Origin of the sequence: Phenylobacterium sp. (genome assembly GCF_036264965.1) — a bacterium.
Classification (GTDB): domain Bacteria; phylum Pseudomonadota; class Alphaproteobacteria; order Caulobacterales; family Caulobacteraceae; genus Phenylobacterium.
Window position 1 is genome coordinate 1 of the sequence record NZ_DATAPY010000117.1, and the last position, 47793, is coordinate 47793.

A 47793-nucleotide genomic window follows, 5' to 3' on the forward strand; every position below is an offset into this window, starting at 1 on the left:
CAAACCGCTGCGCATACGTTGCCCTAGCCCTGAGAGGCGAAAGCACATGCAAAATAAACGCATCATTTTTGTTGATGACGATCAATTCACCGCCGCGATGAGCTGCGAAGCGCTGCGCGACCACGGCTACAGTGTCCTGGAATTGCACTCGGCCGCCGAGGCGCTCGGCGCCATTGACGCCCACGAGCCCCTGTTCGCCCTCGTCACGGATATCAACCTCGGGCCTGGCATCGATGGCTTCGAGATCGCGCGATATGCACGCGCCGCCTATTCAGACTTGCCGGTCGTCTACATCTCCGGCCTGAACGCCCTGCGACATGCCGGCGAGGGCGTGAGCGGATCGGCTTTCATTCCGAAACCCTATGATGTGGCTGGGATCATCGTGGCTCTCGCCTCGCCCGCCGGCCAAGATGATTTCGATCCGGCGGCGCCGCCGCGTGGGGCCGGAGGGTCGGCGCAGCGCCCGGGCGTGTCGTTCGATGGTCTCGGGCGCAACGCCCCGATCCTTCCACCCGACGAATCGCGCGATAACTTGGCGCGCATCGATAGCGCCCGGCGTCTCGCATCTAGCCGGCGGAGTCCGTCCTGCTATACGGGGCGCTCAGGTCCCGCGTCGTCACAGAATCCACTGCAAGTGGCTGGTCTCTCTGATGGCTCGGTGGCCTCGGCGCCGGTGCATCGCCGCTCGGCGCGCGGTGCGGCTCAAGCTTCCATTCGCGAGAGGTCCAGGTCGGATGCGTTCACCGCTGACGGCCGGAGCCTTTGCATCCTGCATGTCGACGACCATCCCGTGAATCGGCGTGTCGTGGCCGAAGTGCTGAGTGCCCTGGGCCATCGATCGGTGGAGGCCGCCTGCGGCGCAGAGGCGCTGGACCAACTTCGGCTTCAGGCGTTCGACCTGGTGCTCATGGATATCAACATGCCGGGCATGAGCGGCATCGAGGTCACCCGCCAACTCCGAAACTTCCGGGGTGCAGGCCGGGACACACCCGTGATCGCGCTGACCTCAGAGGTCGAACGCAGCACGGCCGACTACTTGGCGCTGGGGTTCGACGACTATGTGGCAAAGCCCTTCCACATCCAAATCCTCGCCCAAGCCATCGAGACCTGTGGCTACACGGGCAACAGGAAAGGCAGAACAGATCGGGCCAAGCTGCTCGCTGGCTAATGCGTGCGCGACGGGTCAGCCTCCGGTCGTTGCCTCGGCTGGAATGTCTGCTCGTGGCCCGTCTCAGTCTTCAGGACTTGCAATGACCTCGTCCGGGAAGGTGGACGTCGTGGCGGGAGCAAACAAGGAATAGTCAGCAGGGATCGTTAGGAGCCGGGGAGGTCGGACCGCGCACAACGCCCGCATGCGTGAAGGTTCGTTGTCCGGCGGAGTTCTAAGGTCCTGTGTGGATGGCTCCCGCATTGCAAGTCGTGATGTGAGGTTTGGCTTGGTGGTCGGATGCAGTCTTGTGTTCGACCTGTTCGCGCGGTCATTATCGGCCCGACGCGGCCGACCCGCGGATCACCGCACTGCTCGCCCGCAAGCCCATCCGTGTGGCGACGGTCGCCATGGCCAACCATGCGGCCCGGGCGATCTGGGCCATCATGGTGCGCGGCGAGGTCTACCGCGCGCCGGCCCCTGTGGCCGCGGCCTGAACCGCCTACCGACCAGATCAGCAGCCACAGGAGGCGCTTCAGAGGTTGCGAGGACGATGTGAAATGATGGCGAACCGGTCAGACCGGAGACGAGGACAACCTGGGTAAGGTCCAGGCCTCCGAGCCCGCAAAGCAGAATGGGACCTCGTCTGCGGAAACCATCAAGGCCAGCGGTCAATGACCGCGCGAACAGGTCGAACACAAGACTGCATCCGACCGCCACGCCAAAGCTCACATCACCCCTTGCAATGCGGGAGCCATCCACACAGGACCTTTGAGAGTCTGCTTGCGGTGATCACCAGTGATCCGCAGGGGGCGTATCCATTCAATTTTGTGCAGTTGCCGCCGCCGCCATTCCACCCTCCGATAGAGCCGGGATCGGGGGAACCGCGCATGACGCCACGCCGCATCATTGCCGCCGCGCTGGCCTTTGCCGCCGCCGTGACGCTGACGGCCTCTCCCCAGGCCGCCCCTTACCGCGCGCCGCGCACCGCCGACGGCCAGCCCGACCTGCAGGGCTTCTGGACCACGCTCTCGGCCACGAGCCTGCAGCGCCCCGCCGGCGCCCCTCTCACCTTCGCCACACGGGCGCAAGAACAGGCCTACGAGTCCAACCTTATGGCGCAGATCGCGCGTGGCGAAGCCTCGGGCCTTGGGCAGGGCGCCGCCGAATGGCATCCGGCCTACGGCATGGCCAGGCTCGACGGGAAGCTGCGGACCTCCTGGCTCGTCTCCCCGGCCGATGGCCGGCTGCCCTACCGCCCCGAAGCGCTGAAGCGGTTCCAGGCCCTGATGGCGGCCGCCGCGGAGTCGCCCGCTAACCCGGAGGATCGCCCGCCCACGGATCGCTGCCTGCTGGCCGGCTTCGCCTCCGCCACGCCGCCGATGATGAATCCGGCCGTCGCGGGTGGAAAACAGATCGTCCAGACTGCGACCGAGGTCGCCATCCTATCTGAGATGAACCACGACCTGCGCATCATCCGCCTGGCCGGGTCGCTAGGCCGTGAGAAAGGGCGCAAGGCCCGTCAGGCCGCGCCGGCCCATCTGCCCCCGAGCGTGCGCGTCTGGCTCGGCGACAGCGTCGGCCACTGGGAAGGCGAAACGCTGGTAGTCGAGACCACCAACTTTCACGACCAAGAGACCTTCCGGGGTCCGGTCTACATGATCTCGGCCGCCGCCCGGGTCACCGAACGCTTCACCCGCACCGCGCGTGACGAGATCCGCTACGCCTTCGAGGTCGACGACCCTGCCACCTACACCGCCCCCTGGCGCGGCGAGATGCCCCTGCATCCCGACAAGGGCCCGATCTTCGAGTTCGCCTGCCACGAGGGCAACTACTCCATGCCGCTGATGCTGCAGATCGCACGAGCGGCGGAGAAGGGGCGCTAGCCGTGCATGAAGGTCCGCCTTCGGGCGCGGAGCTTCGGACCGCATTTGTTGAGGTTTCTTGGGCGCCCGCCAGGCGCCGCGGTGGGTCTGACCCCGCAGGCGGGCGCCTGAGAAACCTCAACAATTGCGGACCTTCAGCAAGACCGCCTACCGTGATCCCCGAGTGATCTGTCGGGGGCGTTCAAGCATGGATCTGAAGTCGATTGGGAGCGCGTTGTGCGTGCTCTCCATGGCCGGCCTTCTGGGACTGTCGGCGACCAGCGCCGCGGGGCAAGGCTATCACGCCCCGCGAAACGCCTACGGCGCGCCCGATCTGAACGGCGTGTGGAACAACAACGCGCTCACCCGGCTGCAACGCCCGGCCGGGCTCCTGCCCCTGGTCGTGCGGCCCGCCGATGTGGCGGAAGCGGAGCGCAAACTTATGACCGGCTACTCGCCGCCAAGCACCGCGGCGAACGTCGGCGGTTCCGAGAGCGAGTGGTGGGACGGGGCGCACCTGGCCCGGGTGGATGGCGAATTTCGGACCTCGTGGCTGGTCGATCCCGACGACGGCCAGCTGCCCTACTCCGCTGAAGGCAAGCGCCGCGCCGAGGTGTTCGCCAAGGCCCAGATCGAATCCTTCGACGGCCCCGAGTCGCGACCGGTGGCGGGGGATCGCTGCCTGCTGCCCAGTTGGGGCGCCATGGGACCGGTGATGATGAACGCCCCCTACAACGCAAACTACCAGTTCGTGCAGACCCGCAACCAGATCGCGATCATGGCGGAGAACAACAGCGAGTTGCGGATCATCCGGATCGGCGCGGCGCATCTGCCCGCCCAGATCAGGCCTTGGACCGGCGACTCCATCGGTCATTGGGAGAAGGACACCCTGGTGGTTGAAACCACCAACCTGCGCGCGGACGCTCAGCTGAGCCAGGCGCCGTTCTTCTTCACCGCAGGGGCCAGGGTCGTGGAGCGGTTCACGCGTGTCGCGCCCACTGCGCTGAAATATGAATTCACCGTCGAGGACCCAACGATCTTCACCCGTCCCTGGCGGGCGGAGATGGCGTTCGTCGCGACCGATGCGCCGCTCTACGAGTTCGCCTGTCATGAGGGCAACTACGCGATGACCAACGTCCTGGCCGGCGCGCGTGCGGTCGAGCGGGCGCAGGCTGCCGCCTCCCTGGCGCGGTGAGGGGCTGTCATTGAAGGGGTCCGATTTCGGCCACTTCGATTTGACGTCACGCACTGGCCAGAGGTGTCACCTGATCCCGCGATCGCTATAGCCCCGCCGCTGTGTAAGGGAGTGCGCCGAGTTCGCGGACCTATCTCCTGCCGAGATACCCCGCCAACCGCTCCAACCCGGCGGCGTTGGTCTGCGGCCGGTTGGCGAAACACCAGCGCAGCCACCCCTGGCCCTCCGGCCCGAAGGCCGAGCCGGGGGCGAGGCCGATGCCGGCCTTGTCGATCATGTCCTTGGCCAGCGCCACGGAGTCGGTGACGCCCTCGACGCGGAAGAAGGCGTACATGCCGCCTTCCGGCTCCGGCGCCTCGACGCCCGGCATCTGGCGCAGCGCCCCGATCACCTGGTCCTTGGCCGTGGCCAGCTCGGCGCGCAGCTCGGCGATATAGCCCTCGCCCTCGTTCAGCGCCGCAATCGCGCCCGACTGGATGAAGTCCGGCGCGCAGGAGGTGTTGTATTCGATGACCACGCCCATGGAGTCGGTCAGGCTCCTGGGCAGCACCATCCAGCCCATCCGCCAGCCGGTCATCCGCCAGGCCTTGGAGAAGGTGTTGGTGGAGATCACCCGCTCGTCGTCGCCGGCCAGCGGCAGGAACGAAGGCGCCGACTTGCCCGGCCCGAAGATCAGCCGCTCGTAGGGGTCGTCGGTGATCAGCCAGATGCCATATTCCCGGCACCGCGCCAGGATCGCCGCGCGGTCCTCCGCCGCCAGGGTCCAGCCGGTGGGGTTGTTCGGCGAGTTGAGGAACAGCGCCTTGGTGTCCGGCGTCAGCGCCGCCATCAGCTTGTCGAGGTCGAGCCGCCAGCGGCCCTGGGCGCGCTCCAGCGACACCGTCTCCATCCGCGCCGACAGGATGCGCGGGATCTCCACGATGTTGGGCCAGGCCGGCGTGGTCACCACCACCTTGTCGCCCGGCGAGACCACCGCCTGGCTGACCAGCATCAGGGCGTTGACGCCGGCGCTGGTGATCCCCAGCCGCTCGAAGGCGATCGGCTGGCCGTGCAGGCGCGTGAGATAGGCGCCCAAGGCCTCGCGCAGGTCCGGCCGGCCGAGGTTGTGCGTGTAGAAGGTCTCGCCCGCCGTCAGCGCTTTTGCCGTGGCCTCGCGGATGAAGGCCGGCGTCGGCTGGTCGCTCTCGCCAACCCAGAACTTCAGCACGTCCTTGCGGGCCATGCCGACATTGGCCACCTCGCGGATCTGCGAAGCGCGAAGGGCGAGGACGTCAGGTCGGGCGGTGGCGGAAAACATGGTCTCGTCCTAGCGGGCCGAAGCGGGCGGAACAATCGCCGTGGCGCGCCGGGCGCGCGCTAGGTGGCGAGCTTGAAGGGCTGACGGATCTCGCGGAAAGCCGGCAGAGCCTCGCAGGTCGCCGCATGCGCGCTCAAGGCTGGCCAGCGGGCCCAATCGAACTCGCCGGCCAGGGCCTCGGACACAAACCCGATCATCGTGGTCAGCATGACGTCGGCGTGGCTGAGCTCGTCGTCGAACAGATACCGCGTCGGGCGCACCTGCCGTTCGGCCTCCAGCAGGTCCAGGGTCTCGGCGATCTGCAGCCGGCAACGCTCGACCCACAGCGGGAACGCCGCCTCGCGCAGCACCCGCTCATAGAGCAGGCTGACCCCCTTGTCGGCCACGCCCGCGGCCAGGGCGGCGATGCGTAAGAGGTGGCGGCCGTCCTCGCCGTCGCGGGCCAGGACCGCGCGCTCTGGCCCCACCATGTCGTCGACCACCGCCAGGATCGCTGCGGAGTCGATGAACACCGTCCGGTCGTCCATCACCAGGGTCGGCACCCGGCGCAGCGGGTTGAACTTGGCGATCCTGTCGGCGTCGCCGAACGTCGACCAGGGCTGGTGCTCGAAGGCCAGTCCATAGGTCCTGAGCGCGATCCCCACCCGCCGCACGAACGGCGAGTCATATTGCCCGATCAGCATCATGGCGCGGCGCTCTCCCCGAAGTCCTGCGGTCGAGATAGGGGCTGCCGACCTTCAGATGAAGTCCCTACTTCCCGTCGGGGGCGATGATCGGGCGGGCGTCTTTCCATTTGTAGGGCAGCGTGTCGGGGATCACCGAGACCTCCGTCGTGAACTTGAACGGATAGGCCGTGCCGCTGGGATAGGTCAGCTCGACGAAATAGGCCGTCCAGCCGGCGGCCGGCTTCTCCACCTTGCCCACCCAGGTCCCGTCCGCGGCCGGCGTCAGCACGCTCGAGGTGAAGGTCTTGCCGATGGTGTCGACGCGGAAGTCGCGGGCCTTGGGATTGGTCCCCTGCCACAGGCGCACCTCGGTGGGCTTCACCGCCGACTTGACCACGATGGCCCCGTCCGGCCGCACGACCCACGAGTAGTTCGGGATCGGCCGGTGGTTCAGCACGGCGTCGTAGAAGGCGGTCATGCTGTCGTTGATGTCGGTGCCCGCCGTCGAGTGCTTCGAGTTGGGGATCATCCGCAGCCGCTTCACCTGCGGCAGCAGGTGGTAGGAGAACTTGGTGTTGTCCGGCGGGAAGTACTCATCGCCCACCGCGTTGATGATGTACTTCGGCATCTTCATCGCCGGCCGGTCGCGGTAATTCAGCGGGTCCTCGATGCGATTGACCTCGGTCAGCCCCGGCGAGCCGATCATCTCGGGGATCAGGTGGTTCTCGACGTAGTCCTTCAGGGCCGGCGAGAAATAGCCCATCGCCTCCCAGTGGTGCTTGGCCGTGGCGTCCACGTCGAGGACGTTGATCACGATCGGGATGATCGCCACCACGCGCCGGTCGATAGCGCCCACCAGCCAGGTGGTCCAGGCCCGCTTCGAACCGCCGGAGACCACGAAGCCGTTGATCTTCAGCTTCCCGCCCGCGTCGCTGGCCAGGTACTGCTGGACCGCGGTCATGGCCTGGGTCCCGCTCTTGACCATCGGCAGGCGCACCAGGTCGAGCGGGTTGCGGTCCTTGGCGAACTTGGCTTGCTGGTAGGCGATGATCTCGTCCTCGACGCGGGGCTTGGGGTCCTCGGCGAAGCGCAGCGGCTGGTTCGGCACGTCGTCCAGCTCGCTGACGACGGAGCTGGTCTCAACCGCCATCTTGGCGAAGCGGTCGGTGGCCTTGGTCGGCGCGGCGTCGGTGTTGTTGCCGCCGGTGATGAACAGGAAGGCCTTGTCGCGGCTCGCTGGATTGGCCGACAGCTTGTCCGGCACGATCACCGTCAGCCAGTGCTTCCACAGCGGCTTGTCGACCTCTTTCGCGGTCAGCCAGGTCTGCGAGGTCAGCTCCAGCACCGCCCCGTGATAGCCCGGCCCCGACACCGGCCCGACCACCTTCCAGGCGAAGGCCGGATCGGGCTTGGCCACATAGGCGTCGAGCGCATTCTTCGGATTGGCCAGCGCCGGGGAATAGGCCAGCACGACGGTCGCCAGCGCGGCGCCCAACAGCTTCATCAAACGCATGGACTTCAAACCTCCCGATGGACCTTTGCCGGTCCTTGGGCGCACCATGGCACAGCCGCGCAGGCGGCGTAAGAAATCAGGCCGGGGCGCGCGAAGACGCCCCGCCAAGGGGAGGAACGACCATGAGCCAAGACCAGGGCGCGTCCCGCCGCAACGTCCTCACCGGCGCCGCCGGCCTCGGTCTCAGCGCCTTCGCCGCCCGCGCCGGCGCCTACATCGCCAGCGGCGTCACGCCCGCCGTCTCCACCACCAACGGCCCGGTCATCGGGCTGATGGAAGAGGGCGTCCCGACCTTCAAGGGCCTGCGCTATGGCTCCCCGCCCCTGGGCGCCCTGCGCTGGGCGCCGCCGGCGAAGCCCGCAAGCTGGACGGAGCCCGCCGCGGCCATCGCCTTCGGCCCGGCGGCCATCCAGTACGCCTCCGGCGGCGGCGCGGCGCGTTATCCCGGCGCGGTCGGCCCGGCCCTGAACCAGCTGATGAACTCCGGCGAGGACGCCATCCGCCAGAGCGAGGACTGCCTGTTCCTCAACCTCTGGACTCCGGCGCTGGACCGCAAGGCCCGCCCGGTCATGGTCTGGTGGCACGGCGGCGGGTTCAATTACGGAAGCGGCAACTGGCCGGTCTACGACGGCCACAACCTGGCGAAGAACCACGATGTGGTGCTGGTCAGCGTCACCCACCGGCTCAATGCCTTCGGCTATCTGGAGCTGGCCGACCTGGGCGGCGATCCGGCCTCAGGCAACGTCGGGATGCTCGACCTCGCCGCCTCGCTGCAGTGGGTCAGGGACAACATCGCCAACTTCGGCGGCGATCCGGGCAATGTCACCGTCTTCGGCCAGTCCGGCGGCGGGGCGAAGGTCGCCACCAGCCTGGCGATGCCCGCGATGACCGGCCTGCGCCACAAGGGCATCGTCGAAAGCGGCGCGGCGCTCCGCTCCGCAGAAAAGGCCGCCGCCACCGACCAGGCGCGCCAATTGATGAAGGCCCTCGATGTCGCCGATGTGGCCGCCCTGCGCCGGGTCCCGCCCGCCGCCATCATCGCCGCCGCCAAGGGTATGGGCCCGGTCGGCGGCCGCTGGGGGCCGGTGATGGATGGCGTGGCGATCAAGGGCCATCCGTTCGACCCGGTCGCCAATCCGGTCGGCCGCGACGTCGCCATCATGGTCGGCTGCACCGCCGACGAGCAGACCCTCTACAACGTCGGCTTCGACTGGTGGGGTAAGCAGACCGAGGCCCAGATGGTCGAACGGCTGAAGGCCCAGTACGGCCCGCTGACCGACAAGCTGGTGGCCGAGGCCAAGGCCAGATACCCCACCGACAACCCCAGCTACATGTACGTCGACATCACCTCCAAGGCGGCCTTCGTCTCCTCCGCCGCCCTGGCCGAGCGCAAGTCGGTCCAGCCTGCGCCGGTCTACATGTACGTGTGGGAAGGGCGCACGGCAGTCGACGGCGGCATGATGCGCGCGCCCCACACCACCGAGATTCCCTTCGCCTTCGACAATGTGGCGCTGGGGCCGATGCTGCTGGGGACCTCGCCCGCGACGCTGGCGCTCGGCCGACAGGCCAGCGCGGCCTGGACCGCATTCGCCCGACACGGCGACCCGAACGACCCCAGGTCCGGCCTGCCGCACTGGCCGCGCTACGACGCCCAGGCCCGGGCGACCATGATGTTCAATTCCAGGAGCCGCATCGACAACGACCCCTATGCGGCGTTCCGCAAGCTGATGCCGCCGGTGCGCCCGGCCTGAAACCAAACGCCGCGACCCTACGTAGAACTACGATGTGGCGTCCTGCCACCTTAACGACTCGGCAGGCTTTGCCGCAATCTGCACTCGCCCGGCGGCTCCCAACCACACGCCGGGTTTTGACGGGGCCGGCTCGGCTGTTCGGGGCGGCCCCGTTTGATTCCAGCGTTTAGCTGCGCGGCATCCGCCGCTGCGCCAGCGCCGCGCAGGACGCCGAGCCGATCGGGCCGTCCTCGTCGTAGAGGAAGCACTCGCCGATCGCCACGCCGTCGGTGGCGCCGTGGTTGATCACTTCATAGCCGATCCACTCGCTCACCGGCTCGCGATGCAGATAGACCGTCACGTCGGAGTTGATGAACTCCAGGCCCGCGTCGCCGGCGTTGGCGAAGGGGCTGGCGAAATCCGCCGACACCGCCACCCGCACAAAGGGCGTCAGGGCGCGTCCCGCCACCAGTTCGCGCACCTCGGCCATCCAGGTCCGCTTCTGGCCGACCGTGCCGAAGTCGCCGGCGATCCGGCGCGTGGCCCACATCCCGCCCATGCCGGCGCGGCCGTCGGCGGGCGGCGGAATATCGGCCGGCGCCGGCACGATCCAAGGCTCCGGCTTCCAGACATTGCCGCCTGGGTTCTCAGTCCGCTTCAGGAGCTGGCAGGTGGCGCGTCCCGCGCTGACCCCGCCGGAGATAAACTCCGCGTCGATCACCTTGATGCGGTTGCCGGCGCGCACCACCGTCGTCGTCACCTCCACCGGCGACAGGTCCGGCAAACGGTACATGTCCACCGTCAGCCGGGCGGGGATGAAGTCGGGGCTGCCATGCAGCCGCTCGATCTCCGCGCCCAGCAGGCCGGCGATCACCCGCCCGTGCAAGGAGTTGGGGTTCCACGGCCCGCGCGCCGCCGGTGTCGGGACGTAATGCGTCCCCTCGATGGTGAAGAAGGGTTCGTTGGCCATGGCCAAGCTGGGTAGGGGGCCGCAGGCGATCGATCAAGCCTGCGCCGCACTCGCCGCCGGCGGAGCCGCCGTCGCCCGCTCGCCGCGCCAGATGATCATGTTCAGGGCCAGGTCGGCGGTGACGTTGCCGATGGTGCGGAAGATGTCCGGCACCACCTCGACGGCGATCAGGATTGGCAGGATGTCCACCGGCAGGCCGAGCGTCAGGCAAAGCGGCGCGATGCTGGCGAAGAACGAGATCTGCCCCGGCAGGCTGACCGACGCCAGGCTGGTGGCTACGGCGACGAACACGACGCCGAGGTATTGGGCCGCACTGGGATGGACGCCGTAGACCCGCGCGACGAACAGGGCGACGCCCAGGTTGGCGGCGGGCCCGGTGAAGCGGAACAGCGCGACGGCCAGCGGAAGCACCAGTCCGTTCACCCGGTCAGGGATCCCCAGATCGTCACGCGACCGCTCGATCATCGCCGGCAGGCAGGCCAGCGACGACTGGGTGGCGAAAGCGGCCACCTGCACCGGCGCCACGGTCCGGGTCCACAGGCCGACCGAAACCCGCCCGATGAGCAACGCCGCGACATAGGCGACCACCGTCAGGCTGATGTTGGTGAGCGAAATGGCGGCGACGTAGTGGCCGATCTCGCCCGCGGCGCCGATGCCGGCGCGCAAGCCGACGCCGAGGCCCAGGCAGAACACCCCGACCGGGGCCGCCAGCAGGATCCAGCGCACGATGGTGACCATCGCCTCGCCGATGCTGTCGAAGAATTCCAGGATCGCGCCACGCCTGGCGTCCGGCAGGCGGGTCACGGCAAAGCCGAAGAAGCTCGCGAACACCACCAGCGGCAGGATCGCGTCGTCCGACGCCGCCTTGATCACGTTGGGCGGCGCCAGGCCCTTCACGAAATCGATCAGACTGGGCGCTTGCTTCGCCAGGTCGGGCGCGGCGCTGGCGCCGGCGCGCAGCGCCGCGGCGCCGGCGCCGCTGACCGGCCACAGGGCATAGAATCCCTCGGCGAACACCACCGTGTAGATCGAGCTGAAGGTCAGGGCGATGACGATCAGGACGATGGTCTTGACCGCCAGGCGGCCGGTGGCGGCCGCGTCGGCGACCCCTGCGATGCCGGTCACCAGCACCGCGAAGATCAGCGGCACGACCGTCATCCGCAGGCTGTTCAGCCAAAGCCCGCCGACCGATTCGACGATCTCGATGACCCGCTTGACCTCCGGGCCGGCGTAGGCGGCCGCCGCGGCGCCCAGCGCCAACCCGGCGACGAGCGCGATCAACACCCGCACGCTCAACGATCGCAGCATCAATTGGTCTCCCCCAACGCCCGCAGGGCCCCAACACCTCCAAGGCCAAGCGACCTTGGCCGGTGCGCTTCCCCTGCGCAAGGAAGCTCCCTAGACCCTGTCCCGGCTGACTTGATTCAAGTCAGCCGGGATAAAACAGAGTCGTCGTCTATATCTGGAGCCCTTCTCATCCACTCAGGTTGAGCCAACCTGAGTGGGAAGGGCTCAAGGCTTGGCGTAATGGAGGAGTTTGCATGGCCGGCCTGAAGGACAAGCGCGGGTTCATCGACAAGGAGCGGCTCGACCTCTCCGAGCGTAAGGCGGTCGAGTATTGGATGAAACGCTGGGGCGTGACCAAGGACCAGATCACCGCCGCTCACCGCAAGGTGGGCCGCCTCACCAAAGACATCGCCGCAGAGCTCGGCAAGAAGCGCTAGGCTGAATGTCGATCCTCGCTAATGGCACAGCCTCGGCGCCAGGAGCGAGCTGACCGTCTTGATCAGCTGGTCGGTCTCCAGCGGTTTCAGCACTGTGGCGTCGGCGCCCATTTTCGAGGCGACCTCCAGCAACAGGGCGGCCTGGAAGTCATCAATCTCCAGCATGGCGATGATGGGGGCCTGGACGTGCGCGCCGCGCAGCGCCCCGATCATTTCCAGCCCGTCCATTTCCGGCATCAGGATGTCGCAGATCACCAAAGCCGGCTGGAGCAGATAGTACTGATCCAGACCATCGCGCCCGTCGGCGGCCTCGACGACCGCATATCCCCGCGTCCGGAGCATCCGCGCCAGCATCTCGCGCTGGCTGGCGTCGTCATCCACAACTAGGATAGTCAACACACGTGTCACGCCTCGTCCGGTTGGGCTCCCCCGGCGGTGCAGGCGCATATGGGTGGGATTGTTGCATTCTTGAAATGCATTATTCGCACAGGTAAATGTGCCGGATGAATTGGCGTTCGATTGACCTCAACCTGCTTGTGGTCTTAGACGCGGTCATGCGCGAGCGCAGCGTAACGCGCGCCGGCCGCCTCATTGGCCTCAGCCAACCGGCCATGAGCCACGCGCTCAATCGCCTGCGCCATATGCTGGGCGACGAGCTGTTTGTGCGCACGCCGGACGGCATGACGCCGACGCCCCGCGCCGAGGCCATCGCCGAGCCGCTGCGCAATGCGCTGAGCGAAATGCAACTGGCCCTGGAGCCCCTCACCTTCGACCCCCAGGCGTCGGACCGCACCTTCACGCTGGGCCTCAACAATTTCGGCGCGGTCGTCCTGGCGCCGCCGCTGGTGGAGGCGACCTATGGCGCGGCGCCCGGCGTGCGGCTCGACATGCGCCCCAGCGGAACCCTCGACATCGCCGAAGGCCTGGACCGCGGCGAGTTCGACCTGGCGATCGGCAGCCATGATGCGCCTGGCGAACGCTTCGCCTGCGAGCTGTTGCTGGAAGACCAGTTCGTGCTGGTCATGCGCCGCGGCCATCCGGCCAGCCGCCGCAAGTTGACCGCGGCGGCGCTGGCCGAGCTGTCCTATCTGGAGATCTCGTCCAGCGGCGAGGACATCAGCTTCCTTGACCGATGGCTCGCCACGCGAGGCCTCACGCGCCGGGTCGTGGCCCGCTCGCCCTATCTTTCGTCGCGGGTCATCCTCGCCGAATCCGACTTCGTGACCATCTTCAGCCGCTGTGTCGCCGATGTGTTCGCGCGCAACTTCCCCCTGGACGTCCGCGACCTGCCGATCGAAACGCCGTTGGTCAGGACGAGCATGCTGTGGCATCGGCGGCTGGATCGGCACCCCGCGCACCGTTGGTTGCGCCAACGCGTGACCTTGGTTTCCCGGGCCCTGTGTGAAATTCCCGCGCCGCATGACCGGGTGACATGAATGCATTTTCGGCATTGATACCGCGCACCCATATCCGCTGCCGGGCGTTCGGTCGGATTTCGAGGGAGCATTGCCATGCTTGACTGGACCGTGGTCACCGCCGCTTTCCTCACGGCGGCCGTCGAATGGGTCGAGGCCTTCACCATCGTCCTGGCGGTCAGCCTGAGCATCGGCTGGCGCGCCGCCGGCGGCGCGGCGCTTGCCGCCCTGGCCGTCCTCGCGGTCATGACGGTCGCCACCGGCGGCGTGCTGAACCTGGGCCTGGAGGTCCGCTGGCTGCAGCTGGCGATCGGCGTCTTCCTGCTGCTGTTCGGCGTGCGCTGGCTGGCCAAGGCCGTGGCGCGCGGCGCGGGCATGAAGGCGATGCACGACGAGGCCGAGATCTTCGCCGAGACCCGCGCCGAACTCAGCCGCGGCGACCGGAGCGCCAGCTGGCTGATCGCCTTCAAGGGCGTCCTGCTGGAAGGCCTGGAGGTCTGGCTGATCGTCGCCGCCTTCGGTCTGCACGGCCGCGCCTGGATCAGCAGCGGCGCCGGCGCCGCGGCCGCCCTGGTGGTCGTGCTCGCCGCCGGCCTGGCGGTCCGCGCCCCGCTGACCCGGGTGCCGGAGAACGCCATCAAGTTCGTGGTCGGCGTGATGATCACCGCCTTCGGGACCTATTGGACCTTTGAGGCCGTGGCCGGCGAGCGGGCCTGGCCCTTCGGCGACCTCAGCCTGCTCGCGCTCGCCGCCTTCTACGCCCTGGGCGGCCTCAGCCTCATCGCCCTGATCCGTCGCACGCGCCCCGTGGGAGCCACCGCATGAAGGCCTTTCTGAAGACCCTGTTCGGCGACGCCGGGACCGTCACGGTCGTGGCCCTGGTGATGATCGCCGAGACCGCGCTGACCGCCATCGGCCAGGCGGGGCTGGGCGCCTTCCTGATCCCGATCGCGGTGCTGGCCGGCGTGGCCCGGCTGGCGACGCGCTGAGGTGGCGCTGCACGACCTATCGCCCTGGATGCTGCTCCTTCTGCTCGCCGCGGCGATCTGGGCCGGCGCCCAGAACGCCCTGGCCGGCGGCGGTTCGTTCATCACCCTGCCCGCCCTGATCCTCTCAGGCCTGGACGCGCGCGCCGCCAACATCACCTCGACGGTGGCCCTGTTCCCGGGTCAGGTGACCACCGGCTGGGCCGGCCGCAGCCTGGCCAGCGGCGCGGAGAACCTGTCGCTCAGGACCCTGATCGTCATCAGCCTGGCCGGCGGCGCGGTGGGCGCCTTGCTGCTCCTGCTCACCCCGCCAAGCTTCTTCGAGGGATTGCTGCCGTGGCTGGTGCTCTTCGCCACCGCCGCCTTCGCCTGGGGCAGCTTCCGCCGCCGACCGGAGACGGCGCGGGCCCTGAAGCCGGCGCAGGCCATGGCCCTGCAGTTCGCCATCGCCATCTACGGCGGCTATTTCGGCGGCGGCATCGGCTTCCTGATGCTGGCCGTCCTCAGCCTGGCGAAACTGCCGGTGCGCGCCGCGGCGGCCACCAAGAACGTGCTGGCCGGCGTGATGAACGGGACGGCGGTGCTGGTCTTCCTGTTCTCGGGCGAGGTGCGCTGGGTGCAGGCCGCGACCCTGGCCGTGGGCGCGATCGGCGGCGGCCTGGCCGGCGCCTGGCTGCTGCGCCGCGCCAACGAGAAGATCCTGCGGCTCGCGGTCATCGCCATCGGCGTGATCCTGACCGTCGGCCTGTTCATCCGCGCCTACCGCTAACAGCGCCTGCCAGGGATCGAACCTTGGCCTTGGGCGTTATTCGTCACCTACCCCAAAGGAGATTCGATGGCGCGCTTGCGTAAACAGCTTCCCGTGCAACTTGGCGCCGGCGAACTCCACTGCCGCGGCTTCACCGGACCGGTCGACTACGAGATCCACGGCGAGCCCTCGGCCCTTCGCCTGGGCCCGCTGCGGCTGCGCGGCTCGTTCACCGCCACGCCGGAGATCGCCGCAGACGCGTTCCGCGCCGGCGAGGGCGAACTGAAGCTGCAGGACGGCGCCAGCTTCCGCATCACCCTGGTGGGCCATACCGAAGGCTCGCACACCGCCTATTTCGAAATGCGCGTCTGACCGTTCAGGTCGCCGACGGGTTTGCAGGGGGTGGGGCGATGACATCGCGCGGCAGGGTGAAGACCAGGCGTTCGTCTTCCCACACCTCGGCGCGAACCGCGTCGGCGCGCTGCGCCAGCAGCCGCGCGGCGATATCGACGGCATGACCTTCCGTGGAGTCGGGCAAAACCTCGAAGTGCGGCACGCCGCCGGTCCGCCGATGGATGTAGCAGAAGTAGGCCATCACCAACCCGCCGCGCAGGAGTGAACCTCCCATCATCTGCACTTGAGCTTGCGCGCGTTTCAGGCGTCGGCAAAGCAAAATGTAAAGATGGTTAAGTAAACCCTAGGTGTGCGTCAGGTACCCGACACAGATTGGCAGTTGCTGTGTCGGGCTGCCAAACAACCCTAGGCTTCGCCCCAGGCGCGCTCCAGGTATCGGACGGCCAGCGAGTAGCGGAACGCGGCGTTGGAGCAGGCGTGCAGGCGCTCGGCGATGTCCGCCAGGGCCGCGTCCTGGTCGCGGAATCGCGCGAGCTCGACGCCGTCGCGGCGCACGATCCAGTCGCCTACGTCCTCGATGACTTCGAACTTCATGGGGTCCCGCTCGACACAACCATCGCGATAAGGCGGCACTGGTTAAGACACCAATTGCGTGCGCCGCGCCGGTCCCTGCGCTTAGTTGTCGCACGTCAAGGTTGCCGAGCGGAGATTTCTAGATCGCAAACGCTGAATCGCGCGCCCAGTCGGGTTTTCAGCCGCGCCGCCCGGGCCTGGAACGCGGGCCCCGCGGTGTCGCTCACCTCCAGCCGGGGCCGCTCCGCGGCGGGCAGATCGGCGGCCACGCGCACGCGGATCATCCGGTCCGGATCGGCCGGCGGCTCACCCGTCTTGATCGAGCGCACCACGTCCAGGCCCTGCACCACTCGGCCCCAGACCGCGTAGTCATGGTCGAGCCGCCGGCCCGGGGCGCGCATGAAGAAGATCTCGCTGTTGGCGGTGTCGATCCCCGCCTGGCGGCCCATCCCGGCCACGCCGTCGCAATAGGCGCCCCAGACCCGCGGGCGGTGGTCGCTTCCCAGCCCCTGTTCCTTCACGGACACGCCCGCCACCGGGACCGCACCCACGAAGCCCTCGATCCCGTCCGCGCGGCGGACCACCGTCGTCATCGCCACGTCCGCCGGCAGGCGGGCGCTGAACTCCGCCGGCAGGTCCGGATAGGCCGACGTCCCGCCGTCGTGGTTGTTCGGATTGCCGGTCTGGTCGACGAAGCCCTCGATCACCCGGTGGAAGAGCAGGCCGTCGTAGACGCCCTCCTTCGCCAGCCGCTTGACCCGCTCCACCGCCTTGGGCGCCAGCGCCGGCGCCATCTCCACCACAATGCGCCCCTTGGAGGTCTCGATCACCAGGGTCTCAGCCGGATCCAGCGGCCGCCAGTCCGGATGCGGCTTCGCCGCGCCCAGACACACAACACCTGCAGCCGCCACGACCAACGCCCTAATGCACCGCTCCATGCCCGCCCCTCTGATTATGGAAATTCCGGAAATAATCTTCTGCTCAGCCGCCGCTTTACCGCGCGATCCGGAAGCTTATCTTCCATCGCGAAAGGACCACACCATGATTGAGAAACGCACCTTTGAGAGCCTCGGCGGCGCCGACCACGGCTGGCTGAAGGCCAAGCACCACTTCTCGTTCGCCAACTATTACGATCCCAAGCGGATGGGCTGGGGCGCCCTTCGCGTCTGGAACGACGACGAGATCGCCCCGCAGTCCGGCTTCCCGCCGCACCCGCATTCCGACATGGAGATCATCACCTACGTCCGCGAGGGCGCGATCACCCACAAAGACTCCATGGGCAACGAGGGCCGCACCGGCCCGGGCGACGTGCAGGTGATGAGCGCCGGAACCGGCGTGCGCCACGCCGAGTACAACCTGGAGAGCGAGCTCACCCGCCTGTTCCAGATCTGGATCGAGCCCGACCGCGCCGGCGGCCCGCCGTCCTGGGGCGCCCGGCCCTTCCCGAAGGCCGACCGCGCCGGCAAGTTCGTGACGCTCGCCTCCGGCCTGCCCGGCGACGAGGACGCGCTGCCGATCCGCACCTCCGCGCGAGTGGCCGGCGCCACCATCAAGGCCGGCGAGACCGCCGACTACGCCATCGACCCCAGCCGCCACGCCTATCTGGTGACGACCCTGGGCGCGGTGGAGGTCAACGGCGTGCGGCTCGACCCCCGCGACGGCGCCGCCATCACCGGCGAGTCCGCCCTGCGCGTCACGGCGCTTCAAGACGCCGAAGTGGTGCTGGTGGACGCGGCCTAACGCAGCTCGCTCCTCCCCTGAAGGGAACGCTTTGGGGGAGGTGGCGGCGAAGCCGGCGGAGGGGGCGTATTGCAAGTGCGCTCGCCCCCTCCGTCTCGCCGCTGCGCGCCGATCCACCTCCCCGCTTCGCTGGGGAGGAGCGGCCTCAGGCCTCAGCGAACTCCGGGTGCTCGAGGTCTTCCACCAGGCCCGGACCTGTCGGCCTCCAGCCCAGGCGCTGCTGCGTCAGCCGGCTGGAGGTCGGCGCGTCGCGGTTGGCGAACATCGCCAGGAAACCGAAGTGCGCGGGCGCCTCCTCCAGGGTGATCGAGGCCACCGGCAGGTTCAGGCGCTTGCCCACCGCCTCGGCGACGTCGCGCATCGAGACGCCGGACTCGCCCACCGCATGGTAGCGCGCGCCGGCCACGCCCTTTTCCAGCGCAAGGCGATAGACCTTGGCCACGTCGTCCACATGGGCCGCCGCCCAGCGGGCCGAGCCATCGCCGATGTAGGCCGAGACCCCCTTCTCCTTCGCGACGTCGATGGCATAGGTGACCAGGCCGGCCTTCTGGGTGTCATGCACCTGGGGGAGGCGCACGATCATCGCCCGCACGCCCCGCTTGGCGTAGTCCTCGACCAGCAATTCGGTGGCGCCTCGCCCGGCGCCCGCGCCTTCCGTCGAGGGGCCGTCTTCTTCCGTCGCCTCCCTGTCGGGGTCGGCCATCAGGGTGCCGGAGGTGAGGATGAAGGGTTTGCCGGAGCCCTCCAGCGCCTTCAGCATCGCCTCGACATTGGTGCGGTCGATGGCGATGTTCTCCATGAACTTGCTGAAGTCGTGGATGAAGGCGCAGTGGATGGTCCCGTCGCAGGCCGCCGCGCCGGCCGCCAGGGTCTCCGGCTGGCTGAGGTCACCGCGATGCACCGCCACGCCCGCTGCCTGCAGCTTGGCGGCGTTCTCGTCGTTGCGCGCCAGCCCCAGCACCTCGTGGCCGTGGGCCTTCAGTTCCGCAATGACCGCCGAGCCGATGAAGCCGCTGGCGCCGGTCAGGAAAACACGCATGGTCAAACCTCCAAAAGATCCGCGGCGACAACCCTTGCGCTCTGGAATATCCTGGTAAAGTAGTGATTTTATCATGGTATAAAGACTAACAGGATGAGTGAACTCCAAGCCGCCGAGAACCCGCTCGGCGTCTATCTCAAGGACCGCCGCACGCGCCTCGACCCGGCCGCCTTCGGCTTCCCCGGCGAGCGCCGCCGCACGCCCGGCCTGCGCCGCGAAGAGGTGGCGCAGCGGGCCAACATCAGCCCCACCTGGTACACTTGGCTGGAACAGGGCCGTGGCGGCGCGCCCTCGGCCGACGTGCTCGACCGCATCGCCCGCGCCCTGATGCTGACCGACATCGAACGCGAGCACCTCTTCCTGCTCGGCCTCGGCCGGCCGCCGGAGGCGCGCTATCGCAAGAACGAAGGCGTCACGCCGCGGCTGCAGCGGGTGCTGGACGCGCTGGACCCGACGCCGGCCCTGATCCGCACCGCCACCTGGGACGTCCTGGCCTGGAACCGCGCGTCCACCGTCATGCTCGCCGACTACGGCGCCATGCCGCCCGAGCAGCGCAACATGCTGCGGTTCCTGTTCCTCGACCCCCGTGCGTGCGCGGCACAATACGACTGGGACAGCGTCGCGCGGTTCATTCTGGGCGCCTTCCGGCTGGACGCCGCCCGGGCCGGCGCCGCCGCCGACGTGGAGCCGCTGGTCGAGGAACTCAGCCGGCTCAGCCCCGAGTTCCGGGCGATGTGGCGCGACGGCGACCTGCCGGCCGCGGTCCACCGCGAGGCGGTCAAGCACATGCGCCACCCGGTGCTGGGCGAGGTCGCCTTCGAATACTCGACCTTCGCAGTCGACGGCCGCACCGACCTAAGCCTGCTGGTTTACAACCCCGCGACGCCCGAGGACGCCGAACGGATCGCGTCGCTGGTCCGCGACTAGGGCGCTCTTGCCGCGCCCGGCCTAATCCCCTAGCCACGTCACAGGTTGACGTTAGGGGGAGTACGGAATGCCGGGATTGATGTTGGCTCTGGCGCTGGCGGCGGCGCCGACCCCGCCCGATCACGTCCACCAGTACCGCGACGTGGTGATCTCGCCCAAGGGCGACCTGATCGCCGCCATCGAGAGCGACGATCCCTTCGCCTCCGAGGCCGAGCCGCATCCGGTCGTCGTGATGCGCAGCGCCAAGGACGGCGCGGTCATCGCCAAGTACGACCCCTGCGCCAAATGCTTCTATTCCGGCGCGGCCTGGTCGCCGGACGGCTCGGGCCTGGTCTTCGTCTCCACCGAGCGCAAGACCCGCACCGCCACCCTCGAGGTGGTCCGCGACGGCAAGACCGCGGAGGCCCTGGTGTTCCCGGGCCTCTTGGAAACCCCGCGCTGGTCGCCCGACGGCAAGACCTTTGCCGTCCTCGCCACGGAACGCCCCCGCAAGATCGGCGGCGCGACCCAGGCCGGCGCGGCCAATGTCGGCGAGATCGGTTCCGCCACCGACGAACAGCGCGTGGCGGTCCTGCCCGCGAGCGGCGGCCCGCTGAAATTCCTCTCGCCGGCCGACACCTATGTCTACGAGTACGACTGGGCGCCTGACGGCAAGGCTTTCGCGGTCACCGCGGCCAAGGGTGACGGCGACAACAACTGGTGGATCGCCAAGCTGGCGGCCGTCGGCCTCGACGGCTCCTTCCGCGAGATCGCCGACCCCGGCGTGCAGATGAAGTGGCCTAAGGTCACCCCGGACGGGAAGTCCGTGACCTTCATCGGCGGCCTGCATTCGGACTTCGGCCCGACCGGCGGCGACCTCTGGGTCGCGCCCTTCGCCGGCGGCAAGGCGGTCGACAAGACCCCGGCCTACAAGGGCAGCTTCACCTCGCTCGCCTGGCGCGGGAAGACGCTGTTCGCCACCGCCATCGAAGGCGACCACAACGCCGTGCTCACCGTCGATCCAGCCAGCGGCGCGACCAAGACCCTGCTCTCGGGCCCGGTCAGCATGTCCTCCGGCGAGGGCAAGGTCTCGCTGAGCGCCGACGGCAAGCTACTGGCCGGCGTCGCCGAGGACTTCACCAGCCCGCCGCACATCGGCGCCGGCCCGGTGGCCTCGCCGCGCCAGATCACCCACGACAACGACGCTCTAACGCCCCAGGTCACCGCGCGCTCGATCACCTGGAAGAACGACGGCTACGACGTCCAGGGCTGGCTGACCGGCCCCGCCAACCTCGAGCCGGGCAAGAAGTATCCCATGGTGGTCCTGGTCCACGGTGGGCCAAGCTCGGCGGTGCAGCCCAGCTACATGTGGAAGGGCACGACCAACGACTTGGTGCAGCACGGCTTCTTCGTCTTCCAGGCCAACCCGCGTGGCTCCTTCGGCCAGGGCGAGGCCTTCACCAAGGCCAACGTCAAGGACTTCGGCGGCGGCGACCTGCGCGACATCCTGGCGGGCGTCGACGCCGTGGAGAAGGTCGCCCCGGTCGACGACAAGCGCCTGGGCGTCTACGGCCATTCCTACGGCGGCTACATGACCATGTGGACCGTGACCCACTCCAACCGCTTCAAGGCCGCGGTGGCCGGCGCCGGCATCGCCGACTGGGTGAGCTACTACGGCGAAAACGGCATCAACCAGTGGATGGTCCCGTTCTTCGGCACGTCCGCCTACAAGGACCCGGCGGCCTACGACAAGTTCTCGCCGATCCGCTATATCAACGCCGCCAAGACCCCGACCTTCATCTACGTGGGCGAGCGCGACGTGGAATGCCCGGCCGACCAGTCGCTGCAGTTCCACGCCGGCCTCGACGCGGTCGGTGTCGCCAATTCCCTGGTGATCTACGCCGGCGAAGGCCACGGCATCCGCGAAGCCGAGCACAAGGAAGACCTCAAGAAGCGCATCCTCGGCTGGTTCGACCAGTACCTGACGCAGTCTTAGACGTCTTCAACTCCGAGCGTCCCGGCGAACGCCGGGACCCATGCGGTGTTCGGTTCGGTTCCGCCGGCGCGATACTGGCTCAGCTTGGATCCCGGCTTTCGCCGGGACGAGCGGCGGCAAACGTGCAACCGTCGGTAGGCCAGACGACCGGCTGAACGGGGGACCACACCGTGCTGAAGATCGCTGCGATCGCCGCCTGCCTGTCGCTCGCCGCCGGAGCCGCCACAACGGCCGTCGCCCCCTACCCGCCGAATTTCAAGACCCAGACGATCGCCGTCAACGGCACGCAGATCTTCGTCCGCATTGGCGGCCACGGCCCGGCGGTGGTCATGCTGCACGGCTACGGCGAGACCGGCGACATGTGGCAGCCGCTGGCCGTCGCCCTGGCCAAGACCCACACCGTGGTCATCCCCGACCTGCGCGGCATGGGCCTCTCCGCCCATCCGGACACCGGCTACGACAAGAAGACGCAAGGCCGCGACGTCTCCGGCCTGCTCGACGCCCTGCACATCGGCAAGGTCGACGTGGTCGCCCACGACATCGGCAACATGGTCGGCTACGCCTTCGTCGCCGAACAACCGCAGCGCGTCACCCACCTGGTCCTGATGGACGCCCCGATCCCCGGCGTCGGCCCTTGGGAGGAGATTCTCAAGAACCCGCTGCTCTGGCACTTCCGCTTCGGCGGACCGGACATGGAGCGGCTGGTGAAGGGCCGCGAGCGCATCTACCTCGACCGTTTCTGGAACGAGTTCTCCGCCAATCCGAAGAACTTCGATGAGGCCAGCCGCGTCCACTACGCCAAGCTCTACGCCCGGCCGCACGCCATGCACGACGGCTTCGAGCAGTTCCACGCCTTCGACCAGGACGCGCTGGACAATCAGAAATTCCTCGCCGCCGGCCCGATGACCATGCCGGTGCTGGCGATCGGCGGGGAAAAGTCCTTCGGTCCCGAGATGGCCGTGGTGGCCAGGGCCGCCTTCACGAACGTCCAGGGCGTGGTGATCCCCGCCTCCGGCCACTGGGTGATGGAAGAAAATCCCAAGGCCACGGTGAAGGCCGTCGCGGACTTCCTACATTGAGCGCGATCCCAGTCCCGAAACGGAGAAGGTCAATGCCCACGATCACCACCAAGGACGGCGTGGAAATCTTCTACAAGGACTGGGGCAAGGGTCAGCCGATCGTCTTCAGCCACGGATGGCCGCTCTCCGCGGACGACTGGGACGCGCAGATGATGTTCTTCCTGCTGCACGGCTACCGCGTCGTCGCCCACGACCGCCGCGGCCACGGGCGGTCCAGCCAGGTCGCCGACGGCCACGACATGGATCACTACGCCGACGATCTCGCCGCCGTCGTGGCGCACCTCGACCTCAAGGACGCCGTACACGTCGGCCACTCCACCGGCGGCGGCGAAGTCGCCCACTACCTGGCCCGCCACGGCGAGAGCCGCGCGGCGAAGGCCGTGCTGATCAGCGCGGTGCCGCCGATCATGGTCAAGACCGCCGCCAATCCCGGCGGCCTGCCGAAGGAGGTGTTCGACGGCCTTCAGGCGCAGGTCGCAACCAACCGCTCGCAGTTCTATCGCGACCTGCCGTCGGGCCCCTTCTACGGCTTCAACCGGCCGGGTGCGAAGGTCATCGAAGGGGCGATCGACAACTGGTGGCGCCAGGGCATGATGGGCGGCGCCAAGGCCCACTACGACGGCATCGTCGCCTTCTCGCAGACCGACTTCACCGAAGACCTGAAGAAGATCACCGTGCCCGTGCTCGTCATGCACGGCGACGACGACCAGATCGTGCCCTACGCCGACTCCGGCCCGCTGTCGGCGAAGCTGGTGAAGAACGGGACGCTGAAGACCTACAAGGGCTTCCCACACGGCATGCCGACCACCGAAGCCGCGACCATCAACGCCGACCTGCTGGAATTCATCCGGTCCTGACGGGTCCCGCGCCGCGGTCGGCCTATGCCGTGGCCTGGCGATCCCGCGCTGCAGCGGCCGGCGATGGATCGCCGCGCCGAGGTCCGGTTGCGGGGAACAACCTCACGGGGCGGGGCCTTATTGCAGGCCTGGAGGGGCCCACGGCCGCGGCAATCCTGCCAAAACGGCTATGGAGAGTGAGTGATGAACAAGCTTTTTGCATGCGCCGCCCTCATCGGCGCGTTCGGGCTGACGGTTCCCGCACAGGCGGCCGGCGGCGTCAAGATCGGAACCCTGTCGTGCCACGAGCGCGGCGGCTGGGGGCTCGTCCTCGGCTCGTCCCGCGCCCTGAACTGCACCTTCTCAAGCGGCGACCGGGTCGAGCGCTATGAGGGCAACATGACCAAGGTCGGCCTGGACCTCGGCTACCAGCACTCCGGCGCCCTGGTCTGGGCCGTCGTCGCCCCGCACACCGACGTGGCGCGCGGCGCGCTTTCAGGTCACTACGGCGGCGGGACCGCCAGCGCCACGGCGGGCATCGGGATCGGCGCGAACGCCCTGATCGGCGGGCTCGACCGGAGCATCGCCCTGCAGCCCATCAGCGTCGAAGGCACCACCGGCCTGGATGTCGCCGCGGGCATCGGCGCGATGACCCTGCGGTCCGAAGAGGACTGACGTCAAAGCTCACCGCCCTCTGGGCGGTGAGCGTCGCCAGCCTAGCGCGGCGACGGCTTCAGGCGCCAGTAGCGGCGCATGACCACGAAGCTGAAGGACGTGGACCAGCCGATCAGGATCAGGCCGACCAGAGGCTCCAGGCTGGCCACCACCCGCAGGCCGCCGATCGGATAGAGGTCGCCGACGCTCTGGGTCGTGTAGGTCTCCAGCGCGAAATAGTAATATTGGAAGGCGTTTTGCGGGGCGTCGCCGACGAACCGCCCGAGGTGCATCACCGCGGCGCCCAGCCAGAAGGCGAAGGCGAACACGCCCGCCTCGACCATGTGGGCGATCACCACGGCGAAAATCACCCCCAGCATTTTCAGCCGCGGGCTCACCGGCGCGCGAACCGTCAGCACCGAGATGCCGCCCAGCGCCTCATAGTGAATCAGGACGGCCAGGAAGCTGATCACCAGCGCCAGCCCCAGGCCGAGTATCTGATGGATCGGCATGACCGGGCTCGCGTGCGGGGTTCAGGTCTTATGGATCGGGTCGATCCAGGCGACGCCTTCGGGCTTCTCGGCCGGCTCGATCTCCAGGTTCACCACCACCGCGTCGGAGTCGCTGCGGACCAGAACGCAGGACAGCGGCTCGTCGGACGAGGCGTTGATTTCCTGATGCGGCACGAACGGCGGGACGTAGATGAAGTCGCCGGGCCCCGCCTCGGCCGTGAACTCCAGCTTCTCGCCCCAGCGCATCCGCGCGCGACCGCTCACCACATAGATCACGCTCTCCAGCGGCCCGTGATGGTGGGCGCCGGTCTTGGCGTTGGCGTGGATATGGACGGTGCCGGCCCACAGCTTCTGGGCGCCCATCCGGGCCCGGTCGATGGCCACGGCGCGGTCCATGCCGGGGGTCGTGGCGCTGACCTCGCCCAGCTGGTCGCCGGGCACGACACGCACGCCTGAGTGCTTCCAACCGTCGGGAGGGGTCTCTACGCCATCGCTCATGCGGCCAGAAAACGCTGCGCCCGCCGCCTTGGCAAGCTACTCCCGCGCGAGCACGTAGCGCAGGCCGCGCGTGCCAAGGGCCAAGGCAAGCGCGACCAGGATCAGGCTGCGGCTGAGGTGCGTGGCCCAGCCCTCCACTGCGAACTCGGCGGCCAGCATCAGGCAGAGGCCTGCGGCGATCACGCCCATCCAGTGCAGCACGCGCGAAAGCTCGCCCGCGGTTCCGACATTCCTGCGCTTCAGGTGCGGCCAGATGAAGTTGGGCAAGGGGACCTCCCGCGGGCTGGCCAAAAGCGGCAGGAGATGTGTTGGCTTGGGAAGGGGGCCTGGGTTGGGCGCGTCTGTTTCAGCTTCGGCTCGATGCGCAATGAAGCGCGGCCGTGCGTTTCGCCCCCGGCAATCCGGTCAGCACATCTGGCCGATCAGTGCATCTGGGGCGGTTCGACGATCGTCTCGTCCCATTCGCCCACGTCGTCCTGGATCAGCACGTGGCGCGGCTCGCGGTCGAGCACGGCGAAATCGCCGGCCGCCTTGAGGGCCTCGTCCTTGGTGGCGTACTCGCCGAGCTCGCCTTCCGCCTCGTCGACCAGAATCCAACGCCCGTCGAACGCCACCACGCTAAGATCGAACATCGCGCTCTCCTGCCCCTGGATCGCCTTATTTCATCGAACGCCGGCGGGATTCGCCATGTCCGATAGTCGCAGGTTATGCCCATATCCCTGGCCGAAGGTTAAAGCCTCGGCGGCGGATCGCCGGCTGAATCTCCGGCGCGGCGAGTTGCCGACGCTCGGCGCTCCTACAATCCCCTTTCGGGCGCTTTATTCAACCTGCAGAAGAATTCCAGCCGCCGGACGTCATCTTATTCAACTCACAGAAGAACGGCGTCGGCGGCGAACGCCGCTGTGCTAAGGTGAAGATTGAGTTAAGGCCGGCCTGCGTTTGCGGGCCGTTGTCATACGTTGGGGGACGATTGATGCGCAGCTTGATTTACGCGACCGCCAGTTGTGGCGCGTTGCTGATCGCGACGGCGGCGCACGCCGCTGTCAATTTGGACTTCGTAGGCGACACCTCAGCCTCCGTCTCGCTGCAGACCCAGGCGACCGACCTGCCGGGCGGCGGCGTGGTCGCCAGCAAGGTCAAGATCGACGGAACGCAGTCCGTCTTCTACGGCGGCAGCGCCACCGCCGACGTGGAGGTCAACTCCAGCTCCGCCAGCTTCACAAGCGGCGTCGCCGCCCGCGGGTCCACGGCGACCGGCGCAGCCACCTGGGGGTCGAGCGCCACGGCGCTCTCCGGCATCACCGCGACGATCACCAATACCGGGGCCTCGGCCGTCCAGCTCAACTCGATCAACTCGACGATCATCCAGGCCGGCATGGGCTTCATGGTCCAGAATCCGACGGGCAGCGCCATCAACAACGACGTCTTCACCGGCTACGGCATGAGCCAGACCGGCGCGTTCGGCGATTTCTACAAGCCCAGCCTGGCCGGGCAGACGATCGCCACAGCCAACTTCACCTTCAACGTCTATGGCAACAACTACGGGACCGTGGGCTCCGAGGCGCCGGCCCTCTATACCCTCAGCGGCTCGGTCAGCCTCGGCTTCGACGCCAACGGCAACGTCGTCGAGACCTCCAACGTCGGCGACGCGCAGAGCATCCTCAGCGGATTTGCGCCGATCTATCCCGACCTCGACAGCGGCGGAAATCCCCTGCCGCTCAGCAACGCCGACCAGATCGCGGGCTACGAGTGGAATGAGACACCCATCAACGTGGCGCTGAACTCGCTGCTCGGCGCCGGCGCCAGCACCAACCTCTACTATATCGCCACCTCCACCGTGGACATCTCCATGCCGTGCATCAGCGCGACGGAGTGCCTGGTGGGCTGGTCGGGCTTCGGCGACCCCGTCGGCCGTGGCGGCGGCGTGTCCGACGACTTCGAGTCCGCCCAGGGTCTCAATTTCCAACAGATCGCGCCGGCTTGCCCGAACGACACCAGCCAGATCTGCTTCTCGCCTCAGACCATTCAGCCCTTCAGCGACCTCAGCGTCGGCGGCGTCGGCGGCGTACCTGAGCCGGCCAGCTGGGTGGGCATGATCATGGGCTTCGGCCTGGCTGGCGCGGCATTGCGGCGGCGGAGCGTGGTGTCGTACAGTTAAGGTATGACGCCAGATACTGCGGATCCTTTCGGCCGACAGGACGAAGCGTACGCATATCGGGCGTTCATCAGCTACAGCCACCGGGACAAGGCGCTCACGCAGTGGCTGCACCGTGAGCTGGAAGGCTACCGCATCCCCGCCAAGCTGGCGGGCAAGGTCACCAACGTGGGCGCCGTCCCGCGCCGGTTGCGGCCGATCTTCCGAGATCGTGAGGAGCTGCCGGCCTCCGGCGACCTCTCCGCCGAACTGAGCGCGGCGCTCCGCCAGTCGATGTTCCTCGTGGTGATCTGCTCCCCGGCGTCCGCCAGGTCGCGCTGGGTCAACGAGGAGATCGTTCAGTTCAAGCGGATGCATGGCGACGGCCGCGTGCTGGCCGTGGTCGCCGACGGCGAGCCCTACGCCTCCGACGTCGCGGGCGGCGAGGACCGCGAGTGCTTCCCTCAGGCCCTGCGCTACCGCATGGGCGACGACGGCCAGCTCTCCGACATCCGCGCCGAGCCGATCGCCGCCGATGTCCGGCGCGAGGCGGACGGCCAGCGCCTGGCGACCCAGAAGCTGATCGCCGGCCTGACCGGCCTGAAGCTGGACGAGGTGGTCCAGCGCGAGAACCAGCGCCGCGTCGCCCAGATCACGACTGTCGCCGTCGGGGCCATGATGGGCATGGTGGTCACCGGCGGGCTCGCCTTCTACGCCAACTCCTTGCGGATCGAGGCCGACAGCCAGCGGACCATCGCCCAGCATGAGGCGGCCGCGGCGCGGGCCGCCGCCGACTACCTGGTTGGCACCTTCGAGCTGTCGAATCCGGCGGTGGAGAACCCGCGGACGATCACCGCCATGACCATCCTGGATCGCAGCGCCCAGCGGGCGCGCCGCGAGCTGGCGGATCAGCCGGCCATCCAGGCGCGACTCCTGGCGACGCTGGGCCGCGCCTACAACAACCTGGGCCTCTTCGCCCAATCGCAGGCGGCGATCGAGTCCTCCATGCCGGCGATCGACCGATCCGGGCCGGAAGGCGCCGAGGCGCTGCTGGTCTTGTCGGACACCTATTCGCGTGAAGGCGCGCTGGACAAAGGCCTGCAGGCCGTTCGCCACGCCCAGAGCCTGATCGGCCCGTTGACCCCGTCCACCGCCGTCCTGCATGCGCGGGCCGCGCTCGCCGAGGGCAAGCTCCTGATCTCGGCGACCAAGGTGAAAGAGGGCGTCAGCGCCTTCGACCGCGCCCTCGCCGACTACAAGATCGCCACCGTCCGGCCACCCGGCGCGGTCGCCGCGGTGCTCAACAACCGTGGGCTCCTGCTGTCCGACGATGGCCAGTTCGCCGCCGCCGACGCCTCGCTCACGCAGTCATTGCAGCTTTTCCAGACGGAGCTGGGCCCCAACCATGTGTCGACCGGCAAGGCTTGGTTCGCGCTCGCCCAGAACTCGTTCAATGCCGGTCAGCTCCCCGCGGCCCGTACGCAGATCGCCAACGCGCTCAGCATCGAGCGCGTGGTGTTGGACCCGGACAACGCGACGCTGGCGGACACCCTGTCGATGCAGGGCCAGATCTACCAGGGCCTTGGCATGTTGCCCGAGGCCGAACGGTCGCTGCGCGAGGCCATCGGCATCTACCGCACCGCGTTCAGGGGCCCGCACTACCTGATCGGCATCGCCGATGTGTACCTGGGGCTGGTGCAGTCCCAGCAGGGAAAGACCGCCGCTGCGCTCGCCACCCTCGACGACGCCAAGCGCAACTACGACGCCAGCTACGGCAAGATCCACCCCAACCACGGCGACCTGCTGGTCAATCGCGCCAAGGTGCTCGCCCGCGCGAACCGCATGCCTGAGGCCCGGCGGGACTGCGAGGCGGGCCTGGCGATCCTGCGCCAGACCATGGGCCCCGACGCCAGCTTCACCAAACAATCGGCCAAGGACTGCCAGGCGTTGGCTCCGCCTCGCCCGGCTCCTGTCGTCGCGGCGCAGCCTCCCGCGGCGACGGCGCCTTCGACGCCCGCCGCAACACCCCCAGCGCCCGCGCCCGCGGTCCCCGCATCGCCGCCACCGGGGCCCTAACGGCCGGTCGGGCTCCGCGACAGGCGGTAGATCGGATAGACGCCATAGCCCTTAGGCAGGGCGATCTTGCCCACGTAGTCGCAGTCGAAGCGGTGGTCCTTCTCCATCTCCAGCACCGCCGCGAACGGCTCGGTGACATAGACGGCGCCCGACGGCGTGATCGGCTCGATCCGCGCCGCGCGCGAGACTTCGTTGCCATAGTAGGTGGTGCGCCGGGTCACCGGATCGTAGCCGGAATAGGTCGGGCCATAGTGCAGGGCGATCCGCATGGCCGTACCCTCGCGCACGCCCAGCGTCTTGCAGTCGACCTTCTTCAGCTCCTCGCAGAGGTCCAACGCCGCCAGCGCGGCCGTCGGCGCGTCCTGGAACACTGCGAAGATCGCATCGCCCCAGGTGTTGCCCGAGCGGATCACCTCGCCATGCCGCTCCAGCGAACGGGCCGCGCGGACCATCACGTCCTCCCAGAAGAGCGGAAGGACCCGTTCCTCCAGCTTGGAGAAGCCCGGATAGTCGGTGAACATCAGGCCGTAGGTGCCACGCTCCACATCCAGCGCCGGCGGCGGCGGCGGGAACGTGGGCCGGATCAGTTTCGACGCGACCACAACCTCGGAGCGGCGTCCGGTGTCGCGCCAGGAGGTCACGTCCGACCCGCTCAGCGTCCGGTCGCCGCGCTCTTCGACGATCACCAGCTGTATCGCCTCTGCGTGCAGCTGCCGGGCCCGCAGCCGCGCCATGCCCATGGACACCTTCGAGCCATAGGCGAATTGGGACATCTCGCCCATGTAGCTCATGTTGCTGGCGTAGGTGACCGAGGCGGACCGATCGAGGATCGCGCGGTAGCGGGCCACCCATTCCTCGCCGGCCGGCGCCACGGACTGCTCGATGAAGTCCGCCTCGGCGAATGGCAGCACCACGTGGATCTCGGCCCCACGCTCCAGCAGGAGTTCGGCGATCAGGATGTCGCTGCCGGCCGCCAGCGCGCCATAGCCGAAGCCGACATTCTCGCGTGCGATCACCTCACGCATGCGCGCCGACAGGTCGGCGTCCAGCTCGGGATCGCTGATGAAGATGTTGCCGCAGAACATCGCCACCTTCGGCGGCTGGATCAGCTCCAGCAGGCTTTCCAGACCATGGCCTTCGCCCTCGGCGGCAATCAGCCGGCGCAATTGCAGCACGGTGGTGGAACGCGCGCCGACATCGGCGTCCGGGGCCTGCATGGCGCGCTCCAGCGCGCCTCGTGCGCCGGCCACGTCGCCGGTGACCGCCAGCGCCTCGGCCAACGTCGCAAGTGAAAAATAGTCGCTGCGGCCGCTGGCGATCATGTCTTCGGCGACCCCGTGGGCGAGCGAGCTCGCCAGCTCCCGCTGCCCCGCGATCTTGGCCAGGGTTGCGGCGTTGATCGCTGGATAGCTGGACTTCGTCTGTTCGTAGACGGCCAGGTAGAGCCTGGCGGCGTCCATGAGCCGCTCCGGATCGGGCGTCGGCGCGTCGAACGCCTGGTCCTTCAGGAGCCGCGCCTTGAGGGACAGCGGGTCCACACCGCCGATCTCTTCCAGCCGGTAGTCGTCGTAGAGTTTCAGTCCCCGCTCGGTGTCGCCCAGGCGCGCGAGCGTCAGCACCTCGAGGTAGTTGAGCTCCGGAACGCTGGTGTCGCCTCGGCGGGCCACCTCATCATAGGCGCTCAGAAGGTCGCCACGCGCCAAGGCGGCGCGCACGGATGCCGCCCGCTCCTCCGGTGTCCGCGGCGCCGTGGGCGTCACGCGGACCTGCCTGTGACTGGGCGCACCGATGCGCGGCCCCAAAGCCGCGACCCTAGCGTCACACTCCGCACGCCCAGTGGACCCCCACGCCTCCGACCACGCCGCCAACGCCGGCGCCGCTCGATGTAACGATGAGGCTAGCGTGACATTGCGCCACAGTCCATCGCGGTGCTGTCGGAGTGGTTATGCCACCGCGCTTCACGGTTGATCGGAAAGCCACAGAAGCAGCGTTTCCCTATATTTCGCTTTCCTGCCCGCGGGCGCCGCCAATGGGCCGGAAAGTCTACTCGGCGTCGCGGAAATAGGGCTCGACGGGGCCGCTGAGCTTGATGGTCAGTTGCTTGCCGCGGCGGTCGAGGGTCTTGCCCACCGCCAGCTTCACCCAGCCCTCGGAGACGCAATATTCGTCGACGTTGGTCTTGTCCTCGCCCTTGAAGCGCACGCCCACGTTCAGCGCCAGGATGTCGGCGTCATAGAAAGGGCTGTCGGGATCGGTGGCCAGGCGGTCGGGAAGGCTCGGTTTCTCGCTCATGGCGTCCGCCTCGCACAGCCCGCCGCCCGGTTCAAGACCCGCGGCCTCTTGGCGGCGGCGCGGACGAAGGCGTACATTCCGACCATCGGTATTTTCAGAGTCCACATAAGGACCGCGCCGATGGGCGCGGGGAGGCGCTGATATGAAACTCAACCTCATGTCCTCAGCGGCGGTTTGCGTCGCGCTCGCCGCGGCGCCGGCCGCCTTCGCCCAGTCCAGCGCCTATCACGCGCCGCGCACGGCCTACGGCCAGCCCGACCTGCAGGGCGCCTGGACCAACGCCACCATCACCCCCTTCGAGCGGGATGCGAAATACGGGGATCGCCTGGCGCTCACCGACCAGGAGGTCAAGGCGCTGGAGGGCGCGAACGCCCAGCTGGTCGCCGACGGCAACAAGCCCACCGACCCCAAGGCGAAGGTCACCGACCTGCCGCAGAACTGCGGCCGCGGTTTCGTCGGCGTCGACTGCGGCTACAATTCCGCCTGGGTCGATCCGGGCACCACGATCATCGACATGGGCGGCGTGAAGCGGGACTCCATCATCGTGTCGCCGGCCAACGGCCGCCTGCCGAAGATGACCCCCGACGCCGCGGCCAGGATGCAGGCCCGCGTCACCGGCGCCCGGCGCGCCTCTTTCGACAATCCGGAGAACCGCTCGCTGGGCGAGCGCTGCATCCTGTCGTTCGGCTCCAGCGCCGGGCCGCCGATGCTGCCGCTGCTCTACAACAACAACTACCAGATCGTGCAGACCCGGGACGAGGTCGCCATCGAGGTGGAGATGGTCCACGACATCCGTCACATCCGCCTCACCGGCGGCCACCCACCCGCCGGCGTGAAGCTCTGGATGGGCGACAGTCTCGGCCATTGGGAGGGCGACACCCTGGTCGTCGAGACCACCAACATGCGGCCCGAACAGAACTTCCGCGGCGCCTCGGTCGGATCGAAGATCGTCGAGCGGTTCACCCGCGTGGGGCCGAACCAGATCAAGTACAGCTTCACGGTCGACGATCCGCAGATCTACACCGCGCCCTACACCGGCGAGGTGGCGCTCAACGCCACGAAGGGCCCGATCTACGAATACGCCTGTCACGAGGGCAACTACGCCCTGCCCGGCATCCTGGCCGGCGCCCGCACCGAGGAAAAACAGGCCCTGGCGGCGCCCAAGGCCGCAGGGACCGGCGGGAAAGAGTAGCTACCGGCAGCCGTCGACCGTCTTCTCCAGGTCCGCCAGGCGGCGGTCGCGCAGCAGGCGGCCGGCGGCCATCAGCTGGTAACGGTCGGCCGCGCCGCCGGCGTCGCGCAGGGCCGCGTCGCTGTCCGGGTACTTGGGCGCCCGCGGGAAGGTCTTGGGCACGCACGACCTGGCCGGCGCGGTGATCGTCACCACATCGTGCTGCGGCTGGGCCGGCGCGACAGGCGTCGGCGTCTTGGTCACCGGCGGCACGGCCAGGTGCGGCGGCGCTGTCTTCGATGGCAGGCTCTGGCAAGCGCCCAGCGCAAACGCGCAGGCCGCCAGCACCGCGGCCGATCTCCACGCGCCTTGGCTCATTTCAGGGTCTCGAGCACCGCGCGGTCCGCGCTTTCCATCCGCGCGCAGACATCGAAGCCCTGTGGCCCGTTGGCCGCCAGGTGCTGGGCGCGCTGTTCGGGGGTGAGCAGCGCACTGGCCGCGCGGCTGCGCGCCAGATCCGCCGGACCGCCTTCGCAGGCCGCAAGGCGGGCGTGCAACGCCACGCCGTTCCGCTGGTTCTCCGCCGTCAGCGTGACGATCCGCGCGCGCAGGATCGCCTCGTTATGCTGCGACTCCGTCGTCGAGGCGATGAGCAGCGCGCACATCACGATCGCCACGGCGAAGCCCATCGGTCCGGCCACAGGGCTCGTGAAGGCCTGAAGCAAGCTACGCAGCATCCGGTCAATTCCTCCCCCGCGGCGCACAGCTCCGCCGCAAGTTCTCAACGCGTGAACAGGCCAGAAGCTCCGCCATAACTAAGGCGGGCGCATGACGGCATGGTCGTTTGGCCGACATACCCTCGTCGCCTTGCAGGCCTAGAGCCTCCCGTGGGGCGCGAAGGAGCAAACCATGGCCGTCTACCGCATCTACCTGGTCCACGACGACGGAAGGCTGGAGCCTGACGAGAGCTTCTACTGCAAGACCGACGAGGAGGCGGTCGGCCGCCTGGCCCCGCCGGCGCGCGTCGACGTCCGCGCCGAGCTCTGGCAAGGCGGCCGCTTCATCGCCGTCGCCGGATCGCGCCGACCGGCGACGGACCAACGCCCTTACGCCACCGGCTGACGGGCCCACGCGGCCGGCCTCAGTGCATAGTCCCGGCGACGATCTCCAGCTTGTTGCCGTCGGGGTCATAGACGATCGCGCCGTAGTAGCCGGCGGCGATGTCGGGGTGCAGGCCCGCGGGCCGCACGCTGCTCGCCCCGGCGCTCAGCGCCGCCGCGTAGGCTGCGTCCACCGCGGCGCGGCTGTCGGCGGCGAAGGCGATGTGGGTCCCCAGGCCCGCCACCCGATCGCCGGTCACCGGATAAAGGTAGAACTGCGCGCCCTCGCCGCCGGGACCATAGGCCAGCTCCGCGTCGTTTGGCGTGGGTGTGGCTGTGACCCAGCGGCGCCAGGAAGGCGTCGTAGAAGGCCCGCGCCGCGGCCAGATCGCGGACGCCGACGGACAGATGATCGAACATGTGGGGACCTACCGGAAAAGCTTGCCAGCGAAGCTTGCTCCTGGAGATGGGGTCGCGCCGCGCCCGTGTCAGGTCCGCGGCATGGAAAAGGTGAAACGGGTCTCGGCCGCGTCGGAGGTCACACTCAGGGTCCCGCCATGCGCGCGGGCGATCTCGGAGGCGATATAGAGCCCCAGGCCCAGGCCCTGCTGTCCGTGGTGATGCTCCGCGCGCGTGAAGGGCTCGAACAGCACCGCCAGCCGCGCCGGTGGGATCGGCTCACCGGCGTTGGCCACCGACAGCTCGAAGCGCTCCCCCTCGGCGCGCGCCCGCACCCTCACCGGCGCATCTTCGGCGCCGTGCCGCAGGGCGTTGCCGAGCAGGTTGGACAGCAGTTGCGAGACACGGCCGCGGTCGCACGCCACCACCTCATCGAGCACGATGTCCGCCTCGATCTCGCGGTCCGGATAGGCCAGCCGCAGCTCGTCGACCGTCTGCACGATGGCGTCGCCCAGGCCCGGGCTCTTCCGCCGCTCGATCTCGAAGCCGCCGCCCAGCCGCGCGCGGGCGAGATCCATCACATTGTCGATCAGGCCCGCCATGCGTTGCACGCTGGCCTGCATGGCGCCCACCAGCGACGTCGCCCGCGCGTCCAGCGGCGTCCTGGCCAGCAGCCGCGCGCCGGCCTGGATCGAGGCCAGGGGGTTGCGCAGATCGTGCCCCAGCACGGCGATGAACTGCTCGCGCAACTGCGCGGCCTGTTGCGCGCTGAGCAGCGCCGCCTGGCTCTCCGCCAGCCGCTCCTGGGTGTCCATGTGCTGGGCGATCAGGTCGGCGAACAGCTTGAACATCCCCATGACCTGGGGGTTCTTCAGCCGCGCCGGACGCAGATCGATGGCGCACAGCGTCCCGAAGACCTCGCCGTTCCGGAAGATCGGCTGGGAGATGTAGCTCTGGAACCCGTACTGCGCCGCGGTGGGATGGCCCCGGAAGTCGGGGTCCTCGGCCACGTGGTCGATCACCACCGCCTGGCCGCTCTGGCGGATCTCGTGGCAGATGGTGGTCTGCAGGTCCAGCTCACCGCCGGGGACCAGGCCGAGGGCGATCTCGTCGCGTACCGCCAGCGCCACCCAGCGGTCCTCAGTCACCCGCGCGATGGCCGCGAACCCCATGCCTGTGGTGCGGCAGATCACCTCCAGGATCATCGGCACGGATTCGATCCGGCCGATGGCCTCAGCGTCTTCAGCAATCGTCACGCGCGTTCAAATCCCGACCGCGCCCCTCGGGCGGAGGCTCTACAGGATCAGACGCCGCCGACCACGTCCTGCCGCCACCCGACTTAGCGGGCGCCACGTTCAGCCAGGCGCGGCGGCCGCATCGGCCGCCTGGAAGCCGATCACCTCGTGCGACCCATCGCAGAACGGCTTGGTCTTCGAGGCGCCGCAGCGGCACAGGAAGAGCTTGGTCTCGCCGGAGATGTCGATCGGCTGGCCGGTGGAATCGGTCAGCCTCAACTCCGACAGGTCGCCCCCGACCACGATCGAGCCATTGGCCGAGAACAGCATCTTGATCGCCATCGTCGTCTCTCCTCAGGATCGAGCCCGTTCAGGCCGTTCGTGGGGTCCTATTTCGGCTTCCTGAACTTCAGCACGAACTGGTCGGTCTTGCCGCGGATCGAGGGATCGAAGACCCCCTTGGAATGGTCGTCGGCCGGATTGCCCAGCAGTTTGTCGTCCGCCGCGACCAGCTTGAAGCCCGCCGCCTCGACCTCCTTCTTGACGATCGCCTCGTCGATCCGGTGCTGGGTGTCGGCGACGGTTAGCGGCGACCCGGCCGCGGCGGCGTGGTCGACGATCACGTAGAGACCGCCTGGCCTGAGAGCTTTGAAGACCTGCCGGTTGACCCCATCGGCGGTGTCGGCGGGAAAGGGTTTCAGGTGCATGTCGTGATAGTTCTGGACGGTCAGCACCAGGTCCAGCCCGTCCGGAAGGCCAACCGCGCTCAGCGGCGCGGTCAAGGGCGTCACGTTCTTGTAGTCGGCGACCACGCTCGACTGCTCAGCGCCATAGGCGGCGCGGAACTTGATGAACTCCGCCGACTGGTAGGCGTAGACCTTGCCGCTCGGCCCCACCGCCGGCGACAGGATGCGAGTGAAATAGCCGCCGCCCATCATGAAGTCGGCGACCTTCTGGCCGGGCTTCACCTCCGCCAGCGCCAGCAGTTCAGCGGGCTTGCGCGCCACGTCGCGCGATGAGTCGGCCGGCGGGCGCTTCTGGTCGCCCAGGGCCGCCGTGAGGTTCTCCGGAACCGCCGCGACAGCGACGCCCGCGAACGCGGCCATCGCCAGAACCGAAACCACCAGATTGCGAGCCATGCCCGACGCCTCCCTGAAACCCTAGCCGTGCGCCAGCCTAGCACCGCTTTCCGGCCCCGTGCGACCGCCCGCAGTGCAAATGCGCGGCGCCGTCGCGAAAGCCGCGGGGCCGGAGCGGCGCCGAACCTTCCGCTCGCGGCATCCACACGCTACGCCTAACGCGTTCGGGGAGCGCGATAATGTCGGAGGCGGCCGCGGCGACGGTTGAGGAAGTCCCCGGCTTGCCGGCCATCCCGCTGCACGGCGGCCAGCGGGTGCGGCTGCTGCTCTACGCGGGCGTGCCGATCTTCATCGGCAACTTCGCCGCGCCGTATCAAGGCCTGATCGGGCTGCCGATCACCTTCTTCCTCAAGAACCGCCTGCATCTGGCCGCCAACCAGACCGCCCTGTTCAACCTGATCATCTCGATCCCGCTGTTCGTGGGCTTCGTCTTCGGCTTCATCCGCGACCGTTGGAGCCCGGGCGGCGCCGGCGACCGCGGCCACCTCGTGGTCTTTGGCTTCGCCACCGCGGTGGTCTTCGGCCGGACCGCCTTCATCGCTCCGGCCTACGCGACGCTGTTGATCAGCGTCTTCCTGCTCACCGTCCTCAGCCAGTTCGTGGGCGGCGCCGCGGCGGGCCTCGCTTCGTCGGTGGGCCGCCACCACGCCATGTCCGGCCAGATGAGCACCGTGATGAACGCCGCCATCCTGACGCCTCAGGTGATCTCGTTCCTGCTCGGCGGCATCCTGAGCGGCGCGCTGGAGGGAGCCGGCGCCACCAACGCCGCGCGAGTCATCTTCCTGATCGGCGCCGGGCTGATGATCGCCATGACGGCTTTCGGGGCCTTCGGGCCCAGGCGCCTGTTCGACGACGCCAAGGCCGGGACTGAGAAGCCGGCCCTGCGCCTGACCGCCGGCGCCGATGTCCTTCGCCTGCTGAAGACCTGGGCCATCTGGCCGGTGGTGATGATCCAGCTTCTCTGGCAGTTCGCGCCCGGCGCCGGCGTGGCGCTGCAGTACCATATGGCCAATGACTTGAAGGCCACCGACGCCCAGGTCGGGGCCTTCTTCTCGATCTTCTATGTCGGCTTCCTGCCGGTCTATCTGCTCTACGCCTGGCTGGCCCAGCGGCTCAGGCTGGGGACCCTGCTGTGGATCGGCGCCATTCTGGCCGTGCCGCAGATGGCCTCGCTGCTGCTCATCCGATCGGCCTCCGGCGCGCTCTGGGCCGCGGTGCCCATGGGCCTCCTGGGCGGCATCGGTCAGGCGGCCTTCACCGACCTGGCCATGCGCTCGTGCCCTAAGGGGCTGGAAGGCACGATGATGATGCTCTTCCTGTCGCTCTACTGGATCTCCACCCGCGTCGGCGATCTGTGGGGCGCGGACCTCTACGAGCACCACGGCGGGTTCAACACCGCGCTCTGGGCGACCATCGCCGTCTACGCCGCGATCCTGCCGATCATCTTTCTGGTCCCCAAGGCCATCAAGGCCGGCAAGGACGCCTGAGCGCGGCCCGCTTGCCCCGCGGAGCGTCGTTCGGTGGAACCGGCGCCGGGGCTGTGCCGTTGCAAGGGCTTCAGGGGACCGCCGTGCCTGCCCTCACCTGTCCGCGGTCCCAGCCAGGAGACCGCCCCATGCGTCATCTCGCGCTCGCCACCCTTACAGCCGCCGCCGCGCTCGTCGCCGGCGCCCCCGCCTTCGCCCAGAACGTCGACGAGGTCACCGTCACCGGGCACGGCCCGCGCGCCATGAGCCTCAGCGACACCGTCAGCTACGCCGACCTGGACCTCAACCTGCGCGCCGACCGCGACCGCCTGCTGCGCCGGGTCAGCGACACGGCGGGCCGGCTCTGCGACCAGCTGGACCAGGACCCGGCCTCGAACCACAACATCGGCAAGTCCTGCAAGGACGTCGCGATCCGCGGCGCCATGGGCCAGGTGCGTCAGGCCTTCGCCGACGCGAGCTCCAACCCGGCCTACGTCAACACCTACGGGACGCCGACCAGCGCCATCGCGCCTGACAATCCGAACGACGATCGGACGTCCTACACGACCGTCGACAACGGCCCGATCCCCGACACCCCGGCGAACCGCGCCCGCTACGGCGGCCCGACGTCGCGCGCCGGCCAACACACGGCCGCACGCGGAAACTAACCGGGGGCTCGCGGGAACGAAGGGGCGGACGCCGGGTTGACTTTCCATGGCTGCTCTCGACATCCGTCCGCATTCGCGCCGTCTGAGCCGGCTCGCGGTGGCGGGTCTGGCCGTGCTGGCGGTCGGGGGCTTCGCCGCCGGCCTCAGCCGCCAGATCGCGTCCGCCTCAGGCCCTTCGCCCTTCCCGCCGCCGCAGGAAAAGTCGCTGCAGATCGAGGTGGCGAACGGCGTTGCGCCGGCCACGCCCGTCGCGGCGCCCAGACACGCCCCCGCGCCGACCGCTGATGACACCGTCGAAAGCGCGCAGACACCGCCGGCCGCCGACGCCTCCGCCGTGGTCGCCGATCCGCCGAGCCCGCCGCCGACGGAGGCCGCCCCGCCGCCCGAGCCGCGGCCGGACCCGCCCGACGATCCGCCCACCGTCTAAGCTCCGCCATGGTTCATCTGCCGGTCACCCGCCCGCGCCCAGGGTGACGGTTGTCCCTGCGCGGCTGCGTGCCTTGTCGCGGATGGGCGCCTGACGGCTGCGTAGCTTGTCGTCGGCGGAGCCCCCGGCGCCGGGAGAGTGTCAGCGTCGGGGGCTCTGGACCGGTCGGCCCTGGGGTGCAATCAGCACGCCTGATGGTGGCAGGAGTGGTCTGACGGCCGGTCAGGCCTCGGGAACGATCCGAGAGCCTCAAGGGGACTGTGCCCCTGGAACTTCGGCAAAATCGCGCCCCGCGGCGGCCCCGCCTGAAACAGTTCCGCAACGATGGAAGCGCAAAGGGGCGTCCATCCGGCAGGCCATGCCCCTGGGACTCATTGCCCGGGGGCGCCCGACGCCGTAAATTGCTAGTGGATCCATTCATCGCGCTTGAGGCGCGAACCATTCTTCCTGGAGTCAGCCGTGAACCGCGTTCTCATGCTCGCCGTCGGAACCGCGCTCTGCGCCGCGCCGATCGTCTTCACCAGCCAGATGGCGCTCGCCGCCGACGCCAAGACCGCGACCCCGATGGCCGCCGACGGCCACCCCGATCTCGGCGGCTTCTGGTCCAACGCCACGCTGACGCCGGAGCGTCGACCGGCCAAGCTCGGCAACCGCTCCACCTACACCCCGGAAGAGGTGAAGAAGATGGAGGGCGCGGTGGCCCAGGAGGTCGTGGAAGGCAACAAGCCGACCGACCCCAACTCCGGGGCCGAGGGCGGCAAGGAAGACCCTTCGAAACTGCGTCCGGAATTCGCCGCCGCCGGCGGCGACGTGGGCGGCTACAACCGCGGCTGGCTCGACCCCGGCTCGGCGATCATGCGCGTGCACGGCGAGCCGCGCACCTCGTTCCTGACCACCCCGGACGGCCAGCCCCCGGCCCGTATCGACAAGACCGCCGCCGGCGGCTTCCCGCGCGGCATGGGCTCGTTCGACAACCCGGAGAACCGTTCGCTGGGTGAGCGCTGCATCATGGGCTTCGGCCGCAACGCCGGCCCGCCGATGCTGCCCAACGGCTTCTACAACAACAACTACCAGTTCCTGCAGACCAAGGACGCCTTCGTCATCGAGGTCGAGATGGTGCACGACACCCGCGTCGTGCGCATCGGCGGGACCCACCGCACCGACGGCGTGCGGCCCTGGATGGGCGATTCCGTCGGCCATTGGGAAGGCAATACCCTGGTGGTCGAGACCACCAACATTCCGCAGACCCAGGCCTACAACGGCTCCTGGAAGAACCTGAAGGTCACCGAGCGCTTCAGCCGCGACGGCAAGGACCGGGTCCTCTACCAATATTCGATCGACGACCCGACCGCCTGGGCCAAGCCCTGGGGCGGCGAGTACGAGTTCTACAAGCTGAACGGGCAGATTTACGAATATGCCTGCCACGAGGGTAACTACGCCCTGCCCGGCATGCTCGGCGGCGCCCGTCGCCAGGAGCAGGAAGCCGCGGCCAAGGGCGGCGCCCCCAAGGGGGGAGCCGACTAAATCGACTGCAGCGTCCCTCCTCCCTTGAGGGAGGAGGAAGCGAGACTTTGGGCCCCGGTTCGCAAGAGCCGGGGCCTTTTTCTATCTATCTGACAGCGTTAAGCAACTTGCTTCACGCGCTCTTAGGCATAGGCGTTTAGCCTGTGATGGGACGTGTATTTAGGTATTGGCCGATGAGCCAGGTTTCAGAGGTCCTTCGTTTCGCTCACAGCCTCGCGGGGCACCCGCTTGGGGTGGTGGTCGCCATCGCCCTGGTCGCCGCCCTGGTCGAGCAGCGCATGGCGCGCCGGCGCACCCCGGACTTCTCCGTCGCCTATCGCGATCTTCGCGGCGGCGCGCTCAAGCCCAAACACCAGCGGCCGCCGCCGGCCCCCTGAGCCGAGGCGGCCGCGCGCCCGTCGGCTATCCAACCGCCGCGTCCGGCGCCACACTTCGGTCCGCACAGAAGACGGCGGAGAACCGGCGATGTTTGCGCAGATACTGGCCCTGATGTTCGCGGCGGCCGCGCCGCCTGACGCTGCGCCGAACACCGTCTCGCCGCTGACCGTCAAGGCGCCGCCGCCCACCAAGCTGCCACCCGCCGATGCGGTCGTGGATGTGGCCAGCGACGAGGAGTCCGCCAACGGCGACTTCGTGGCGATCTGGCCGGCGCTGGCCTACCAGACCGGCGCCCAGGGCCACGTGCGGCTGAACTGCAAGGTGGACGCCCACGGTCTGGCCGAGACCTGCCAGGTGGTCTCCGAGAGCCCGACCGGCAAGGGCTTCGCCGCCGCCGCCCTGGAGCTTCGCCCCACCTTCAAGCTGGTCCCGCGCAAGGGCGACGACGGCCAGCCGGTCACCGCGCGAATGACCCTCAACCTCACCTTCATTCCACCGGCTAAGGAGCTGGTCGGGACGCAGGCCACCAGCGCCGCCATCCGGTCGATGAAGGATGTGGACGGCCTGATCGCGTCCCAGACGTCGATCCGCGGCAACCCTTTGGCCATGCGCAAGGTGACCATGGTCGACGATCCGCTGTGGACCGCCGCGCCCAACTTCGACGACCTGACCGCCGCCTATCCCGCCGCCGGCGGCGGGGTCGAAGGCTATGTGGCGGCCCACTGCAAGGTCGACCGCTCAGGCCCCAAGGCCGGGCTCCTGCAACAGTGCGGGGCGATCAAGGAGGCGCCGCATGACGCGGGCTTCGCCAAGGCCGCGCTCAGCCTGACGCCGAAGTTCCGCATCGCGCCGGAGGCCCTGGCGCGCGCGCCGCACGGCGCCGACCTGTGGGTCGACGTTCCGATCCGCCTGCCGCCGCCCGCGCAGATCGCCGACCGCACGGTCATGGCGCCGATCTGGGTCGCCAGCTTCGACCCGCGGGCCACGCCCAAGCTGTTCCCGCCGGAAGCGGTCGCCGGCGGCCTGACCACCGGCCGCGGCGTCGCCCGATGCGATGTCGGGATCGATGGCGCGCTGACCGCCTGCGCCCCGGAAGCCGGCGACCCCGATGGCCTGGGCTTCTCCCAAGCGGCCGTGAAGCTGGCCTCGACCATGAAGATGAACCTCTGGTCGGCGGACGGCGCGCCGGTCGAGGGCGGGGTGGTGCACATCCCGATCCGTCTCAACCTCAAGCCCGAGGCGAAGTAGGATGCTCGCGCAGATCCTGGCCCTGATGTTCGCGGCGGCCGCCGCGCCGCCGGCGCCGCCCGCCACGGCGCCGACCACGGTTTCGCCGGTCGACGTGACCTCGCCGGGCGCCAAGCCGCCGCCGGCCGACGCCAAGATCGACATGCAAGGGACCGACGACGACGTCGAACAGCTGGTGGCGATCTGGCCGGGCACGGCCTATCAGGCCGGCCTCGGCGGACGGGTGACCCTGCGCTGCCTGGTGGACGTCCATGGCCTGGCCGAACGCTGCGACGTCGCCTACGAAGCACCCCCCGGCAAGGGCTTCGGCAAGGCCGCCCTGGAGATGCGCCCGACCATCAAGCTGGCGCCGCCCCTGGGTCCCGACGGCGTCCCGATCGCGGCGATCAAGAACATCTCGGTGAGCTTCAAGGGGACCGACAGCCAGGTCACCATGGCCGCGGCGATGGCCGGCGGAACGTTCGGCCTGCACAACCCGCTGCAGATGCGCAAGGTGACCATGCTCGACTTCCCGGTCTGGGCGGCGGCGGCCAGCTTCGACGATCTGGCGGCGGCCTATCCGGCCAAGGCCGGCGACGCCGAGGGCTACGCGGTCGCCCACTGCCAGGTGCGCAGCTCCGGGGTCCTCGCCGGCTGCCAGACCATCAAGGAGGCGCCGGAAAAGCTGGGCTTCGGTCCGGCGGCCACCGCGCTGGCGGCCGCCAGGTTCCGGGTCACGCCGCAGCTCGCCCAGACCCGCCATTCCGGGGAGCTGTGGGTGGATGTGCCGATCCGCTTTCCCCCGCCGGCCGAACTTGCCGCGCGCACGGTGATGGCCCCCACCTGGGTCGCCGCCTTCGATCCCAAGGCGATCCCCAAGCTGTTTCCGCCGGAGGCCGCCGCCAATGGCCTGACCACCGGCCGCGGCGTGGCCCGATGCACGGTCGCCGCGGACGGCCGGCTGACCGATTGCGCGCCGGAACCCGGCGCCCCCGACGGCCTGGGATTCTCCGAGGCCGCGGTGAAGCTCGCCTCGACCATGAAGATGAACCTCTGGTCCGCCGACGCCGAGCCCGTGGAAGGCGGCGTCGTCCACATCCCCATCCGGCTCAACCTCAAGAATCCGGCGAACTGAAGTATAATTGGCGACCTCGTCATAGCTTGACTGTAGAGTCTACGGTCAAGCTGCCGTCAATTCAGCACATTTGCGACTCTATTACGTCGCAGCGGCAATCCAACACATCCCTCCAGAGACGTCGCGTCGGTAAGTGGTTCGCCACGGACGCCGGCCGGGGATGGCGTCGGGGAGTTGCTTACAATGGTTCGGGCGATCAGCTTGACACCGCGCGAGCGGCGTTGGCTTGCGATCATGAGCTGGCTTGTGGGGATCGCGCTGTTCGTGCGCTTCACCCAGGTGCTGCCCTGTTGCGCCGCGCCGACCCTGGACGCCGCGCTGCGAAGCCACGCCTGCGACGCGGCCTTCACCACCGCCTGCCCACGCTACGAAGACTGCGCCCCGCGCTGAGCTTTCCCTTGGCCTAAAGCGCGATCCGGCTAGGCTTTCCACTAGGTGGCGGAGAGCGTGCGATGGCGGAGATCTGGCAGTGGTCGGCGGTGGAGACCGCCCGCAGGGTCGCCGCGCGCGAGGTCAGCGCTACGGAGGTTCTCGAGGCCCACCTCGCCCGCAAGGCCGCCGCCAACCCCGCCCTGAACGCCGTCGTCGTCGACCTGAGCGCTGAGGCGCGCGCCGCCGCCCGCGCCGCCGACCAGGCTCAAGCCGCCGGCGCGCCGCTGGGGCCCCTGCACGGCGTACCGGTCACCGTGAAGATCAACATCGACCTGGAGGGCCAGGCCAATTCCAACGGCGTTGCGGGCCTGGCGAATCTGATCGCCCCGGGCGATTCGCCGGTGGTCGCCAATCTGCGCGCCGCGGGGGCGGTGATCCTGGGCATGACCAACACGCCGGAGTTCTCGCTCCGGGCCTTCACCTCCAACCCGCTGCATGGCCAGACCTACAATCCGTGGGACCCCGCCATCACCTGCGGCGGCTCCTCGGGCGGCGCCGGCGCCTCGGTCGCGGCCGGCATTGGCGCCATCGCCCACGGCAACGACATCGGCGGCTCCCTGCGCTGGCCGGCCAGCTGCAACGGCGTCGTCGCCATCAAGCCGACGCTCGGCCGCGTGCCCGCCTACAACCCCAGCGCCGCCGCCGAACGCCCGCCCATGGCCCAGCTGATGAGCGTCCAGGGCCCGCTGGCCCGCGAGGTCGCCGACGCCCGCCTCGCCCTGGAGGTGATGAGCCGCCGCGACCCGCGCGACCCCTGGCAGGTCCCCGCTCCGCTCACCGGCCCCGCGCCGCCCCGACCGATCAAGGTCGCCCTCGCCGAAATCCCCGCCGACCTGAAGACCGACCCCGAGGTCCTGGCCTTACGCGACCGCGCCGCCGCCTACCTCGCCGACGCCGGCTACGAGGTCGTCCCGGTCGCCGTGCCTGACATCACCCAGGCCTGGCAGCTCTGGTGCGACCTGATCTGCACCGAGATCGCCACCGTCCAGCTCGGCCCCATGCGCGAGCTCGGCAGCCCGGCCTTCATCGGCGCCCTGGAGGGCCTCCTGAAGATGGCCACCCTCCTCGACGCCGTCGGCTACATGCAGGCCATGGCCGCGCGCGCCCGCATCCTTCGCGAGTGGCTGATGTTCCTGGAGACCTATCCCCTGGTCCTGGCGCCCGTGGCCGTTAAGCCCACGCCCGCCTTCGACGCGGACTTGCAGGGCGACGCGGCGCTGCGCGAGATCTTCCGCAACGACCAGCGCTTCCTGGGCGCGATCAGCGTCCTGGGTCTGCCGGTCGCCGTCGCCCCCGCCGGCCTCACCGCGGCCGGCCATCCGGTTGGGGTCCAGCTGATCGCCGGCCGCTACCGCGAGGATCTGGCGCTGGACGCCGCCCAGGCCATCGAAGACCGCGTCGGGGTGCTGACCCGCAAGCTCTGGGCGCACTAACCGGCGAATCCGCCGATCCTGCCCGTTGAGAAACCGGGACGGAGCAGCGCGATGTCAGTGATCGACGGCGTGAGACACGAACTCCAAGAGGCCGAACGCCAGCTCCTGGTGCAGCTGCGCTTCCTGCGCCGCAACCTGCGCGCCGAGCATGCGGCGGTTAAGGGCGAACAGGATCTGACGCTGGGCCAACGCGTCGCCGACATGGTCGCCTCGACCATGGGCTCGTGGAAATTCATCATCATCCAGACCACGATCCTGTTCGTCTGGATCGTGCTCAACGTCACCGCCTACGTGCAGAAGTGGGACCCCTATCCCTTCATTCTCCTGAACCTGGCCCTGTCGTTCCAGGCCGCCTACGCCGCACCCTTCATCATGATGAGCCAGAACCGCCAACAGGACATCGACCGGCGCGAGGCGGAGGAAGATCACAAGATCAACATCAAGGCCGAGCTGGAGATCGAGCTCCTGCACCAGAAGCTCGACGCGCTCCGCGAAAAGGAAGTCCTCGCCCTCACCGAGGCCATCGCCGTCCTGACCGACCTCCTGCAGGCCGAACGCGCCGGCAAGGCCGGCACAGCTCCGCCGGCCTAGATCAGAAGTGGTGCGTGCAGAAGGCCAGCAGCAGGATCACCGGAAGCGGCACGCCGATGGCGAAGAGCAGGATGGAGCGCATGATAACCTCGTCCTTGTGGAGCCGTTGAAAAGCCGCGAACTAACGCCCTGGCTTGGCCCGCGTTCCGCCCCCGCCACGCGCGGCAAACGTCGGATTACCAACGTAAGAATGCGGCCTCGCCCCGAATTTCCGACTCGCCATGTCCCTAATGTTCTGCTTTTGTTCCAAGCATGGACTTCAAGATGCGCATCGTGCCCATCGGCGACCAGGCGGCGCTCGGCGACCATCGCCACTATCCGGGCGCGCGCCTGCTGCTGGTCTGCAGCCTCTGCGGCTGGTCGAAGGCCTACAAGGTGGAGCGGGTCATCGACCGGCTGCGCCAGTTGAAGTCCGGCGGCCACGCCACGCGCCTGGAGCAGGTGGCCCGCCGCGTCGCCTGGAACTGTCCCGGCTGCGGCCGGGTGAAATGGCGCGCCCACTTCGCCTGGCCCCCCGGCTTCGACAACCGCGAGGCTAAGCGCCTCGCCAACCTCTACCGCAACTGAAGCGGCGAGCCCGCTTGCGTTGACGCGTGGCGAACGAGGGTCGATGAAGGGCGGGACGTCCTGGGAGGATGGGTCCATGAAGCGTGGCGTAGTCTGCGGCCTGGCCGGCCTCGCCTGCGGTCTGGCGCTCGCCGGCCCCGCGGCGGCCGCGCCCTATCAGCCGCCGCGCAATGGCTTCGGCCAGCCGGACTTCGGCGGCGACTGGACAAACACCACGCTCACGCCCCAGGCGCGCCCGGCGCTCTACGGCGCGCGCCGAGCCCAGACGCCGGAGGAGGTCCGCCTGCTGGAAGGCGCCGTCGCCGCCAAGGACGCCGCCTCCGCGGCCCCCGTCACCGCCGCCGGCGCGGGGGGCGCCTCGGACAATGTCGGCGCCTATGACCGCGCCTGGATCGACCAGGGCGCGAAGGTGATGCGCGTGAACGGCGAACCTCGCACCTCGCTGATCACCACCGCCGACGGCCAGCCGCCGCCGCCTCGCGGCGAGGCCGCCAAACCCCTGCCGCCCGGCGCGGGCTCGGTCGAGGCGGGCCGCCAAGCGGTGAAACAGGCGGCCGACTTCGACCAGTTCGCCGCCCAGGGCAATGTCGCCATCGGCCGGATGGGCTCCTTCGACAATCCGGAGAGCCGCGGCGTCGGCGAGCGCTGCATCATCGGCTTCGGCCGCAACGCCGGCCCGCCGATGTTCCCCAACGGCTGGTACAACAACAACTACCTGATCGTGCAGGGCAAGGATGAGGTCGGCATCGTGGTCGAGATGAACCACGACGTACGCCACATCCGCCTGAACGCCAGCCACCGCACCGACGACGTCCGGCCCTGGTTCGGCGACAGCATTGGCCGCTACGAGGGCGAGACCCTGGTCGTCGAGACCGACCACTTCCCGCAGGCCCAGGCCTATTTCGGCGCCTGGAAGACCCTGAAGGTCACCGAGCGCTTCACCCGCGTGGGCAAGGA

The 47793-nt window shown here is 68.8% G+C and carries 55 protein-coding genes; 33 read left to right on the top strand and 22 right to left on the bottom strand.

The features are described 5' to 3' along the window. The first annotated feature begins 46 nt into the window (after positions 1 to 46). The 4 genes from VHS75_RS15200 (at position 47) to VHS75_RS15215 (ending at position 4207) form a co-directional block, all read left to right on the top strand. Positions 47 to 1168, top strand: a complete 1122-nt coding sequence (locus VHS75_RS15200) for a response regulator (RefSeq protein ID WP_329639457.1) — start codon at positions 47 to 49, stop codon at positions 1166 to 1168. 287 nt (positions 1169 to 1455) lie between these two features. Then, a complete protein-coding gene (locus VHS75_RS15205; protein ID WP_414694331.1) occupies positions 1456 to 1644 on the top strand; it encodes a hypothetical protein in 189 nt (62 codons plus the stop codon). A gap of 393 nt (positions 1645 to 2037) precedes the next feature. Continuing rightward, complete coding sequence (locus tag VHS75_RS15210; RefSeq protein WP_329639458.1) at positions 2038 to 3033, top strand: hypothetical protein; 996 nt, start codon at positions 2038 to 2040, stop codon at positions 3031 to 3033. Between the two features lie 187 nt (positions 3034 to 3220). After that, the gene (locus VHS75_RS15215) at positions 3221 to 4207 is read left to right on the top strand and encodes a hypothetical protein (RefSeq protein ID WP_329639459.1); all 987 of its coding nucleotides are present in this window, start codon (positions 3221 to 3223) and stop codon (positions 4205 to 4207) included. Positions 4208 to 4337: 130 nt separating this feature from the next. Here VHS75_RS15215 and VHS75_RS15220 read toward each other — a convergent pair whose 3' ends face one another. From VHS75_RS15220 to VHS75_RS15230, 3 genes are all read right to left on the bottom strand, one after another. After that, on the bottom strand, positions 4338 to 5504 hold the full coding sequence (locus VHS75_RS15220) for a pyridoxal phosphate-dependent aminotransferase (protein ID WP_329639460.1): 1167 nt from the start codon (positions 5502 to 5504) through the stop codon (positions 4338 to 4340). A 59-nt stretch (positions 5505 to 5563) separates the two neighbouring features. After that, entirely contained in the window at positions 5564 to 6190 is a 627-nt protein-coding gene (locus VHS75_RS15225; RefSeq protein ID WP_329639461.1) for a glutathione S-transferase family protein, read from the bottom strand. 64 nt (positions 6191 to 6254) lie between these two features. Beyond that, positions 6255 to 7682 (bottom strand): PhoPQ-activated protein PqaA family protein, encoded by a 1428-nt coding sequence (locus tag VHS75_RS15230; protein ID WP_329639462.1) that lies wholly within the window; start codon positions 7680 to 7682, stop codon positions 6255 to 6257. A gap of 122 nt (positions 7683 to 7804) precedes the next feature. On the opposite strand from VHS75_RS15230, the gene VHS75_RS15235 reads away from it, so the two are divergent. Beyond that, positions 7805 to 9433 (top strand): carboxylesterase/lipase family protein, encoded by a 1629-nt coding sequence (locus VHS75_RS15235; RefSeq protein WP_329639463.1) that lies wholly within the window; start codon positions 7805 to 7807, stop codon positions 9431 to 9433. A 166-nt stretch (positions 9434 to 9599) separates the two neighbouring features. Here VHS75_RS15235 and VHS75_RS15240 read toward each other — a convergent pair whose 3' ends face one another. Beyond that, positions 9600 to 10382, bottom strand: a complete 783-nt coding sequence (locus tag VHS75_RS15240; RefSeq protein WP_329639464.1) for an acyl-CoA thioesterase domain-containing protein — start codon at positions 10380 to 10382, stop codon at positions 9600 to 9602. 33 nt (positions 10383 to 10415) lie between these two features. Then, on the bottom strand, positions 10416 to 11690 hold the full coding sequence (locus tag VHS75_RS15245; protein ID WP_329639465.1) for a dicarboxylate/amino acid:cation symporter: 1275 nt from the start codon (positions 11688 to 11690) through the stop codon (positions 10416 to 10418). A 233-nt stretch (positions 11691 to 11923) separates the two neighbouring features. Between VHS75_RS15245 and VHS75_RS15250 the strand changes: the two genes are divergently transcribed. After that, positions 11924 to 12106 (top strand): DUF3606 domain-containing protein, encoded by a 183-nt coding sequence (locus VHS75_RS15250; protein ID WP_293368806.1) that lies wholly within the window; start codon positions 11924 to 11926, stop codon positions 12104 to 12106. A gap of 18 nt (positions 12107 to 12124) precedes the next feature. On the opposite strand, the gene VHS75_RS15255 is transcribed toward VHS75_RS15250, so the two are convergent. Continuing rightward, positions 12125 to 12502, bottom strand: coding sequence for a response regulator (locus VHS75_RS15255; RefSeq protein WP_329639466.1), 378 nt, complete (start codon positions 12500 to 12502; stop codon positions 12125 to 12127). Between the two features lie 107 nt (positions 12503 to 12609). Here VHS75_RS15255 and VHS75_RS15260 point away from each other — a divergent pair, with 107 nt between their 5' ends. The 5 genes from VHS75_RS15260 (at position 12610) to VHS75_RS15280 (ending at position 15627) form a co-directional block, all read left to right on the top strand. Continuing rightward, positions 12610 to 13542 (top strand): LysR family transcriptional regulator, encoded by a 933-nt coding sequence (locus VHS75_RS15260; RefSeq protein WP_329639467.1) that lies wholly within the window; start codon positions 12610 to 12612, stop codon positions 13540 to 13542. Between the two features lie 75 nt (positions 13543 to 13617). Beyond that, on the top strand, positions 13618 to 14346 hold the full coding sequence (locus VHS75_RS15265; RefSeq protein WP_329639468.1) for a hypothetical protein: 729 nt from the start codon (positions 13618 to 13620) through the stop codon (positions 14344 to 14346). Beyond that, a complete protein-coding gene (locus VHS75_RS15270) occupies positions 14343 to 14510 on the top strand; it encodes a hypothetical protein (protein ID WP_329639469.1) in 168 nt (55 codons plus the stop codon). Before VHS75_RS15265 ends, VHS75_RS15270 begins: the two co-directional genes overlap by 4 nt. Before the next feature lies 1 nt (position 14511). Then, complete coding sequence (locus VHS75_RS15275; RefSeq protein WP_329639470.1) at positions 14512 to 15276, top strand: sulfite exporter TauE/SafE family protein; 765 nt, start codon at positions 14512 to 14514, stop codon at positions 15274 to 15276. A 66-nt stretch (positions 15277 to 15342) separates the two neighbouring features. Continuing rightward, positions 15343 to 15627, top strand: coding sequence for a hypothetical protein (locus VHS75_RS15280; protein WP_329639471.1), 285 nt, complete (start codon positions 15343 to 15345; stop codon positions 15625 to 15627). A gap of 4 nt (positions 15628 to 15631) precedes the next feature. Here VHS75_RS15280 and VHS75_RS15285 read toward each other — a convergent pair whose 3' ends face one another. The 3 genes from VHS75_RS15285 to VHS75_RS15295 all read right to left on the bottom strand — a co-directional run bounded on the left by VHS75_RS15285 (position 15632) and on the right by VHS75_RS15295 (position 17120). Continuing rightward, the gene (locus VHS75_RS15285; RefSeq protein ID WP_329639472.1) at positions 15632 to 15883 is read right to left on the bottom strand and encodes a hypothetical protein; all 252 of its coding nucleotides are present in this window, start codon (positions 15881 to 15883) and stop codon (positions 15632 to 15634) included. A 131-nt stretch (positions 15884 to 16014) separates the two neighbouring features. Continuing rightward, entirely contained in the window at positions 16015 to 16203 is a 189-nt protein-coding gene (locus tag VHS75_RS15290; RefSeq protein WP_329639473.1) for a hypothetical protein, read from the bottom strand. Between the two features lie 95 nt (positions 16204 to 16298). Continuing rightward, entirely contained in the window at positions 16299 to 17120 is an 822-nt protein-coding gene (locus VHS75_RS15295; protein ID WP_329639474.1) for a peptidylprolyl isomerase, read from the bottom strand. 103 nt (positions 17121 to 17223) lie between these two features. On the opposite strand from VHS75_RS15295, the gene VHS75_RS15300 reads away from it, so the two are divergent. Beyond that, on the top strand, positions 17224 to 17922 hold the full coding sequence (locus VHS75_RS15300) for a pirin family protein (protein ID WP_329639475.1): 699 nt from the start codon (positions 17224 to 17226) through the stop codon (positions 17920 to 17922). 145 nt (positions 17923 to 18067) lie between these two features. Here VHS75_RS15300 and VHS75_RS15305 read toward each other — a convergent pair whose 3' ends face one another. Next, on the bottom strand, positions 18068 to 18961 hold the full coding sequence (locus VHS75_RS15305) for an SDR family oxidoreductase (RefSeq protein ID WP_329639476.1): 894 nt from the start codon (positions 18959 to 18961) through the stop codon (positions 18068 to 18070). Between the two features lie 93 nt (positions 18962 to 19054). Here VHS75_RS15305 and VHS75_RS15310 point away from each other — a divergent pair, with 93 nt between their 5' ends. From VHS75_RS15310 to VHS75_RS15330, 5 genes are all read left to right on the top strand, one after another. Further along, a complete protein-coding gene (locus tag VHS75_RS15310) occupies positions 19055 to 19888 on the top strand; it encodes a helix-turn-helix transcriptional regulator (RefSeq protein WP_329639477.1) in 834 nt (277 codons plus the stop codon). A 67-nt stretch (positions 19889 to 19955) separates the two neighbouring features. After that, on the top strand, positions 19956 to 21863 hold the full coding sequence (locus tag VHS75_RS15315) for a S9 family peptidase (protein ID WP_329639478.1): 1908 nt from the start codon (positions 19956 to 19958) through the stop codon (positions 21861 to 21863). Between the two features lie 170 nt (positions 21864 to 22033). Beyond that, entirely contained in the window at positions 22034 to 22942 is a 909-nt protein-coding gene (locus tag VHS75_RS15320; protein ID WP_329639479.1) for an alpha/beta hydrolase, read from the top strand. A 32-nt stretch (positions 22943 to 22974) separates the two neighbouring features. Then, positions 22975 to 23799, top strand: coding sequence for an alpha/beta hydrolase (locus tag VHS75_RS15325; RefSeq protein WP_329639480.1), 825 nt, complete (start codon positions 22975 to 22977; stop codon positions 23797 to 23799). Between the two features lie 183 nt (positions 23800 to 23982). Further along, positions 23983 to 24453: a DUF992 domain-containing protein gene (locus tag VHS75_RS15330; RefSeq protein WP_329639481.1), complete on the top strand. Its 471-nt coding sequence runs from the start codon at positions 23983 to 23985 to the stop codon at positions 24451 to 24453. A gap of 41 nt (positions 24454 to 24494) precedes the next feature. Here VHS75_RS15330 and VHS75_RS15335 read toward each other — a convergent pair whose 3' ends face one another. The 4 genes from VHS75_RS15335 to VHS75_RS15350 all read right to left on the bottom strand — a co-directional run bounded on the left by VHS75_RS15335 (position 24495) and on the right by VHS75_RS15350 (position 26074). Next, positions 24495 to 24944, bottom strand: coding sequence for an ion channel (locus VHS75_RS15335; RefSeq protein WP_329639482.1), 450 nt, complete (start codon positions 24942 to 24944; stop codon positions 24495 to 24497). Positions 24945 to 24965: 21 nt separating this feature from the next. After that, positions 24966 to 25394: a cupin domain-containing protein gene (locus VHS75_RS15340; protein WP_329639483.1), complete on the bottom strand. Its 429-nt coding sequence runs from the start codon at positions 25392 to 25394 to the stop codon at positions 24966 to 24968. 84 nt (positions 25395 to 25478) lie between these two features. Continuing rightward, a complete protein-coding gene (locus VHS75_RS15345) occupies positions 25479 to 25709 on the bottom strand; it encodes a hypothetical protein (RefSeq protein ID WP_329639484.1) in 231 nt (76 codons plus the stop codon). Positions 25710 to 25864: 155 nt separating this feature from the next. Further along, positions 25865 to 26074, bottom strand: coding sequence for a hypothetical protein (locus tag VHS75_RS15350; protein ID WP_329639485.1), 210 nt, complete (start codon positions 26072 to 26074; stop codon positions 25865 to 25867). Positions 26075 to 26415: 341 nt separating this feature from the next. On the opposite strand from VHS75_RS15350, the gene VHS75_RS15355 reads away from it, so the two are divergent. Together VHS75_RS15355 and VHS75_RS15360 are read left to right on the top strand one after the other, a co-directional pair. After that, positions 26416 to 27600 (top strand): PEPxxWA-CTERM sorting domain-containing protein, encoded by a 1185-nt coding sequence (locus VHS75_RS15355; RefSeq protein ID WP_329639486.1) that lies wholly within the window; start codon positions 26416 to 26418, stop codon positions 27598 to 27600. A gap of 3 nt (positions 27601 to 27603) precedes the next feature. Beyond that, complete coding sequence (locus tag VHS75_RS15360; RefSeq protein ID WP_329639487.1) at positions 27604 to 29652, top strand: tetratricopeptide repeat protein; 2049 nt, start codon at positions 27604 to 27606, stop codon at positions 29650 to 29652. Here the strand turns inward: VHS75_RS15360 and VHS75_RS15365 are convergent. Together VHS75_RS15365 and VHS75_RS15370 are read right to left on the bottom strand one after the other, a co-directional pair. Further along, positions 29649 to 31367 (bottom strand): tetratricopeptide repeat-containing protein, encoded by a 1719-nt coding sequence (locus tag VHS75_RS15365; protein WP_329639488.1) that lies wholly within the window; start codon positions 31365 to 31367, stop codon positions 29649 to 29651. The genes VHS75_RS15360 and VHS75_RS15365 overlap by 4 nt on opposite strands. 328 nt (positions 31368 to 31695) lie before the next feature. After that, positions 31696 to 31944, bottom strand: coding sequence for a DUF3297 family protein (locus tag VHS75_RS15370; RefSeq protein ID WP_329639489.1), 249 nt, complete (start codon positions 31942 to 31944; stop codon positions 31696 to 31698). A gap of 142 nt (positions 31945 to 32086) precedes the next feature. On the opposite strand from VHS75_RS15370, the gene VHS75_RS15375 reads away from it, so the two are divergent. Beyond that, a complete protein-coding gene (locus VHS75_RS15375) occupies positions 32087 to 33136 on the top strand; it encodes a hypothetical protein (RefSeq protein ID WP_329639490.1) in 1050 nt (349 codons plus the stop codon). Here VHS75_RS15375 and VHS75_RS15380 read toward each other — a convergent pair whose 3' ends face one another. Next, positions 33137 to 33493, bottom strand: coding sequence for a hypothetical protein (locus tag VHS75_RS15380; protein WP_329639491.1), 357 nt, complete (start codon positions 33491 to 33493; stop codon positions 33137 to 33139). Then, positions 33490 to 33804, bottom strand: a complete 315-nt coding sequence (locus tag VHS75_RS15385) for a hypothetical protein (protein ID WP_329639492.1) — start codon at positions 33802 to 33804, stop codon at positions 33490 to 33492. Before VHS75_RS15385 ends, VHS75_RS15380 begins: the two co-directional genes overlap by 4 nt. Before the next feature lie 220 nt (positions 33805 to 34024). Between VHS75_RS15385 and VHS75_RS15390 the strand changes: the two genes are divergently transcribed. After that, positions 34025 to 34237, top strand: a complete 213-nt coding sequence (locus VHS75_RS15390; RefSeq protein WP_329639493.1) for a hypothetical protein — start codon at positions 34025 to 34027, stop codon at positions 34235 to 34237. A gap of 19 nt (positions 34238 to 34256) precedes the next feature. Here VHS75_RS15390 and VHS75_RS15395 read toward each other — a convergent pair whose 3' ends face one another. The 4 genes from VHS75_RS15395 to VHS75_RS15410 form a co-directional block, all read right to left on the bottom strand. Continuing rightward, complete coding sequence (locus tag VHS75_RS15395) at positions 34257 to 34628, bottom strand: VOC family protein (protein ID WP_329639509.1); 372 nt, start codon at positions 34626 to 34628, stop codon at positions 34257 to 34259. Between the two features lie 75 nt (positions 34629 to 34703). Then, entirely contained in the window at positions 34704 to 35870 is a 1167-nt protein-coding gene (locus VHS75_RS15400; RefSeq protein ID WP_329639494.1) for a GAF domain-containing sensor histidine kinase, read from the bottom strand. Between the two features lie 99 nt (positions 35871 to 35969). Next, positions 35970 to 36191, bottom strand: a complete 222-nt coding sequence (locus VHS75_RS15405) for a CDGSH iron-sulfur domain-containing protein (RefSeq protein ID WP_329639495.1) — start codon at positions 36189 to 36191, stop codon at positions 35970 to 35972. Between the two features lie 47 nt (positions 36192 to 36238). Further along, a complete protein-coding gene (locus tag VHS75_RS15410) occupies positions 36239 to 36988 on the bottom strand; it encodes a methyltransferase (RefSeq protein ID WP_329639496.1) in 750 nt (249 codons plus the stop codon). A gap of 179 nt (positions 36989 to 37167) precedes the next feature. On the opposite strand from VHS75_RS15410, the gene VHS75_RS15415 reads away from it, so the two are divergent. The 12 genes from VHS75_RS15415 to VHS75_RS15470 form a co-directional block, all read left to right on the top strand. Beyond that, a complete protein-coding gene (locus VHS75_RS15415) occupies positions 37168 to 38475 on the top strand; it encodes a hypothetical protein (RefSeq protein WP_329639497.1) in 1308 nt (435 codons plus the stop codon). A 128-nt stretch (positions 38476 to 38603) separates the two neighbouring features. Continuing rightward, positions 38604 to 39122, top strand: a complete 519-nt coding sequence (locus VHS75_RS15420) for a UrcA family protein (RefSeq protein WP_329639498.1) — start codon at positions 38604 to 38606, stop codon at positions 39120 to 39122. Between the two features lie 46 nt (positions 39123 to 39168). Further along, positions 39169 to 39549, top strand: a complete 381-nt coding sequence (locus tag VHS75_RS15425) for a hypothetical protein (protein WP_329639499.1) — start codon at positions 39169 to 39171, stop codon at positions 39547 to 39549. 459 nt (positions 39550 to 40008) lie between these two features. Beyond that, positions 40009 to 41073 carry a hypothetical protein gene (locus VHS75_RS15430; RefSeq protein ID WP_329639500.1) on the top strand — a complete coding sequence of 355 codons (1065 nt, stop codon included), beginning with the start codon at positions 40009 to 40011 and terminating at the stop codon, positions 41071 to 41073. Between the two features lie 173 nt (positions 41074 to 41246). Then, positions 41247 to 41450 carry a hypothetical protein gene (locus tag VHS75_RS15435; protein ID WP_329639501.1) on the top strand — a complete coding sequence of 68 codons (204 nt, stop codon included), beginning with the start codon at positions 41247 to 41249 and terminating at the stop codon, positions 41448 to 41450. 88 nt (positions 41451 to 41538) lie between these two features. After that, entirely contained in the window at positions 41539 to 42699 is a 1161-nt protein-coding gene (locus VHS75_RS15440) for a TonB family protein (protein ID WP_329639502.1), read from the top strand. A 1-nt stretch (position 42700) separates the two neighbouring features. Next, positions 42701 to 43813 carry a hypothetical protein gene (locus tag VHS75_RS15445; RefSeq protein WP_329639503.1) on the top strand — a complete coding sequence of 371 codons (1113 nt, stop codon included), beginning with the start codon at positions 42701 to 42703 and terminating at the stop codon, positions 43811 to 43813. A 234-nt stretch (positions 43814 to 44047) separates the two neighbouring features. Next, positions 44048 to 44203, top strand: coding sequence for a hypothetical protein (locus VHS75_RS15450; RefSeq protein WP_329639504.1), 156 nt, complete (start codon positions 44048 to 44050; stop codon positions 44201 to 44203). 62 nt (positions 44204 to 44265) lie between these two features. Then, positions 44266 to 45678 (top strand): amidase, encoded by a 1413-nt coding sequence (locus VHS75_RS15455; protein WP_329639505.1) that lies wholly within the window; start codon positions 44266 to 44268, stop codon positions 45676 to 45678. Positions 45679 to 45729: 51 nt separating this feature from the next. Further along, positions 45730 to 46269 (top strand): DUF1003 domain-containing protein, encoded by a 540-nt coding sequence (locus VHS75_RS15460; protein WP_329639506.1) that lies wholly within the window; start codon positions 45730 to 45732, stop codon positions 46267 to 46269. A gap of 264 nt (positions 46270 to 46533) precedes the next feature. Next, on the top strand, positions 46534 to 46836 hold the full coding sequence (locus VHS75_RS15465; RefSeq protein ID WP_329639507.1) for a hypothetical protein: 303 nt from the start codon (positions 46534 to 46536) through the stop codon (positions 46834 to 46836). 76 nt (positions 46837 to 46912) lie between these two features. Further along, positions 46913 to 47793 (top strand): hypothetical protein (locus VHS75_RS15470; protein ID WP_329639508.1); only part of this gene is annotated, 881 nt, incomplete at its 3' end.

What these genes read in the sequence shown, in the direction of transcription:
- VHS75_RS15200 (WP_329639457.1), top strand. Translation starts at nt 47, where the DNA reads ATGCAAAATAAACGCATCATTTTTGTTGATGACGATCAATTCACCGCC.
- VHS75_RS15210 (WP_329639458.1), top strand. Translation starts at nt 2,038, where the DNA reads ATGACGCCACGCCGCATCATTGCCGCCGCGCTGGCCTTTGCCGCCGCC.
- VHS75_RS15215 (WP_329639459.1), top strand. Translation starts at nt 3,221, where the DNA reads ATGGATCTGAAGTCGATTGGGAGCGCGTTGTGCGTGCTCTCCATGGCC.
- VHS75_RS15220 (WP_329639460.1), bottom strand. Translation starts at nt 5,504, where the DNA reads ATGTTTTCCGCCACCGCCCGACCTGACGTCCTCGCCCTTCGCGCTTCG.
- VHS75_RS15225 (WP_329639461.1), bottom strand. Translation starts at nt 6,190, where the DNA reads ATGATGCTGATCGGGCAATATGACTCGCCGTTCGTGCGGCGGGTGGGG.
- VHS75_RS15230 (WP_329639462.1), bottom strand. Translation starts at nt 7,682, where the DNA reads ATGCGTTTGATGAAGCTGTTGGGCGCCGCGCTGGCGACCGTCGTGCTG.
- VHS75_RS15235 (WP_329639463.1), top strand. Translation starts at nt 7,805, where the DNA reads ATGAGCCAAGACCAGGGCGCGTCCCGCCGCAACGTCCTCACCGGCGCC.
- VHS75_RS15240 (WP_329639464.1), bottom strand. Translation starts at nt 10,382, where the DNA reads ATGGCCAACGAACCCTTCTTCACCATCGAGGGGACGCATTACGTCCCG.
- VHS75_RS15245 (WP_329639465.1), bottom strand. Translation starts at nt 11,690, where the DNA reads ATGCTGCGATCGTTGAGCGTGCGGGTGTTGATCGCGCTCGTCGCCGGG.
- VHS75_RS15250 (WP_293368806.1), top strand. Translation starts at nt 11,924, where the DNA reads ATGGCCGGCCTGAAGGACAAGCGCGGGTTCATCGACAAGGAGCGGCTC.
- VHS75_RS15260 (WP_329639467.1), top strand. Translation starts at nt 12,610, where the DNA reads ATGAATTGGCGTTCGATTGACCTCAACCTGCTTGTGGTCTTAGACGCG.
- VHS75_RS15265 (WP_329639468.1), top strand. Translation starts at nt 13,618, where the DNA reads ATGCTTGACTGGACCGTGGTCACCGCCGCTTTCCTCACGGCGGCCGTC.
- VHS75_RS15270 (WP_329639469.1), top strand. Translation starts at nt 14,343, where the DNA reads ATGAAGGCCTTTCTGAAGACCCTGTTCGGCGACGCCGGGACCGTCACG.
- VHS75_RS15280 (WP_329639471.1), top strand. Translation starts at nt 15,343, where the DNA reads ATGGCGCGCTTGCGTAAACAGCTTCCCGTGCAACTTGGCGCCGGCGAA.
- VHS75_RS15285 (WP_329639472.1), bottom strand. Translation starts at nt 15,883, where the DNA reads ATGGGAGGTTCACTCCTGCGCGGCGGGTTGGTGATGGCCTACTTCTGC.
- VHS75_RS15290 (WP_329639473.1), bottom strand. Translation starts at nt 16,203, where the DNA reads ATGAAGTTCGAAGTCATCGAGGACGTAGGCGACTGGATCGTGCGCCGC.
- VHS75_RS15295 (WP_329639474.1), bottom strand. Translation starts at nt 17,120, where the DNA reads ATGGAGCGGTGCATTAGGGCGTTGGTCGTGGCGGCTGCAGGTGTTGTG.
- VHS75_RS15300 (WP_329639475.1), top strand. Translation starts at nt 17,224, where the DNA reads ATGATTGAGAAACGCACCTTTGAGAGCCTCGGCGGCGCCGACCACGGC.
- VHS75_RS15305 (WP_329639476.1), bottom strand. Translation starts at nt 18,961, where the DNA reads ATGCGTGTTTTCCTGACCGGCGCCAGCGGCTTCATCGGCTCGGCGGTC.
- VHS75_RS15310 (WP_329639477.1), top strand. Translation starts at nt 19,055, where the DNA reads ATGAGTGAACTCCAAGCCGCCGAGAACCCGCTCGGCGTCTATCTCAAG.
- VHS75_RS15315 (WP_329639478.1), top strand. Translation starts at nt 19,956, where the DNA reads ATGCCGGGATTGATGTTGGCTCTGGCGCTGGCGGCGGCGCCGACCCCG.
- VHS75_RS15325 (WP_329639480.1), top strand. Translation starts at nt 22,975, where the DNA reads ATGCCCACGATCACCACCAAGGACGGCGTGGAAATCTTCTACAAGGAC.
- VHS75_RS15330 (WP_329639481.1), top strand. Translation starts at nt 23,983, where the DNA reads ATGAACAAGCTTTTTGCATGCGCCGCCCTCATCGGCGCGTTCGGGCTG.
- VHS75_RS15335 (WP_329639482.1), bottom strand. Translation starts at nt 24,944, where the DNA reads ATGCCGATCCATCAGATACTCGGCCTGGGGCTGGCGCTGGTGATCAGC.
- VHS75_RS15350 (WP_329639485.1), bottom strand. Translation starts at nt 26,074, where the DNA reads ATGTTCGATCTTAGCGTGGTGGCGTTCGACGGGCGTTGGATTCTGGTC.
- VHS75_RS15355 (WP_329639486.1), top strand. Translation starts at nt 26,416, where the DNA reads ATGCGCAGCTTGATTTACGCGACCGCCAGTTGTGGCGCGTTGCTGATC.
- VHS75_RS15360 (WP_329639487.1), top strand. Translation starts at nt 27,604, where the DNA reads ATGACGCCAGATACTGCGGATCCTTTCGGCCGACAGGACGAAGCGTAC.
- VHS75_RS15370 (WP_329639489.1), bottom strand. Translation starts at nt 31,944, where the DNA reads ATGAGCGAGAAACCGAGCCTTCCCGACCGCCTGGCCACCGATCCCGAC.
- VHS75_RS15375 (WP_329639490.1), top strand. Translation starts at nt 32,087, where the DNA reads ATGAAACTCAACCTCATGTCCTCAGCGGCGGTTTGCGTCGCGCTCGCC.
- VHS75_RS15380 (WP_329639491.1), bottom strand. Translation starts at nt 33,493, where the DNA reads ATGAGCCAAGGCGCGTGGAGATCGGCCGCGGTGCTGGCGGCCTGCGCG.
- VHS75_RS15385 (WP_329639492.1), bottom strand. Translation starts at nt 33,804, where the DNA reads ATGGGCTTCGCCGTGGCGATCGTGATGTGCGCGCTGCTCATCGCCTCG.
- VHS75_RS15390 (WP_329639493.1), top strand. Translation starts at nt 34,025, where the DNA reads ATGGCCGTCTACCGCATCTACCTGGTCCACGACGACGGAAGGCTGGAG.
- VHS75_RS15405 (WP_329639495.1), bottom strand. Translation starts at nt 36,191, where the DNA reads ATGGCGATCAAGATGCTGTTCTCGGCCAATGGCTCGATCGTGGTCGGG.
- VHS75_RS15410 (WP_329639496.1), bottom strand. Translation starts at nt 36,988, where the DNA reads ATGGCTCGCAATCTGGTGGTTTCGGTTCTGGCGATGGCCGCGTTCGCG.
- VHS75_RS15415 (WP_329639497.1), top strand. Translation starts at nt 37,168, where the DNA reads ATGTCGGAGGCGGCCGCGGCGACGGTTGAGGAAGTCCCCGGCTTGCCG.
- VHS75_RS15420 (WP_329639498.1), top strand. Translation starts at nt 38,604, where the DNA reads ATGCGTCATCTCGCGCTCGCCACCCTTACAGCCGCCGCCGCGCTCGTC.
- VHS75_RS15425 (WP_329639499.1), top strand. Translation starts at nt 39,169, where the DNA reads ATGGCTGCTCTCGACATCCGTCCGCATTCGCGCCGTCTGAGCCGGCTC.
- VHS75_RS15435 (WP_329639501.1), top strand. Translation starts at nt 41,247, where the DNA reads ATGAGCCAGGTTTCAGAGGTCCTTCGTTTCGCTCACAGCCTCGCGGGG.
- VHS75_RS15440 (WP_329639502.1), top strand. Translation starts at nt 41,539, where the DNA reads ATGTTTGCGCAGATACTGGCCCTGATGTTCGCGGCGGCCGCGCCGCCT.
- VHS75_RS15445 (WP_329639503.1), top strand. Translation starts at nt 42,701, where the DNA reads ATGCTCGCGCAGATCCTGGCCCTGATGTTCGCGGCGGCCGCCGCGCCG.
- VHS75_RS15450 (WP_329639504.1), top strand. Translation starts at nt 44,048, where the DNA reads ATGAGCTGGCTTGTGGGGATCGCGCTGTTCGTGCGCTTCACCCAGGTG.
- VHS75_RS15455 (WP_329639505.1), top strand. Translation starts at nt 44,266, where the DNA reads ATGGCGGAGATCTGGCAGTGGTCGGCGGTGGAGACCGCCCGCAGGGTC.
- VHS75_RS15460 (WP_329639506.1), top strand. Translation starts at nt 45,730, where the DNA reads ATGTCAGTGATCGACGGCGTGAGACACGAACTCCAAGAGGCCGAACGC.
- VHS75_RS15465 (WP_329639507.1), top strand. Translation starts at nt 46,534, where the DNA reads ATGCGCATCGTGCCCATCGGCGACCAGGCGGCGCTCGGCGACCATCGC.